Genomic DNA, 54545 nt, shown 5'->3' with positions numbered 1-54545 from the left:
GGTAGATGGGCGCGAGTTGGGCGGCGTCTGGCGTCAGCCAGCCATAGTCGCCGCGCCGGAGCGCCCAGTAATGGCAGTGGCCGTCGATCCTTGCGATCATGGCCGCCGCTCCGCCTAGATGGTGACGCCGCCGTCGACCAGGACGGCCTGGCCGGTGACGAAACGCGACTCGTCGGACAACAGGTAGACGACCAGCGGCGCGATGTCGTCGACGGTGGCAAGCCGGCCGATGGGCTGGCGGGCGATGAAGTCCTTCTCGGCCTGTACGGGGTCGGCGGCAGCAGCGATGCGGCCGCGCAGCGACGGCGTGTCGACCGTGCCGGGGCAGAGCGCGTTGCAGCGGACGCCGCGGCGGACATAGTCGGCGGCCATGCCCTTGGTGAAGCCGATGACGGCCGCCTTGGTGGCGCCGTAGAGCAGGCGGTTCGGGAAGCCTTTGATCGACGAGGCCATGGAAGCCATGTTGAGGATCGAAACGGCTCCGGTCTTTTCGGCGCGTTCGAGCATGCCGGGCAGGAACGCCCTGGTCGTGCGGTACATGCTCTTGACGTTGAGGTCGAAGCTGAAATCCCAGTCTTCGTCGCTGCAGTCCATGATCGTGCCGTTGTGGACGAAGCCGGCGCAGTTGAAGAGCCCGTCGAGCGGCGCCTGGCTCGCGGCGAAGGCGGCCACGGCCTTGCTGTCGCGCACGTCGAGGCGATGGGTCTCGATGTTCCTGCTCTCGCCCGAAAGCGCTTTCAGCGCCTCGTCATTGATGTCGGTGGCGATGACATGGGCGCCCTCCTTGGCGCAGGCCAGCGCGCTGGCGCGGCCGATGCCCTGGGCGGCGGCGGAAATGAAAATGCGTTTCCCGCTTAGTCGCATAACCGTCGCTCCTCCCAGCAAACTGCTTGCGCTTCTGTCTATATACGAACATACTATTCATAAATGAACCGACCTTGCAATGGGGAATCGTGGGGCGGATCGAAGGGGAGGAGTTCGAGCCATGCAAAAAGGGCCGGCAAAGACCGCCAACAGCGCGGACAAGGACGAGCGCTACCGCGCGCCGGCGCTGGACAAGGGGCTCGACATACTGGAGCTGCTTTCGGAGCAGCCGGGCGGCCTGACCCGGGCCGAGATCGTCAAGGCGATGGGGCGCGGGCCGAGCGAAGTCTACCGCATGCTCGAACGGCTGGTGGCGCGCGACTTTGTCAGCCGCTCGCCCGAGGGCGACCGCTACGCGCTGACAATGAAGCTGTTCATTCTCGCCCACCGCCACCCACCAGTGCGGCGACTGGTGGCGCGGGCGCAGCCCCTTATGGATGCGTTTTCGATCGCCGCCGGCCAGTCATGCCACCTGGTGGCGCCCGACCGTGACGCAGCACTCGTGGTGGCGCATGCGAGCCCGCCGGGCAACTGGGAGTTCGGCATCCGCATCGGCGCGCATATCGATCTCTTGACGACGAGTTCCGGCCACATCCTGCTCGCCTTCCAGGACCCGCATTCGCAATCCGAGGCAGCGGTGCGCTGGGACGGTACCGAGCTGGCTGTCGCCAGGGAGAAACTAGAGCCGGTGCTGAAAGCCTATCGCGACACCGGCCACCGCGTCGGCGCCAGCCAGCAGATGCGCGCCATCGACGACATCTCGGTGCCGATCCTGTCGCCGGACGGTTATGCGATTGCGGTGCTCACCTGCCCCTACATCCAGCGGATCGACGACAGGCAGGCCGACATCGACCAGACGCTCGTCCTCCTCAAGGACGTGGCGGCGAAGCTGTCGCTTTCGTAGGCCAGATAGCCTCGTCGTGTGAAGGGATACCCCCACCCCTACCCCCCACAAGGGGGAGGGGGACTCTTGGGTCCGGCGCGGCCTTTTCAAAGCGCTAAAGTCGGTCGTGAACTGGCTGAGCACAGACAGAATTCCCCTCCCTCTTGTGGGGAGGGGTTAGGGGTGGGGGTAAGCGGAGCTCAAGCCCCCGGCGGCACGACGCCCTTGCGGACGGCGAAGTCGGCGTAGAAGCGGCGTTCCTGGGTCTGGATGACGGCGTAGGCCTTCTTGGCGCGCTCGTAGAAGGCGAAGCGCTCGATACCGACCATCCTGGTGCCAGTGCCCTCGATCAGCTTGCCGACCTCGCGCTGGACTTCCGGAATCTCGTCGGGCTTGCCGACCACTTCCATGCGGCCGAAGGCGTCGTCGACGAAGGTGTCGACCGGCATCACCGAAAGCACCGCCTTCATGACGCTGACGATGTCGCCGTCGATGCGCAGCGGCCGGCCGAACACGGTCTGGCGCGCCATCGCATCGGCCGGGAAGTTGGCGTCGGCGATGATCAGGTCGTCGCCATGGCCCATGGCGCGGAGCACGTAGAGCACATCGGGGCCGAGCAGCGGGTCGATGCCAAGGAGCATTTCTTTCACCTGTGCGGTTGAGGGCGCGGGGCGACCGTCCCTCGTCCCAGAATTGCAAGCGGTCCGAACGGGCGCAAGGGCCCCTGCCGGGGCATTTCCGTGTTCCCGAAGCGCGGAAAGCGAGCTCCCGCCTTTCCGGGACTAGGCGCCGCGGACAAAACCTTCGGAGGCGACCAGAAGGTTGCGGGTATAGTCCTGCGCCACGTTGCGGGTGGCGAGGTCGCCGGCTTCCAGCCGCTCGACCTCCTGGCCGCCCTGCATGACCATCAGGCGCTCGCACATGTGCGTGATGACGCCGAGGTCGTGGCTGACCATGACGAAGGTGAGCTTGCGGTCGCGGCGCACCTGTTCGAGCAGGTTGAGCACCTCGGCCTGCACCGAGGCGTCGAGCGCCGAGGTCGGTTCGTCCAGGAGCAGGATCGACGGTTCCAGGATAAGCGCGCGGGCAATGGCGACGCGCTGGCGCTGGCCGCCCGACAGCTGGTGCGAGTAGCGGAAGCGGAAGCTCGAGCCGAGGCCGACCTCCTCGAGGGCACGCAGGATGCGCTTTTCGGTATCGGCGAAGCCGTGGATGTCGAGCGGTTCCAGCAGCAGCCGGTCGACCGTCTGGCGCGGGTGCAGCGAGCCATAGGGGTCCTGGAACACCATCTGGACCTGGCGGTAGAACGCCTTGTCTCTGACCTTACCGAGTTGCTTGCCGTTGACGTCGATGGTGCCGCCGGAGACGGGTGCCAAGCCTGCCACCGCACGCAGCAGCGTCGACTTGCCTGAACCGGATTCGCCGACGAGGCCGAAGGATTCGCCGGTGTTGACGGTAAGGCTGACGTCCTTCAGCGCGACGAAGTCGTCATAGACGACACACAGCCTGTCGATCTTGAGGGCACGGGTCACAGCAGCCACTCCGGCTTGCGGTCGAGCACCGGCAGCGGATGCCTGTCGGCGCCGATCCTGGGCATGCAGTTGAGCAGGCCTTGCGTGTAGGGGTGCTGCGCCTGCGACAGCTCGGATGCCTTCAGCTCCTCGACGATCCTGCCGGCATACATGACGATGACACGGTCGCAGAAGGTGGAGACCAGCCTGAGGTCGTGCGAGATGAAGATGAGGCCCATGCCGCGGTCGATGACGAGGCGGTCGAGGATGCGCAGGATGTCGAGCTGGACGGTGACGTCGAGCGCCGAGGTCGGCTCGTCGGCGATCAGCAGCTCCGGCCCGGCGATCAGCATCATGGCGATCATGGCGCGCTGGCCCATGCCGCCCGAAACCTCGTGCGGATACAGCGCGAAGACACGTCTGGGGTCCCGGATCTGGACCGCGGCAAGCATGTCGAGCGCCTTTTCGCGCGCCTCGGCCTTCGAGACCTTCTCGTGTGTCCGGAGCGTCTCGACGATCTGGCGGCCGATGGTCATGACCGGGTCGAGCGAGTATTTCGGATCCTGCAGGATCATGGCGATGCGGTTGCCGCGCAGGTCCCGGCGCTGGGCTGGGGAAACCTTGAGAAGGTCGATGCCGCTGAACTCCAGCCGCCTTGCTGAAATGTTGGCATGCTCGGGGGTGAGCCCCATGATGGCGCGGCCGGTCTGCGACTTGCCCGAGCCGCTCTCGCCGACGATGCCGAGCCTTTCCTGGCCGAGCGAGAAGGTGACGCCGCGCACCGCCTGCACCATGCCGGTGCGGGTGGGGAACTCGACGCGCAGGTCCTCGACGTGGAGCATGGCGCTCATTGGCCGCCGCTCCGCGGATCGAGCGCGTCGCGCAGGCCGTCACCGAGCAGGTTGAAGCCAAGGCTGACGATGAGGATGGCGGCGCCCGGTGCGGCGGCGACCCACCATTGGTCGAGGATGAAGCGGCGGCCCGAGGCGATCATCGCACCCCATTCAGGCAGCGGCGGCTGGGCGCCGAGGCCGAGGAAGCCGAGGCCGGCGGCAGTCAGGATGATGCCGGCCATGTCGAGGGTCACCCGCACGATCAGCGACGAGATGCAGAGCGGCATGATGTGGCGCAGCACGATGCGCATCGGCGAGGCGCCCATCAGCTTGACCGCCGAGATGTAGTCGGAGCTGCGTACGGTCAGCGTCTCTGCCCGGGCGATGCGGGCATAGGGCGGCCACGAGGTCAGCGCGATCGCGATGATGGCGTTTTCGATGCCGGGGCCGAGAGCGGCGACGAAAGCCAGCGCCAGAACCAGCTTGGGGAAGGCGAGGAAGATGTCGGTGATGCGCATCAGCACCGCGTCGACCCAGCCGCCGGCATAGCCGGAAACGGTCCCGACCAGCAGGCCGATGGGGGCGGCGATGACGGCCACCAGCACCACCACCTGCAGGGTCAGCCGCGAGCCGTAGATCAGCCGCGAGAGGATGTCGCGGCCCTGGTCGTCGGTGCCGAGCCAGTAGTCCGCGCCGGGCGTCATCAGCCGCGCGTTCTTGAGGTCGCCGATATAGGGCGAATGGGGCGCCAGCAGCGGCGCGAAGGCCGCGACGAAGAGGAGTGCCAGGATGATGGCGAGGCCGACGACGGCGAGCTTGTTGGCGGTGAAGCGGCGCCAGGTGAGATAGGCGCGGCCGAGCCGCGCCTGCATGCGCGACTGCGGCCGGTCGGTCAACAGCCATTCGCGGCGAGTCATGGCCGTGTCGCTCATCTGATCCGCGTCCTTGGGTCGAGCATTCGATAGAGCAGGTCGGAGAGTAGGTTGATGCCGATGAACACCGAACCGATGACGATGGTGCCGCCGAGCACTGCGTTCATGTCGGCGTTCTGCAGCGAATTGGTGATGTAGAGGCCGAGACCTGGCCAGGCGAAGACCGTCTCGGTCAGCACCGAGCCTTCGAGCAGACCGGCATAGGAAAGTGCGATCACGGTGACCAGCGGTACTGCGGCGTTGCGCAGCGCATGGCCCCAGATGATGCGGGCTTCCGACAGTCCCTTGGCGCGCGCCGCGACGATGTATTCCTGGCTGAGCTCGTTCAGCATGAAGGAGCGCGTCATGCGGCTGATATAGGCGAGCGAGAAATAGCCGAGCAGCGAGGCCGGCAGGATGATGTGGGCGAAGATGTCCTTGAACGCGGCCCAGTCGCGGTTGATGACGGCGTCGAGCAGGTAGAAGCCGGTGACGGGCGTGAACGTGTATTCGAAGACGACATCGATGCGGCCAGGGCCGGAGGTCCAGCCGAGGCGGGCATAGAAGACCAGAAGCGCGATCAGCCCGAGCCAGAAGATCGGCACCGAATAGCCGACGAGGCCGACGACGCGCACGATCTGGTCGGCAAGGCTGCCCCGCCGCACCGCGGCCAGCACGCCGAGCGGGATGCCGAGCGCGGCGCCGATGACGGTGCCCACGGTGGCGAGCTCCATGGTGGCCGGGAAAACGCGGCGGATGTCGGTCATCACCGGGTTGGTGGTCAGCACCGAGGTGCCGAAGTCGCCCGAGAGCACGCCTTTCACATAAAGGAAGAACTGCTGGTAGTAGGGCAGGTTGAAGCCCATCTCGATGCGCGTGCGCTCGACGACATGGGCCGGCGCCCGGTCGCCGACGATGGCGAGCACCGGGTCGATCGGCACGACGCGGCCGATGAAGAAGGTCACGGCGAGAAGGCCGAGATAGGTCGTGGCAACGATCACCAGGAAGCTGGCGATCGAGCCGACGATGGCGGAGGCGCGCCGGTTGGCGCGCCTCGCGGGCGTCTGAGTGTCAGCGGTGCTCAACGGTCTGATCCTGCCGGATCATTCCTTGGTCACGGGCGCCACGAAGTTGGAATCGAAGCTCGGCCCAAGCTTGTAGTTCTTGACGTTGCCGCGCATGCCGGCAACCTCGGTCTGCTGGAAGATCAGCACGAACGGGCTTGTGTCGAGGGCAGCCTGCTGCAGCTCCCGGTACATGGCCGCGCGCTTGTCGGCGTCGCGTTCGAGCAGCGCGGCCTTGGTCTTTTCGGTCAGCTCCGGCACGTCCCAGGCATTGCGCCAGGCAAGCGTCTTCACCGTGCCGTCGTCGGCATTGTTCGGGTTGGAGGTGAAGGTCTCGGCGTTGGAGTTCGGATCCCAGTAATCCATGCCCCACTGGCCGATATACATGTCGTGGTTGCGGGCACGGTACTTGGTCAGCGTCTGCTTGCCGTCGCCGGGGATGATCTCGACCTTCACGCCCGCCTGCCCGGCGGTCTGCTGGAAGGCTTCGGCGATGCCCGTCACCGGCTGGGTGTTGCGCACGTCCATGGTGACCGAGAAGCCGTCCTTCAGGCCCGCCTTCTCGAGCAGTTCCTTGGCCTTGGCGACGTCGAACTTGAACGGATCGGAATCGAGCGCGCCGAGCACGCCCTTGGGCTGGTAGGTCTGGCGGATTTCGCCGATGCCCTTGATCAGGGTCGAGCCGATGGCGTCGTAGTCGATCAGGTACTTCAGCGCCTGGCGCACCTCCGGCTTGGCGAGGTTCGGGTTCTTCTGGTTGAGGCTGATGTAATACACCGTGCCCTTGGGCGCGCTGGTCGTCGCGAGAGCGGCGTTCTTGGATACCGCCTCGAGGTCGCCCGGCTCCAGGTTGCGGGCCACGTCGACGTCGCCGCTTTCCAGCATCAGGCGCTGGGTCGCGCTTTCCTTGACGTGGCGATAGATGACGCGGGCGAGCGCCGGCTTGTCGCCGTAGTAGTTGTCGTTGCGCTCCATCACGAGGATTTCGTTGGCGCGCCAGTCGCGGATCTTGAACGGACCCGAGCCGGCATAGCCGGTCTTCATCCAGCCGTTGCCGAAGTCGTTGTCGAACTTGTAGTCGTCGGTCGGGGTTACGGCGGCGACATGCTCCAGCACCAGCTTCTTGTCGACGACCGCGCCGACGGTTGCCGTGAGGCAGTTCAGCACGAAGCTCGGGGCGTAGGCCTTGTCGACGGTCAGCACGAAGGTGCTCTCGTCGACAGCCTTGGCCTTCTCGGCGACATTGTCCTTGGTCAGGCCGAACTGGGTCAGGATGAATGCCGGGCTCTTGTCGAGCTTGACGACGCGCTCGAACGACCAGGCGACGTCCTCCGCCGTGATCGGGTTACCGGAGGCGAATTTGAGGCCTGGCTTGAGCTTGAAGGTGTAGGTCAGGCCGTCGTCGGAGACCGTCCAGCTTTCGGCGATGCCGGGCTTCACCTTGGACGTGTCGTCGATGTCGAGCCGCACCAGCATATCGTAGGCGTTGCCGAGGAACTCGGCCGGGCTGAGTTCGAAGGATTCTGCCGGATCGAGCGTGATCGTGTCGTCGATGGCCCAGGCCTGCACCAGCGTGTCGGCCGGCGTCTCGGCGAGGGCAGGGGCGGCGCCAAAAACCAGCGCCGACATGGCGGCGCCGGCGAGCATCGCGCGGAAATGTCCGTTCAGTTTTCCGATAAACATGTCTTCAGTTCCCCCAGTTGACGAAAGTTATCGTTGTCAGGCTGCCTCGTGCCAGGCCGAGCGCAGCACCCTAAGCCAGTTGTCGCGGCAGATCTTCGCCAGTTCGGCGTCACCATAGCCAGCATCCCGCATGGCGGCAACGAGCCGCGGCAGCCCGGCAGCGTCGCCGATCTCGGCCGGGATCGTGGCGCCGTCGAAGTCCGAACCCATCGCCACGCCGTCGATGCCGACGCGCTCGACGAGGTAATCTATGTGCCGGATCATGTCGGAAAGCGGCGTGTCGGCGCGCTTGGCGCCGTCCTCGCGCAGCATGGTGACGGCGAAATTCAGGCCGACCAGGCCGTTGCTCTCACGCACGGCGTCGAGTTGCTTGTCGGTCAGGTTGCGGCTGATCGGTGTGATGGCGTGCGCATTGGAATGGCTGACGATCAGCGGCTTTTCGGACAGCCTGGCCACGTCCCAGAAGCCCTGTTCGGTGATGTGGGCGAGATCGATGGCGATGCCCATGCGGTTGCAGGCCTTGACCAGCCTTTTGCCGGCTTCGGTGAGGCCGGGGCCAGTGTCGGGCCTCGACGGGAAGGCGAAGGGCACACCGTGCCCGAAGATGGTATTGCGGCTCCACACCGGGCCGAGCGAACGCAGGCCGGCAGCGTAGAAGACGTCGAGCGCCGCGAGATCGGCGTCGATGGCCTCGCAGCCTTCCATGTGCAGCACGGCAGCGAACTTGCCTGCCGCCTCGGCTGCCTCGATGTCCGTCGAGTTGCGGCAGATCTTCCAGCCCCCGGCACGTTCGATCCTGAAGGCGATCGCGGCCATGTCGAGGGCCACGTCGAGCGACGGCGAACGCTCGAGTGGCGCCGAAAGTGGCACGGCATAGTGGCCGTTTGCGTCGCGCACGTCGTCGCGGATGCTGCCGGAGGTGATGTAGATGGCGCAGAGGCCGCCGGCTAGACCGCCCTTCCTGGCGCGGGGCATGTCGATGTGCCCTTGCCGTGTGCCCTCGATGAACTCGGCCACCGGGTCCGCGCCCTTGGCCGCATTGTTCCACAACCGGAAAAGCACGTCGTTGTGGCCGTCGAACACTGCCTGCATCATTCACTCCTCGTGGCGAGAGTTGAAGGGCGCGCGCCCGTCAAGTCAATCTGCCCGGGATGAGGCCACCGGTGCGCAAACCGCGGTTTCGCTTGGTGAGGCACAGGCAGGACCAAAAGGAACCCGCCGCTGGACCACTTGCTGTCCCGTATGGCTCCGATGCGATCCCCTTGGCAGATCTCTGGAAGTCTATGCTCACGCTCGGCCGTCTCGCCGAAGCCATCGAAGCCCACGGCACGCAGACCTACTTCGCGAGCTGATCCAATCTCAGGGTCGCCCGGCCGGAATGGTCCGGCGGTGCTCTGGACCGGCATTTTCCTGTTGATGCGCCGGAGGCGCGGGCGTACGGCTAAAGCCGGAATTCCGACTGACCCCCGAAAACCCTCGCTCCGGCAGCACCGACATGTCCTTCGTTCCAGACCTGGCGACCATCCTGCAGTTTGCCGTCGCCACCTTCATCATCGCCATCACGCCCGGACCCGACATGACGCTGTTCGTCGGCCGCGCCCTCTCCGAAGGCCGCAAGGCGGGCTTCGCCTGCATGGCAGGCGCCATGACGGGCATCGTCATCCACACCACGCTGGTGGCACTCGGCCTGTCGGCGCTGATCGTCGCCTCGCCGAAGGCCTTCATGGCGCTCAAGATCGTCGGCGCCGGCTATCTCGTCTGGCTCGCCTTCCAGGCTGTCACCAAGGGGTCGGCCTTTTCGCCCGACACCACCAAGCGCGAGCCGCGCTCGTTCTTCCAGAACTGGGCGACGGGGCTGGGCATCAACCTGCTCAACCCGAAGATCATCCTGTTCTTCATGACCTTCCTGCCGCAGTTCGTCTCGGCGAGCGACACCAACGCCCCCGGCAAGCTGTTCTTCCTCGGCGCCATGTTCATCGTGCTGTCGCTGCCGGTCACCGCGCCGATGGTGATCGCCGCCGACAAGTTCGCCGGCCTGCTGAAGAAGAGCCCGCGGGTGACACGCATCGTCGACTATCTGTTCGCCGGCGTGTTCTCCGCGTTTGCGCTGAAGATCCTTACGGCGCAGGCGAAGTAGGCGGGCTTTCGCGCCACGCGCCGGCGAAGCGGCCGGTGACGAACCAGTAGGCGATGCCGCCGATGAGCCCGCTGCCGATGATCGATACCGGCAGCAGCGGGTCGCGATAGGCGAAGCCGCCGTCGCCGCGCTGGTAGGCGAAGCCGATGAAGACGAGCGCCACGAAGCCGCCGGCCAGCGCGTAGAAGAGCCAGTCGCGCTTGCCCAGAAGCTCTGCGAGCAGCATCACGACCACGGCCGGCACGAAGGCAAAATAGGCCACGAACAGCGCCACGAAGGGTATCGAGAAGACCAGCGAGCCGTGGGCCACTTCGACGGGGATGTCCGACGCGATGACGCCGGCGACGCCGAGGAAGATCACGTTCAGGAATGCGCTGGCGGCAAGCGACGCCGCCAGGAAGCCCAGCACCATGTGGGCGAACTTGCCGAGATAGATGAGGACGCGGCTCACGCCTCGCCGTGTCCGGCGATCATCATCGCCTCGAGTGCCAGGCGCTCGCTTTTCTTCAGGCGCTCGGATTCCGACTTCAGCTGGCCGCAGGCGGCGAGGATGTCGCGGCCGCGCGGCGTGCGGATCGGCGAGGCATAGCCGGCCTGGTTGATGTAGTCGGCGAACTTCTCGATCTGCTCCCAGTCCGAGCACTGGTAGTTGCTGCCGGGCCATGGGTTGAACGGGATCAGGTTGATCTTGGCCGGCACGCCCTTGAGCAGCTTGACCAGCGCCTTGGCGTCTTCGAGGCTGTCATTGATGTCCTTCAGCATCACATATTCGAAGGTGATGCGGCGGGCATTCGACAGGCCGGGATATTTGCGGCAGGCGTCCATCAACTCGTTGAGCGGGAACTTCTTGTTGATCGGCACCAAGAGGTCGCGCAAATCGTCGTTGGTGGCGTGCAGCGAGATCGCCAGCATCACGCCGATCTCCTCGCCGGTGCGGAAGATCTCCGGCACGACGCCCGAGGTCGACAGCGTGATGCGGCGCTTGGACAGCGCCAGCCCGTCGCCGTCGGAGGCGATCAGCAGCGCCTTCTTCACCGCCTCGAAATTGTAGAGCGGCTCGCCCATGCCCATCATGACGATGTTGGAGACCTTGCGGCCTTCGGCCGGCACGATGGCGCCCGCCGGCGTGTCGCGGTCGGGGAAATCGCCGAGCCGGTCGCGCGCGGTCAAAAGCTGCGCCAGGATCTCTTCCGCCGTCAGGTTGCGCACCAGCTTCTGCGTGCCGGTGTGGCAGAACGAGCAGGTGAGCGTGCAGCCGACCTGGCTGGAGATGCACAGCGTGCCGCGGCCTTCCTCGGGGATGTAGACGGTCTCGATCTCGACGGGTCTACCGGCGCCGCGCGGGGGAAAGCGGAACAGCCATTTGCGCGTGCCGTCGGAGGAGATCTGCTCCTCGACGATCTCGGGACGCGCGATGGTGAAGTGCTTGGCCAGCTCGGCGCGCAGGTCCTTGGAGATGTTGAACATGTCGGCGAAGTCGGAGACGCCGCGGACATAGAGCCAGTGCCAGAGCTGCTGCACGCGCATCTTGGCCTGGCGTTCTGGAACGACGCCAGAGGTGATCAGGGCTTCCGCGAGTTCCTCGCGGGTGAGGCCGATCAGCTCTCCCTTGGCGGGCGCCGCAATTCGGGCACGAAGCGAGTCGCGGGTGGTATCGGCGGTAAGGTCGAGCGAAACGGTCATTCGGGCTCAGCTAGCTTCGGATATCGGCAAATGTAGGATTTTGGCGCCACATATCACAGGTCCGGCGCTGCGTCACGTTTTGGCGGCCATGCATTTCCGCCTGGGCTTCGCCACTTGTTAAGGTTCTGGCTGCGATGCTGCACCCATGACCGGCATGTACCAGATCGTGCTCGCGCTGCTTGCCGTCAACGGCGCGGCCTTCCTCGCCTTCTGGCGCGACAAGAGGCTGGCCAGCGCCGGCGCGCGGCGCATCCCCGAAAGGATGCTGCTCTGGCTCGCATTTGCCGGCGGCAGCCTCGGAGCGGTGACGGCACAGCACCTGTTCCGCCACAAGACGCGCAAGGAGCCGTTCCGCTCGCAGCTCTATGCTATTGCCGCCCTGCACGCGCTGGCGCTGGCCACGTTGGTTGCCTGGCTCGTGGCGCCGCAATGGCTGGCCGGCCTGCTCGACCGGGCATTCAGCGCCGCCGTTTCGTGACATATGGCTCACGTGCCGGACAAGGTGAGGATGTAGCGCTACTCCGGCCGGCCGCCGCGGGAATGTGGCATCGGCTCGCCTGAAGGCCGCCAGCCCATGCGCTCGTAGAGACCCGCGGCACGCTCGTTGTCGGCGTAGACGGAAAGCCGCATTTCGTCGAAGTCGCGCCGCTTCAATTCCGGCGGCAGGCGTTCCAGCAATTCTTGCGCATCGCTTGGCTCCAAACAAAAAGGCCAGGCGAATGGCGCCCGGCCTTCGAAACTGTCCGCCGCCTGCGCTTACTTGCAGGTGGCGATCGAGCCCAGGGCGGCGGAAATGCCCTTGAGCGAGAAGACGTAGCTGGTCGGGTTGCCGCGCCCGGACTTGGCTGCGACCTTCATGTCCGAGCCGCCCTTCATGGCGGCGATCAGCGCCGGCTCCTCGGCGGCGTTCTCGACCCAGGCAGACCTGCCCTTGGTGAACATGGAGAACGACTTGTCGCCGATGGTGACGGTGACCTTGGAATTTGCCTGGAAATCGTAGCCGGCAATGAACTGCGGCTCGAACGACACCTTCTGGCCAGGTCGCTGGCTGACGAAGAAGAACATGTCGCCATGATCGAGCGTCGGCGGCTGCTTGTCGGTGGGCACCGTCAGTACGTAGCAGACCTTGCCGTTCTGCGCCTGGTAGCTGTAGGTCCCCCACGAATTGTACTGGCCGATCTTGGTGGCCGACTGGGCCAGCGCCGGCATTGCCGAGACTGCCAGCACCAGGCCCGAAATTGTAGCTATCAATCCGCGCATTGCTTTTCCTGTATCTCAAATGGAGCGGGAGGCAGGCTGGCAGCGCGCCCGCCCGTTCGCTTCATTTTGATTTAATCTGGGTTACCAAAGGATGAATCGCCCGTGAAAAGCGCCGTTCGCCCGCTGGCCCGCAGCCTTTACCGCCGCGCGACGGGCGCGGCACCCTGTCCCTTCGAGGGTTGAAAACCACGAACAAGGCAAGAGTTTGACTTTTCGTTTCGGCCTGAAACAGGGCTGGCCGCAGCCACTCACCACTCGCGCGAAAGCGCTTCCCTGGCGGCCAGCCGATGCGCCGGCGTCATGTGCGAGCGCACGGCCGCGAACGCGGCCGTCAGCACCGCGATGTCGTCGGTGAAGCCGATGCCGACAAGCACGTCGGGAATGGTGTCTGCCGGCAGGATGAAATAGGCAAGCGCGGCAAGCAGGATGCCCTTGGCGCGCAGCGGCGTCTGCTTGTCCATCGCGCAATAGTAGCCGGCCACCACTTCTTCCATGAAGGGGATGTGGCGGGCGGCAGCCTTGGCCTTGCGCCAGAACTTTTCCCGCAACTCGTTCTCGCTCGCGTCGGCACCGGTCGCGTCGTTGCGGAAATGGTCAAATCCCGGGAACTTCACCATCTGGGCAATCTCCTTCGCGACGAAATGTGGGAAAGCGTCGCCCCCACTGCAAGGTCGGCGGCTCAGGAACCGAAATAGGCGTTCATGCGCTTGGCAAGCTTGAAGTCCAGCTCGGTCAGCCCGCCGGCATCATGGGTGTTCAACCTGACGTCGACGGTCTTGTAGACGTTCGACCAGTCGGGATGGTGGTCGAGTTTCTCGGCGGCAAGTGCGACACGGGTCATGAAGGCGAAGGCCTCGCTAAAATTCCTGAACTCGAAACGCCTCGAGATCGACAGGCCGTCGTCGGCGAGCGCCCAGCCGTCGAGCGAAGCCAATCCCTCCTTCACCTCGGCAGGTGTTAGTTTCTCTCTGGCCATTTGGTGCTCCCATGCTAATCGAGATCGTACGCCAGCATAGCGCGGCCATCCGAGGCAAGGGCAGGAAAATATGAGCAACGGCTTGCCAAGATCGATCCTCTTCGTCTGCCTCGGCAACATCTGCCGTTCGCCGCTGGCCGAGGGCGTGTTTCGCGCCGTGCTCGCCGAACGCGGCCTGGAGGCCTCCTTTGCCATCGATTCGGCTGGAACCGGCGGCTGGCATGTCGGCTCGGCCCCCGACCCCCGCTCGATCGCGGTCGCGGCGCATCACGGCATCGACATCGCCAGGCAGCAGGCGCGCAAGGTGACCCTCGCCGACTTCGAGCGCTTCGACCTCATTCTCGGCATGGACCGTTCGAACGTCGACGACCTGCGCCAGCTGGCGCCGCAAGGCTCTCCGGCACGCATTGAACTGTTCCTCGGCCATGCCTCCGGCGCGAAGAAGGACGTTCCCGATCCATATTATGGCGGCGAAGACGGCTTCCTGGACGTCTACCGCATGATCCGCGAGGCTTCGGAGGCGCTGGCCGACCGGCTCGCCGGGTGCGAGGCGACGCCGTTGAGCGGCCAGGCCTCCTCGACGATGTAGGGGCCGCCGCCGACGGAATCGCGCGAGGACATCAAGACGAAGCGGCCGACGCGGAAGGGCACGGTGGCGAAATTGCCGCGCGCCGAAAGATAATGTGCCACGTCGAGCGGACTGGTGTTGCGCAGCCTGGCAAGGGTGACATGCGGCGAGAACTTGCGCGGGTCAGAAGGCACGCCGACGCGCTGGCAGATGCGCTCGATCTCGCCCTGCAGGGCGCTTAGCTCGGGCGAGGGGATGACCCCGGCCCATACGGCATGCGGCTTCTTCTGGCCGAAGGCACCGACCCCCGACAGTGTCAGCGAGAAGCCGGGGCGGTCGACGCGGTCGAGCGCTTCGACGATCTCGTCGGCGACATGGCCTTCGACATCTCCGATGAAACGCAGGGTGAGGTGGTAGTTCTCGACGTCGATCCAGCGTGCTCCTGGCAGGCCTCCCCGCAGGAGCGAGAGGGAAAGTGCCGCGTCACGCGGAATTTCGAGGGCGGTGAAAAGTCGCGGCATGGCCAGGCTCCCTTCTCCTCGAATCGAAATTCGTAAGCTCAGCGAATCATCGATCGCCCCATCGGGCAAGCTGTTTGTTCAGCCGCCGCTGAATAGACAACGTTTGTGACAGGCAAGTGTTGCAGCCCTGCATGCCGGCCATATGGGCCGGCTCATTTGCCGGCGATGGCCTTTTCGACGGTCGGCAGGGCGCGCTCGACCATGCGGTCGATGCCGGCCGCGTTGGGGTGCATGCCGTCCTCGAGCAGTAGCGACCGGTCGCCGGCGACGCCGTCGAGGAAGAACGGATAGAGCGTGGCGCCGTATTTTTCTGCCAGTTTCGGGTAGATCGTTCCGAACTGTTCGCCATAGGCATGGCCGAGGTTGGGCGCGGCGACCATGCCGGCCAAGAGCACCGGAATGTTGCGCTGCTTGAGCCGGGCAAGCATCTTGTCGAGGTTCTGCTCGACAAGTGCCGGATCGATGCCGCGCAGCATGTCGTTGGCGCCGAACTCGAGGATGACCAGCTGGGTGCCGTCGGGGATCGACCAGTCGAGGCGAGACAAGCCCCCGCTGGTCGTGTCGCCCGACACGCCGGCATTGGCGATCACCACATCGTGACCGCGCTTGCGTAGCGCCGCCTCGAGTTTTTCGGGAAAACCCTCGCCTGGGCCGAGGCCGAAGCCCGCCATCAGGCTGTCGCCGAAGCCAACGATGCGGAACGGTTCGGCCCGGGCGGCGGGCGCCGCCACCATGACCGCAAGTCCAAGCACGAGCGCGGCAAAGAACTGTTTGAAAGCCATCAAGTCAGATCCGATATGACGAAGACAGTCCCCGCCCTCCGGTTTTCATATAGGATAGAATTATCGTGACAGAAGCCGTCATCGAACTGAGGGATGTGTCGCTGACGCTCGGCGAAGGCGCCTCGTCCGTCCACGTGCTGAAGGGTGTCAGCCTCGACGTATCCGCCGGCGAGGCGACGGGCATCGTCGGACCATCGGGCTCCGGCAAGTCGACGCTGCTGATGGTGCTGGCCGGCCTCGAACGCGTCGATTCCGGCACGGTGACGATCGCCGGCCAACTGCTCAACGGCCGCAGCGAGGACCAGATCGCTTCGTTCCGCGGGCGAAACATCGGCATCGTGTTCCAGTCTTTCCACCTCATCCCCAACATGACGGCGCTGGAAAACGTCGCCGTGCCGTTGGAGTTGGCCGGCAAGCGCGACGCCTTCGCCATTGCCGAGCGCGAGCTTGCGGCGGTGGGCCTTGCCGACCGGGTGACGCACTACCCGGGCGAGCTTTCCGGCGGCGAGCAGCAACGCGTGGCGATTGCCCGCGCCCTGGCCCCGGAGCCGCGCATCCTGATCGCCGACGAACCGACCGGCAATCTCGACCAGGCCACGGGCCGGCAGATCGCCGACCTTTTGTTCGCCAAGGCGGCCGAACGCGGCATGACGCTGGTTCTGGTCACCCACGATCCCGCACTCGCGGCACGCTGCGACCGGCAGGTGGCGATGCGCTCGGGCCGGATCGAGACGGCGACGGTGACGCCGCTGGCTGAGAAGGTTCGGGCATGAGGGTGCACTCGTGCTGAAGGACCTGCCTCTCGCCTTCCGCTTTGCCTCGCGTGAAATGCGCGGCGGCCTGCGCGGCTTCCTGATCTTCCTGACCTGCATCGCGCTCGGCGTGGCGGCCATCGGCGGCGTCAATTCTGTTGCCCGCGCCATCACCGCCGGCGTCGCCAGCGAAGGCCAGGCGCTGCTCGGCGGCGACCTCCGCTTCCAGCTCATCCAGCGCGAGGCAAGCGACAAGGAACGCGCCTTCCTCGAAAGCCTCGGCACCGTTTCGCACAATGCCGGCATGCGCTCGATGGCGCGGCTGGAAGACGGCTCCGACCAGTCGCTGGTCGAGGCGAAGGCCGTCGATGCCGCCTACCCCCTCTACGGCCAACTCGTCACCGAGCCGGCGCTGCCGCGCGCCGAACTCTTCGCCGGGAAATCCGGCGTCTTCGGTGCGGCCGCACCCGATCTTCTGTTCGAGCGTCTGAAACTCAGCCTCGGCGATCGCGTCAAGCTCGGCGGCGCCACCTTCGAGCTGCGCGCAAAGCTCGTCACCGAACCCGATGCCGTCTCCGACGGATTCGGCTTCGCCCCACGGCTGCTCGTCTCTATGGAGGGCCTCACCGCCTCGGGGCTGATCCAGCCCGGCAGCCTGGTCGAGCACGCCTACAAGCTACGCATGCCTGCCGGCACCAGCGAGGCTGAACTGCGTGCGGTGCGCGAACAGGCAAATGCCGACTTCCCCGAGGCCGGCTGGAGCGTACGCACCCGCACCAACGCCGCGCCGGCACTGTCTGCCAACATCGAGCGCTTCTCGCAGTTCCTGACGCTGGTCGGTCTGACCTCGCTGGTGGTCGGCGGCGTGGGCGTGGCAAATGCCGTGCGTGCCTATCTCGACGGCAAGCGCGGCGTCATCGCCACCTTCAAGAGCCTGGGCGCCTCGGGCGGCTTGGTACTTACGATCTATCTTATCCAGATCATGCTGATCGCCGGCTTCGGCATCGGCATCGGCCTCGCGCTCGGTGCATTGATGCCGTTTGCGGCAAGTGCTGCGCTCCAGTCGGTCATCCCCGTACCTGCCGAGGCGAGTATCTATCCGGCGGCGCTGGCAATCGCGGCGCTGTTCGGCGTGCTCGTGACCCTCGCTTTCGCAATCCTGCCGCTCGGTCGCGCCCGCGACGTGCCGGCCACCGCCCTGTTCCGCGAGATGGGCTTCGAAGGCCGCGGCCTGCCGCGCTTCGTCTATGTCGCTGTGGCGTTGGGCATCGCCGCCATTCTCGCAATGCTCGCCATCTGGTTCGCCGGCGACCGGCGCATCGCCACCATCTTCGTCGGCGCGACAGTCTTTTCCTTCCTGGTGCTCAGGGCGGTGGCGCTCGCCGTGCAATGGCTGGCGCGCAAGAGCCCGCACGTGCGCTCGACGGCGCTCAGGCTGGCCGTCGGCAACATCCATCGTCCCGGCGCGCTGACACCTTCGGTGGTGCTGTCGCTCGGCCTGGGGCTGACGCTGCTCGTGACGCTGGCGCTGATCGACGGCAATCTGCGCCGTCAGATCGCCGGCAGCCTGCCGGAGCGGGCACCGAACTTCTTCTTCGTCGACATCCAGCCCAATGAGGTCGACGATTTCGCCAGGTTGGTTGAGGCCGAGGCGCCCGGCGGCAAGCTTGTGCGCGTGCCGATGCTGCGCGGCCGCGTCATGGCGCTCAATGGCACCGATGTGCAAAAGCTCAACGTGCCACCAGAAGGCGCCTGGGTGCTGCGTGGCGACCGTGGCCTGACCTATGCGAAAAATATCCCCGAAAACTCTACGCTGTCGCAGGGCACATGGTGGCCGGCCGACTATGCCGGCGAGCCGCTGGTGTCGTTCTCGGCGCAGGAAGCACGCGAGCTTGGCCTCAAGCTCGGCGACACGGTGACGGTCAACGTGCTCGGCCGCAACGTGACGGCAAAGATCGCCAGCTTCCGCGAGGTGCAGTGGGAATCGATGGGCATCAACTTCGTCATGGTGTTCTCGCCGAACACATTCGCGGGCGCACCGCACAGCTGGCTCGCAACGCTGACCGAGGCCAAGGCGTCATCCGTCGAGGAAGCGCGCATCCTCAACGCGGTGACGCGCAGCTATCCGGCGATCACCACGGTGCGGGTCAAGGATGCGCTAGACGTGGTCAACCGTCTGGTCGCCCAACTCGGCACGGCGATCCGTGCCGCGGCAGGCGTGGCGCTGATCGCTTCGGTGCTGGTGCTCGCCGGGGCGCTCGCCGCGGGAAATCGCGCCCGCATCCACGACGCGGTGATCCTCAAGACGCTCGGCGCGACGCGCCGGACGCTGATCGCAGCCTTTTCGCTCGAATATATGCTGATCGGTCTTGCCACCGCCGTCTTCGCGCTCGCCGCCGGCGGGGTGGCGGCCTGGTTCGTCGTCGCCCGCATCATGACGCTGCCGTCGCAGTTTCTGCCTGAGGTTGCGGTGGCGACGATCGCCGCGGCGCTGATATTGACTGTCGGCTTCGGCCTCGTCGGTACCTGGCGCGTGCTGGGACACAAGGCCGCACCGGTGCTGCGGACCGAATAGACCAGAGGGCTTGTCGCAACGATTCTCAAATACATTTGTATGAGAAATGTGCCCTCACGCAGGGTTTCAGACGGTTACGGGCCTTGTTCTGGCCCGAAAGAAGCATCATATTTCGCCGCAGGCATGCTGGAGTCCCGCCAGCGGCGCCTGGGTTCTCCACCCGACACCCGACGGGGCAGAAGCAACAGAGGAAACCATGTCTGACTTCAGAAATTACCAGACGCGCATGGCGACCACCGGTGCCCGCACTGATGCGTCGATCGACGAAGGCCTGCGCGCCTACATGCTCAAGGTCTACAACCTCATGGGCCTGGGCCTGGCCATCACCGGCTTTGCCGCGCTCGCCACGATGATGCTGGCCGCCACCAACGACCCCGCGACCGCGGTTGCGACGCTGGGCAACGGCAAGATGCTGACCAATCTCGGCGTGGCGCTCTATGGCTCGCCGCTCAAGTGGGTCGTCATGCTGGCCCCGCTCGGCATGGTGTTCTTCCTGGGCGCCCGCATCCAGTCGATGAGCGTCTCCGGCGCGCAGACCGCGTTCTGGGTGTTTGCCGGCCTGATGGGCCTGTCGTTGTCGTCGATCTTCCTGGTCTACACCAGCGCAAGCATCGTGCAGACCTTCTTCGTGACCGCTGCCTCCTTCGGCGCGCTGTCGCTGTTCGGCTACACGACCAAGCGTGACCTGACGGCCATGGGCTCGTTCCTGATCATGGGCGTGTTCGGCATCCTGATCGCGATGGTGGTCAACATCTTCCTGCAGTCGTCGGCCCTGCAGTTCGCCATCTCGGCGATCGGCGTGCTGGTGTTTGCGGGCCTGACCGCCTACGACACGCAGAAGATCAAGGAGATGTATTTCGAAGGCGACGACGTGCTCGTTGCCGGCCGCAAGGCGATCATGGGCGCGCTGACGCTCTATCTCGACTTCATCAACCTGTTCTCGTTCCTGCTGTCTTTCCTGGGCAACCGCGAGTAACAGCCAAGCGAGGTTCGGTCGGATCACCCCGGCCGCAATGAAATGAGGCCCCGGCAAAACCGGGGCCTCTTTTTCGTTTCGGCGCCAGCGGCGCCTATGCGCCGCTCACTGGTTGCGGCGCTTGCCTTCCATCAGGTCGAGCACGGCGCGCGCAGCGTCGAGAACGTTGGTGCCCGGACCGAAGACGGCGGCCACGCCATGGTCGATGAGGTACTGGTAGTCCTGCCGGGGGATCACGCCGCCGACCACGACGATGACGTTATCCGCGCCCTTGGCCTTCAACGCCTCGACCAGCTGCGGCGCCAGCGTCTTGTGCCCTGCCGCCAGCGACGACATGCCCAGAACATGCACCTTCGAGGCAATCGCCGTATCGGCGGCCTCGTCGGGCGTCTGGAACAGCGGCCCGGCGACGACCTCGAAGCCGATGTCGCCGAAGGCCGAAGCGATCACCTTGGCGCCGCGGTCGTGGCCGTCCTGGCCGAGCTTGGCCACCATGATGCGCGGCTTCTCGCCCAGCGATCCGGCAAACTGCTCGAGACGCGAGACCAGCGTCCGGAACTCCGGCTCGTCGTCATAGGCCTTGCCGTAGACGTTCTCGACCACTTCCGGCACCGCCGCATGGTCGCCGAAGGCGCGACGCATGGCGTCCGAAATCTCGCCGACTGTGGCACGCGCCCGCGACGCCTCGACGGCGGCGGCAAGGATGTTGCCCGCGCCGGAACGGGCAACCTGTTCGAGCGCTGCAAGTGCCGCGTCGACGCGCTTCGGGTCGCGCTGGCGCCGTGTGCGCTCGATGCGGGCGACCTGGGCCTGGCGGACGGCGGAGTTGTCGATCTCGAGGATGTCGATCTCGTCTTCCTGCTCGAGCCGGTATTTGTTGACGCCGACGATGACCTCGTCGCCGCGGTCGATGGCCGCCTGCTTGCGTGTCGCCGCTTCCTCTATCAGGCGCTTGGGCAGGCCGGAGGCGACGGCCTTGGTCATGCCGCCCATCGCCTCCACTTCCTCGATCAGCGCCCAGGCCTTCTCGGCGAGGTCGTTGGTCAGGGCCTCGACATAGTAGGAGCCGGCAAGCGGGTCGACGACCTTGGTGACGCCGGTCTCGTGCTGGAGAATCAGCTGGGTGTTGCGGGCGATGCGGGCCGAAAACTCGGTCGGCAGGGCGATCGCCTCGTCGAAGGAGTTTGTGTGCAGCGACTGGGTCCCGCCGAGTGCTGCCGACATCGCCTCGAAGGCGGTACGGACGATGTTGTTGTAGGGGTCCTGCTCCTGCAGCGACACGCCAGAAGTCTGGCAGTGCGTGCGCAGCATTAGCGACGAGGCCTTCTTCGGCTCGAACTCGGTCATGATGCGCGACCAGAGCAGGCGCGCGGCGCGCAGCTTCGCCGCCTCCATGAAGAAGTTCATGCCGATGGCGAAGAAGAACGACAGCCGGCCGGCGAAATCGTCGACGTTGAGACCCTTCCTGAGCGCCGCGCGCACATATTCGCGCCCATCGGCCAGCGTGAAGGCGAGTTCCTGCACCAGCGTCGAGCCGGCCTCCTGCATGTGGTAGCCGGAGATCGAGATCGAGTTGAACTTAGGCATCTCCTTCGCCGTGTACTCGATGATGTCGGCGACGATGCGCATCGAGGGCTCGGGCGGGTAGATGTAGGTGTTGCGGACCATGAACTCCTTGAGGATGTCGTTCTGGATGGTCCCCGACAGCTTTTCACGCGAAACGCCCTGTTCCTCGCCGGCGACGATGAAATTCGCGAGGATCGGGATCACCGCGCCATTCATGGTCATCGACACCGAGATCTTTTCGAGCGGGATGCCGTCGAACAGGATCTTCATGTCCTCGACGGAATCGATCGCAACGCCCGCCTTGCCGACGTCGCCGACAACACGCGGATGGTCGCTGTCGTAGCCGCGGTGGGTGGCAAGGTCGAAGGCGACGGACACGCCCTGCTGGCCGGCGGCGAGCGCCTTGCGGTAGAAATTGTTGGAGGCCTCCGCCGTCGAGAAGCCGGCATACTGCCTGATGGTCCAGGGCCGGCCGGTGTACATGGTGGCGCGCGGGCCGCGCAGGAACGGCTCGAAGCCAGGCAGCGTGCCGAGATGGCCAACGCCCTGCAGATCGTCCGCCGTGTAGAGCGGCTTGACGTCGATGCCTTCGGGCGTGTTCCAGACCAGCGTGTCGGGCGATGCCTTGATCTCGCGCTCGGCGAGTTTCTTCCACGTGTCTATCGTTGGTTTGTCGGTCATTGGGGCCTCCTCAGGCGCGGACGCTCACCCTCCCCCTTGTGGGGAGGGTCGGACCGCAGGTCCGGGGTGGGGGTAAGAGGGCTAAGTCGAGTCCATGCGGCGATGGGAGCGGTCGTCAGACCCCCACCCCGCTCCGCTTCGCGGATCGACCCTCCCCACAAGGGGGAGGGTGAAAGGGCGCCGGCTACCATCACTCGAACTCCATGATCAGCTCATCCACGGCGAGGCTTTCGCCTGCTGTCGCCGCGACGCGCTTGACCGTGCCCTTGCGCTCGGCACGCAGCACGTTTTCCATCTTCATCGCCTCGACTGTCGCCAGCGACTGGCCGGCCTCGACGGTGTCGCCCTGCTTGACCAGGATCGACGTCACCACGCCCGGCATCGGGCACAGCAGCATCTTCGAGGTATCCGGCGGCAGCTTGACCGGCATCAGCTTGGCCAGTTCGGCGATGCGCAGGCTGCGGACATGGGCAACAACGTCCATACCGCGCCAGCGCAGGCGCCAGCCGGTGCCGGAGCGCGAAACCTTGACGCCGATCGTCGTGCCGGCGACGGCGAAATTGGCGTGCGGGTGGCCGGGCAGCCAGTCGCTAGATACCGCGAGCGACGTACCGTCGTCGAATTCGACGACGGTGCCATCGCCACCCTCGTTGACCCGGAGCGGCAGGGTGAAGCCGGCCAGCGTGACCACCCAGTCGGCTCCCACGGGGCGCTGGTGATGTGCGAGCGCACCGGAGATCTGGGCACCGCGGCGCTGCACGAACAGGTTGATGAGGGCCGCGACCGTCGCAAGTTTCCTGGCATCGCCCTCTGACGGTGCGACGCCCGAGAAGCCGTCGGGATACTCCTCGGCGATGAAGGCGGTGGTCAGCGCGCCAGCGCGGAAGCGCTGGTGGTCCATGACCGCCGACAGGAACGGCAGATTGTGGCCGATGCCCTCGACCTCGAAATCGTCGAGCGCGCGGCCCATGGCCTCGACCGCGGCGGCCCGGTCGGGGCCCCAGGTGCAGAGCTTGGCGATCATCGGGTCGTAATACATCGAGATCTCGCCGCCCTCGAAAACGCCGGTGTCGTTGCGCACGATAGTGCCGTCGTCGCGCTTGCCCTCGACCGGCGGGCGGTAGCGGGTCAGCCGACCGATCGACGGCAGGAAGTTGCGGTAGGGATCCTCGGCATAGAGGCGGCTTTCGATGGCCCAGCCGTTCAGCTTCACGTCGGCTTGGGTAAAGCGCAGCTTCTCGCCTGCCGCGACGCGGATCATCTCCTCGACGAGGTCGATGCCGGTGATCAGCTCGGTCACCGGATGCTCGACCTGCAGGCGGGTGTTCATCTCGAGGAAGTAGAAGTTGCGGTCGCCGTCGACGATGAACTCGACCGTGCCGGCCGAGAAGTAGCCGACGGCCTTGCCCAGCGCCACGGCCTGCTCGCCCATCGCCTTGCGGGTGGCGGCGTCGAGGAACGGCGACGGGGCCTCCTCGATGACCTTCTGGTTGCGGCGCTGGATCGAGCATTCACGCTCGCCGAGATAGACGAGGTTGCCGTGCTGGTCGCCCAGCACCTGGATTTCGATGTGGCGCGGCTGGGTGACGAACTTCTCGATGAAGATGCGGTCGTCGCCGAAGGAGGATTTCGCCTCGTTCTTGGACGACTGGAAGCCTTCGCGCGCCTCGGCATCGTTCCAGGCGATGCGCATGCCCTTGCCGCCGCCGCCGGCGGAAGCCTTGATCATGACGGGATAGCCGATCGAGCCGGCAATGCGGACGGCCTCGTCCGCAGTCTCGATCAGCCCCATGTGGCCGGGCACGGTGGACACACCTGCGGAAGCAGCGATCTTCTTCGAGGTGATCTTGTCGCCCATCGCCTCGATGGCGACCGGCGGCGGGCCGATGAAGGCGACGCCCTCGCCCTTCAGCGCCTCGGCGAAATTCGGGTTCTCCGACAGAAAGCCGTAGCCGGGATGCACCGCATCGGCGCCGGACTGGCGGATAGCGTCGATAATCTTCTGGATGACGATGTAGGACTGGTTCGACGGCGCCGGGCCAATGTGCACGGCCTCGTCGGCCATCTTCACATGCAGCGCCTCGCGGTCGGCGTCGGAATAGACCGCCACCGTTGCGATACCGAGTTTCCGTGCGGTCTTGATGACGCGGCAGGCGATTTCGCCGCGATTGGCGATGAGGATCTTCTTGAACATCTTTGACCTGCTCACAGCGGTATCGTGTCGTGCTTCTTCCACGGCGCCTCGGCCTTCTTGCCGCGCAGGGCGGCGAAGGCGCGGGCGATGCGGCGGCGCGACGAATGCGGCATGATCACCTCGTCGATGAAGCCGCGCTCGGCCGCCTTGAACGGATTGGCGAAGTTGGTCTCGTATTCCCTGGTGCGTTCGGCGATCTTGTCGGCGTCGCCCAGTTCGGAGCGGTAGAGGATCTCGGTCGCCCCCTTGGCGCCCATCACGGCGATCTCGGCGGTCGGCCAGGCATAGTTGATGTCGGCGCCGATGTGCTTGGACGCCATGACGTCATAGGCGCCGCCATAGGCCTTGCGCGTGATCAGCGTGACCATCGGAACCGTTGCCTGGCTGTAGGCGAAGAGCAGCTTGGCGCCGTGCTTGATGACGCCGCCATATTCCTGCGCGGTGCCCGGCAGGAAGCCCGGCACGTCGACCAGCGTCAGGATCGGGATCGAGAAGGCATCGCAGAAGCGGACGAAGCGTGCCGCCTTGCGCGACGAGTCGATGTCGAGGCAGCCGGCCAGCACCATCGGCTGGTTGGCGACGACGCCGACCGTCTGGCCCTCGATGCGCATGAAACCGGTGATGATGTTCTTGGCAAACGCTTCCTGGATCTCGAAGAAATCGCCCTCGTCGGCGACAGCCAGGATCAGTTCCTTCATGTCGTAGGGTTTTGTCGCGCTGTCGGGGATCAATGTGTCGAGACGCTTCTCGAGCCGTGCCGGATCGTCGTGGAACGGCCGCACCGGCGGCTTCTCGCGATTGTTGAGCGGCAGGAAGTCGAACAGCAGGCGCACCTGTTCCAGCGCCTCGATGTCGTTCTCGTAGGCGCCGTCGGCGACCGAGGACTTCGAGGTGTGGGTGCGGGCGCCGCCAAGCTCCTCGGCGGTGACGATCTCATTGGTGACGGTCTTCACCACGTCGGGACCGGTCACGAACATGTAGGAACTGTCGCGCACCATGAAGATGAAGTCGGTCATGGCAGGCGAATAGACGGCACCACCGGCGCAGGGGCCCATGATGACGGAGATCTGCGGCACCACGCCCGAGGCGTCGACATTGCGCTTGAACACGTCGGCATAGCCGGCGAGCGAGGCGACCCCTTCCTGGATGCGGGCGCCGCCCGAGTCATTCAGGCCGATGACGGGTGCGCCGTTGCGCACCGCCATGTCCATGATCTTGCAGATCTTCTGGGCATGGGTCTCGGAGAGCGAGCCGCCGAGAACGGTGAAGTCCTGGCTGAAGACGTAGACCAGCCGACCGTTGATGGTGCCCCAGCCGGTGACCACGCCGTCGCCCGCCACCTTCTGCTCGGCCATGCCGAAATCGGTGGTGCGGTGGGTGACATACATGTCGAACTCTTCGAAGGAGCCTTCGTCGAGCAGCACGTCGATGCGTTCGCGCGCCGTCAGCTTGCCCTTGGCATGCTGGGCGTCGATGCGCTTTTGGCCACCGCCGAGGCGGGCCTCGGCGCGGCGGGCTTCCAGTTGTTCGAGAACGGCGCGCATCAGTTCATGCCCTTGTGAGAAAGCCATTTCCAGGCGGCAGGGAAAGCGATGGCGGCCAAGACGGCCTTCATGATATCGCCGGGGATGAAGGGGAAAAGCCCGAAGGCCAGCACCGGCTTGTCCCAGCCGATGACGCTGCCGAGCCAGAGCAAGCCGGGCACGTAGATCACGGCACCGGCGAGCAGTGCGGCGGCCATGGCGGTGAAGACATTGCGGTCCCAGCCGCGCTCGGCCAGCCAGCCGGCAAGCAATGCGGCAGGCAGGTAGCCCGCGAGATACCCGCCCGTCGGCCCCATCATGTAGGCGAGGCCGATGCCCTTTTCGGGCGTGCCGGCGAAGACCGGCAGGCCGAGAGCGCCCTCAGCGAGATAGAGCGCCACGGCGGCAGCACCACGCACCGGGCCGAGCGCCAGGCCAAGGCCGATCACGACAAGCGTCTGCATGGTCATCGGCACGGGATAGAACGGCACCTGCACCTTGGCCGACAGCGTCAGCAGCAGCGAGCCGGCGATGACGGCGACGACATCGGCTGGGGTGAGCCGGCCGGCCGGCCTGTGGGCAACCGCCTGGTAGAGCGTCATGGGCTTTCTCCCGCACTATGAGGTTGAAAAATAATGGCTCCTCGCCACTTCCACGGCAAGGAGCGAATAGCGCCCATTACGCCCAAGCCGGCCTCCGGAAAACCGTTGAAAATGTGCAAAAGCATAATGTACAAATTCAAGAACTGAAAATTGCGAAATTGCAAACATGGCGACCCGCAAACTCTACATCGGCCGCAAGGTGCGCGAGCTGCGCGACGCCAACAAGGCGACGCAGCAGAGCTTCGCCGAGCGCATTGGCATCTCGACCAGCTATCTCAACCAGATCGAGAACAACCAGCGCCCCGTCTCGGCCTCCGTGCTCCTGGCGCTGGCCGAGAAATTCCGGATCGACATCGCCGAAATCTCGCAAGGCGACAGCGACCGCCTGCTGTCGGCGCTGACCGAAGCGCTGTCCGACCCGATCTTCGAGAACTATGCGCCGAACCTGCAGGAGCTCAAGCTGGTGACGCAGAACGCGCCGGGTTTCGCCCGCGCATTGATCTCGGCGCACCAGGCTTACCGCCGCAATTCGGAACAGCTGGCCAGCCTGGACGACACGCTGGGCAGGAGCGCGAGTTTCGCCGAGCCGACGCCCTATGAGGAGGTGCGCGACTTCTTCCACTTCGTCGACAACTACATCCATGGCCTCGACGTGGCGGCCGAGCGGCTGGCCGGCGAGCTCGGCATCGGCGGGCGCGACAGCTATGCAGCGCTCAGCGAATATCTCGAAAGTCGCCACGGCGTGCGCATCGCCCGCGCCGACGCGGGCGACGACGCGCTGCGACGCTTCGACCCCAAGTCCGGCGTCATGTTCCTCAATCCCTATTCGCCCGTCGCGACACGGAGCTTCCAGATCGCCTTCCAGATCGCCGAAATGGAGATGGAGGCACAGGTCGCCAAGATCGCGCGTTCCGCCGATTTCCGCACCAACGAGGCAGTCGAGATCTGCAAGATGGGCCTGCGCAATTATTATGCCGGGGCGCTGACCTTGCCCTACCAGGCGTTCATGAAGGCGGCGCAGGAACTGCGCCACGACCTGGAACTGCTCGCCGCCCATTTCGGCGCCTCGATCGAGCAGGTCGCGCATCGCCTCAGCACCCTGCAGCGCCCGGCCTTCAAGGGGGTGCCGATCTTCTTCGCCCGCATCGACCGCGCCGGCAACATCACCAAGCGCCACAGCGCCGCCAAGCTGCAGTTCGCCCGCTTCGGCGCGGCTTGCCCGCTGTGGAATGTGCACCAGGCCTTCGAGGCGCCCGGACGCATCATCCGCCAACTGGCCGAGACGCCCGACGGCGTGCGCTACCTCTGCATCGCAACGGAGATTTCGAAGGGCGGCGTCGGATTCAACACACCGCATCGGCGCTATGCCATCGCGCTTGGCTGCGAGGTCGCCTATGCGCAGGACTTCGTCTATGCCGACGGGCTGGAACTCGGCAGCAAGACCGCCTTCGATCCGATCGGCATCTCATGCCGCATCTGCGAGCGCACCAATTGCCAGCAGCGCGCCGTGCCGCCGCTCAAGCGCCGCCTGGTGATCGACAAGGACGTCCGTCACCCGCTGCCATACCGGATCGGCTGAGGATTCTGTCGACCTTTCGGAGTCATGAGCGGCATTTACCCCTCACCCTTACCCTCTCCCCGTGAAAAACTGGGAGAGGGAGCCATCGACGTTGGAGCTCGTCTCCCGCATATGGAGAGGGACGCGGCAGCCGGATGAGGGGCGGCGGTAACCCCTGAAAAGAATTAGCTTCTGCGCGCCAGCAGCCCGCCGAGGGCCAGCGTCAGCCAGCCGAGGATCATGCCGGCCCCGCCAACGGGTGCCGCGAAGGGGAACAGCCGCTGCCCGAGATAGTCCCGCGCCAGGAGGTCCCCGGCAAACAGCAGCAGCCCTGCGATCAGCACCAGCGTGCCGGCGCGCAGCAGCTTTCCGCCGGTGACCAGCGACAGCGCAAGCAACGCCGGCGCGTGGATGAGCAGGAAGTTGGCCGCGACGGCGACGTTCGTGCTGCCGCCATGGCTGGATGCCGCCGACAGCGCCACGCCGGCGGCACCGCACAACGCGCCCGCAACGAACAGGACCCGGTCGAAGTTCATTCTTTTCTCCTGTTCTCAGGCGTGGAGCAAAGACACCCCTCCCCCCCTTGTGGGGAGAGGTTAGGGGTGGGGGTATCGTCACCCCATCATACCCAAGGGCATAGGGAAGCCGGCCAGCAAAACTTCCGTGCCTGCCAGCGCCGATTGCCGCAGCCCTGCCGCTTTTCTGTGGAGCCTGAGTCTGCGCGGGAAAATGCCCGTTTGGCGTTCGCACCGGCAGTCACTATGTTCGCGCACCCGTTCAACAGGCACCAGGATTCCATGGCTGGCGACAACAGGAAAATCGCTGCGATCATCGCAGCCGAGATCAATGCGAAGCCCGAGCAGGTCGTGGCCGCAGTCGGGCTGCTCGACGAGGGCGCCACCGTTCCCTTCGTGGCGCGCTACCGCAAGGAAGTCACCGGCGGCCTCGACGACACCCAGCTGCGCGACCTGTCCGAGCGCCTCGCCTATCTGCGCGAGCTCGAGGCGCGCCGCGCCGCGATCGTCGAATCCATCACCAGCCAGGGAAAGATGACCGACGATCTGGCGGTTCGTATCGCTACCGTAACGACCAAGGCCGAGCTTGAGGACATCTATCTGCCCTACAAGCCCAAGCGCCGCACCAAGGCGGAGATCGCCAGGGAGCGCGGGCTCGGGCCGCTGGCCGAAACCATCCTCGCTGACCGCTCCAAGGTGCCGGCCGAGCTTGCCGTGGCCTATGTCGCCGGCGAAGTGGCCGATGTGAAGGCCGCGCTCGAGGGCGCCCGCGACATCGTCGCCGAGGGGATTTCCGAAAACGCCGACCTGCTCGGCCGCCTGCGCGGCCACATGAAGGAGCGCGCCGTGCTGCGCGCCCGCGTCGTCGACGGCAAGCAGGAGGCAGGCGCCAAGTTCTCCGACTATTACGATCATTCCGAACGCTGGGCCGGCGTGCCGAGCCACCGGGCGCTCGCCATGCTGCGCGGCCGCAACGAAGACGTGCTGTCGCTCGACCTCGAGGTCGACGCCGACGACACCTCGCCGGTCAAGCCGGTGGAGCGCATGATCGCCGCCGCCTACCAGATCGGCGCGACCCTGCCCGGTGACCAGTGGCTGATGACGGTCGCCGGCTGGACCTGGCGGGTGAAGCTGTCCCTGTCCCTGTCGCTCGACCTGATGCGCGACCTGCGCGAGGCGGCCGAGGAAGAGGCGATCCGCGTCTTCTCGCGCAACCTCAAGGACCTTTTGCTCGCCGCCCCTGCCGGGTCGCGCGCCACCATGGGCCTCGATCCTGGCATCCGCACCGGCGTCAAGGTCGCCGTCATCGATGCCACCGGCAAGGTGCTCGACACCACCACCGTCTACCCCTTCCCGCCCAAGAACGACGTGCGCGGCACCCAGGCCGAGCTTGCCCGCCTGATCATCCGCCACAAGGTCGAGCTGATCGCCATCGGCAACGGCACCGGCAGCCGCGAGACCGAGCGCCTCGTCGCCGACATGCTGCAGGACATGCCGGCGCCCAAGCCGACCAAGGTCATCGTCAGCGAGGCCGGCGCGTCGGTCTATTCGGCGTCGGCCACGGCGGCCGCCGAGTTCCCCAATCTCGACGTGTCGCTGCGCGGCGCGGTCTCCATCGCGCGGCGCCTGCAGGATCCGCTGGCCGAGCTGGTCAAGATCGAGCCCAAGTCGATCGGCGTCGGCCAGTACCAGCACGACGTCGACCAGTATCGCCTCGGTCGCTCGCTCGAAGCGGTGGTCGAGGACGCGGTGAACGCCGTCGGCGTCGACCTCAACACGGCCTCCGCCCCCCTTCTCGCCCGCGTTTCGGGTCTCGGGCCGTCGCTGGCGGAGTCGATCGTGGCCTATCGCGACGCCTCGGGCGCCTTTGCCACGCGCCGCGACCTCTTGTCGGTTCCGCGTCTCGGCCAGCGCGCCTTCGAGCAATGCGCCGGCTTCCTGCGCATCCGCGACGGCAAGGAGCCGCTCGATGCCTCGTCGGTCCATCCCGAGGCCTATGGCGTCGCCAAGAAGATCGTCGCCTCCTGCGGCCGCGACCTGCGCCAGCTGATGGGCGACAGCGCCGCGCTGAAGGCGATCGATCCCCGCGCCTTCGTCGACGAGCGTTTCGGCCTGCCCACGGTGCGCGACATCATCGCCGAGCTGGAAAAGCCGGGCCGCGATCCGCGCCCGGGCTTCAAGACCGCGACGTTTGCCGACGGCGTCGACGACATCAAGGATTTGAAGCCGGGCATGCTGCTCGAGGGCACGGTCACCAACGTTGCCGCCTTCGGCGCCTTCGTCGACATCGGCGTGCACCAGGACGGCCTCGTCCACGTCTCGCAGCTGGCCGACAAGTTCGTGAAGGACCCGCACGAGGTGGTGAAGGCCGGCGACGTGGTGAAGGTCCGCGTCGTCGAGGTCGACATTGCGCGCAAGCGCATCGGGCTCACCATGCGCAAGGATGGCGGCGAGGCAGCTCCCCGTTCATCGGCACCCGCCAAACCCCGCGACATGAAGTTCAGCTCGGCATCGCCCAAGCCGCAGCCAAACAAGCCGGCGCAGCAAGGCGCCTTCGGTGCTGCCCTGATCGAGGCGATGAAGCGGAAGTAGGCTGTGGCGACGGCCGGCGACCTCCCCCTGACCCGGCCTCCGCTTTTCTCGGCCGACCTCTCCCCGACGGGGCGAGGAAATTGTCGAGGTCCGCGCCAATCCTCTTCTCCCCACCGGGGAGAAGGTGGCCGCGTAGCGGCCGGATGAGGGGGCGACCTGTCTCGCACGGCCCCCTACTCTCCTAGCGGCATCATCGCCCTTGCCCGGCTCGCCGTTCGTGCTTAGAAAGCCCGGGAAAACGCGGCTCTGGCCGCCTGCGAAAGGTGCCCTGATCAAATGACCAAGTGGAAAGACGTCAAGAAGGTCGTGCTCGCCTATTCCGGCGGTCTCGACACCTCCATCATCCTCAAGTGGCTGCAGACCGAACTTGGTGCGGAAGTCGTGACCTTCACCGCCGACCTCGGCCAGGGCGAGGAACTCGAGCCGGCGCGCAAGAAGGCGGAGATGCTCGGGATCAAGGAGATCTTCATCGAGGACGTGCGGGAGGAGTTCGTCCGCGACTTCGTCTTCCCGATGTTCCGCGCCAATGCCGTCTATGAAGGCGTCTATCTGCTCGGCACCTCGATCGCCCGCCCGCTGATCTCCAAGCACCTCGTCGACATCGCCAAAAAGACCGGCGCCGACGCCATTGCCCATGGCGCCACCGGCAAGGGCAACGACCAGGTCCGCTTCGAGCTGTCGGCCTATGCGCTGAACCCCGACATCAAGATCATTGCGCCGTGGCGCGATTGGTCGTTCAAGAGCCGCACCGACCTGCTCGACTTCGCCGAGAAGCACCAGATCCCGGTTGCCAAGGACAAGAAGGGCGAGGCTCCCTTCTCCGTCGACGCAAACCTTTTGCACTCGTCTTCCGAGGGCAAGGTGCTGGAGGACCCGGCGGTCGAGGCGCCCGAATACGTGCACATGCGTACCATTTCGCCGGAAGCCGCCCCGGACAAGGCGACGATCATCAAGATCGGCTTCGAACAGGGCGATGCCGTCTCGATCAACGGCGAGCGTCTGTCGCCGGCAACGCTGCTGGCCAAGCTCAACGACTACGGTCGCGACAATGGCATCGGCCGTCTCGATCTGGTCGAGAACCGTTTCGTCGGCATGAAGAGCCGCGGCGTCTACGAGACCCCCGGCGGCACGATCCTGCTTCAGGCGCACCGCGCCATCGAGTCGATCACGCTCGACCGTGGTGCCGCGCACCTCAAGGACGAGCTGATGCCGCGCTATGCCGAGCTGATCTATTACGGCTTCTGGTTCTCGCCCGAGCGCCAGATGCTGCAGGCAGCGATCGACCTCAGCCAGAAGGACGTCGAGGGCGAAGTCACCCTCAAGCTCTACAAGGGCAACGTCATGGTCATCGGCCGCGAAAGCGCAAAGTCGCTCTACTCCGACAAGCTGGTCACCTTCGAGGACGACCAGGGCGCCTACGACCAGAAGGACGCCGCCGGCTTCATCAAGCTCAACGCCCTGCGCCTGCGCACGCTGGCCGCGCGCAACCGCTAATCGCGGCTTGCCCCCGCCCACGGAGTGAGGGCAAGCCAACCACTTCGGCGAGCGCCGCCATTCACATGGCGTCGCATCGTCCGAGGCAGTAACGTCAACCCGTCTTGACCGCTTCTAGCGGCGTCCAGCCGCCAAGCGGGCGCCTTCCACGGCAATTCCCAGCATCGCCTGGCGCGCCAGCGCCACGGCCAGCTCGGGCCGGCGGCGGGTCTGCAGCGTCGTTGCCTGCAGACGCGCCAGCGCGCGATCGATTGCCGTCGAACTCCAGCTCGTCAGTGCTCGCTCGACCGCCCGCTTGCGCGAAAAGAACACCGGCGGCCGTGCCGCCGCGATGACCGCCGCCGCATTGCGGTTGCCGCCTTCGAGCTCGCCGCGCATCAGGTGCAGGTTCTGCAGGTGGCGCAAAGCCGCCGCCAGCAGCTGCGCGGCCTGGCTGCCGTTCTGGCACTGCTTGGTGAAGGCTGAATCGAATTCGGCGATATTGCCGCCAAGGGCGGCGTCGACGGCATCGTCCAGCGACAGCGCCGACACGTCACCCGTCATCGCCTTGACGTCGTCGAGGCTGATCTCGCCCCTGCCCATGGCGTAAAGCGTCAGCTTCTGCAGCTCGCCGCGCGTCGCCAACCGGTCGCCGCCTAGGCTGCCGCGCAGCGCGTTGCGCGCATCGAGCGCCATCGTCAGCCCGGCCGCACGCAATTCGTCGTCGATGATGTTTTCGAGGTCGCGCGCCTCGTCGCCATAGCAGGGCAGGGCCATGCCGCAGAACGCCCCTTCGACCACGGTGCGCAGCGGCGCGCCCTTCTTCAGGTCCTGCGCCTCTATGAGGATCACCGCGTCGCGGGGCGGTTCGGCGGCGAGCGCCTTGACATCGTCGGCGAGGCTCTTCTGGGCGCCGGCATTGCGGACCCAGATGAGCCGCCGCGGCGCGAACATCGGCACTGTGCGTGCCTCGTCGACGAGACGGCCGCTGTCGCGTTCGACCTCGCCGGCGTCGAGCTTCACCACCGAGAAAGGGTCGTCGAGCGGCAGTCCGGTCTTGGCCGCGAAGGCCGCGGCCCGCTCGGAAACGAGACCGCGATCCGGCCCGTAGATCAGCACGATCACCGCCTCCGGAGCGGGGCGGACGAGCCAGGAATCGACCTCATGTGCTTTCTTCTGAGCCATGGCACCCTGTTAGCACACGGTGCCGGCCGTGCCGCAGGTTTTTTGGCCAGGCGATTGCTACTCGTCGTCGACCAGGATGCGCTGGGCAGCACCATCCAGATCGTCGTACTGGCCGCTTTTCAGCGACCACAGGAAGGCGGCCAGGCCCAGGCCACCGAGGAACAGGGCGATCGGCAGGAGGAAGATAAGCCCGCTCATGATGCCATTGCCTCCTTGGGGGGCGGAAACGCCGACGGCGCCTCGAACGACCGGCGGGCCCGCCGGGCCTTGCCGGTGCCGAGCCTGAGCCCGTTGGCGATCACGATAATCGACGAGCCCGACATGGCCAAGGCCGCAACCAGGGGGGTGACGTAGCCGGCGAGCGCGATCGGCACCGCGATTGCATTGTAGACAACTGCCAGGCCCAGGTTCTGGCGGATCAGCCGCTTGGCTTCGCGCGAGGTGGCAAGCGCCAGCGGTACGGCAGCGAGGCTCTCGCGCAGGAAGACGAAGTCCGCGGCGCTCCGGCCGATGTCGGCGGCGCTCGCCGGCGCGATCGACACATGCGCTGCCGCCAGCGCCGGCGCGTCGTTTAGCCCGTCGCCGACCATCAGCACCTTGCGGCCTTCGGCCTTCAGCTGTTCGAGGCGCGCGACCTTGCCGCTCGGCAGCACGCCGGCCGCGGCCTGCGATATGCCGAGTGCGGTGGCCACCGTCGCCACCGCCTCGGCGCGATCGCCGGACAAAATCTCGACCGCGAGGCCGCCCTGCCGGAGTGCGGCGACTGCCGCGGCCGCGGCAGAACGCAGCTGGTCCTCGAAACGGAACTCGGCCACACGCTCGCCATTCCGCGACAGCACGGTGCCGCGGGCGGCGCCTGTGTCGTGCAATGCCCATTCCGCACGCCCCAGCCGGTAGGTGTCGGCGCCGCTCCTGGCTTCGAGGCCGAACCCCGGCAACTCGTCGACCCTGTCGAACTTCCATTCGCTGCCGCCCTCGGCCGCATCGGCCAGGGCGCGGGATATCGGATGGCGAGAGTGCAGGGCGATCGCCGCAGCCAGCGAAAGGGTCCGGGAGGACAATTCGCCGGCATTCATGAGCTTGGGCATGCCGAGCGTCAGCGTTCCGGTCTTGTCGAAGACGACGGTGTCGATCTCGGCCAGACGCTCCATCGCCGAGCCGTCCTTGACCATGATGCCGGCCTCGAATAGGCGCCGCGCCGCCGCCACCTGCACGATCGGGACGGCGAGGCCGAGCGCGCAGGGGCAGGTGATGATCAGCACGGCGATGGCGATGGTGGTGGCGCGGTAGGCGTCGCCCGAAGCCGCCATCCAGCCGACGAAGGCGAGGAAGGCCGTCAGGTGCACGACCGGAGCGTAGAGCGCCGACGCCCGGTCGGCGATGCGGCGATAGCCGCCGCGGCCGCTCTCCGCGGCCTCCATCAGCCGCATCATCTCGGCCAGGAACGAATCCTCGGCCGCCGCGGTGGCTTCGATGGTCATCGGTCCGGTGAGGTTGAGCGTGCCGGCGCGCAAGGTAGCACCCGGCTCCACCGCGACGGGATCGCTTTCTCCGGAAACGATGGCGCAGTCGAGCTCCGAATTCCCCTTGATCACCCGGGCGTCGACCGGGACGCGTTCGCCGGCGGCAAGCAGGATCTGCATGCCCGGCTTGATGTCGCCCACCGGCAGGTAGGCATTGGAGCCATCGGCATGGAGCACCGTGGCGCCCCGAGCCGCGAGCCTGGCGAGGCCCTTGACCGCGACGCGGGCCCGTTCGCGCATGACATGGTCGAGCGCACGCCCGATGAGCAGGAAGAAGAGCAGCGACGCCGAAGCGTCGAAATAGGCATGCGGACCGCTATTGGCGGTCTCGTAGAGGCTCATGCCGTAGGCAAGCAGCACGCCGATCGAGATCGGCACGTCCATGTTGGTGCGGCCGTTGCGCAAGGCCCCCCAGGCGGAGCGGAAGAAGATGCGCCCCGAATAGGCGAGTGCCGGGAGTGCGATCAGCGCCGAGATCCAGTGGAACAGGTCGCGCGTCGCATCCTCCGCCCCGGACCACACCGACACGGAAAGGAGCATGATGTTCGCGGCTGCGAATCCCGCAATGCCGAGACCGCGGATCAGTTCGGCGAGGGTTTCGTCCTTGTCGTCGGCGCCCTGTTCGAAGAGGTGGCTTTCATAGCCCAGCCGCGCCAGTGCATCGACGATCGGGGGCACGCCGGCGGCTTCGCGCCAGCGCACCGAAACACGCTTGGTCGACAGGTTGACGCGCGCATGCTCGACGCCGTCGAGCGCCCCCAATGCCGCCTCGATGTTGACCATGCAGGCACCGCAATGCACGCCGGGCACGGAAAGGTCGATCTGGCGCAGACCGCCTGGCGCGTCACGGCTCGACAGCGCCAGTTCCTCGCGGGACGGACCCTTTGCGGCGCCACCTTGCAGCAGCAGCGCCTCTTCGGCGGCGGGCGCGCAGCAGCTCATTTGATCTCCCCCTTGCTGACGACGATGCGTCGCGCCTCGTGGTAGGGGCCCCGGTTAGGGATCACGGCCTCGGTGTTGACGATCCAGATGCCGTCGCGAACCGCAGCGGCCACGACATAGGCGCCGTCGGCCGTGCGCTCGAGCTTCACCTGCCAGTCCTCGGCCTCGTAGGAAGGCCGGCGGAAGGAAACGGTGACGGATTCGGCCGGCACCGGCGCGCCCGAGGCATCGACCAGGCTGTAGCGGATCTCGCCGGCCTTGATCGCGAGCGCGCTTTTCCAGCCGAGCGACTGTTGCGCCCTGGCTTCGGCAACCCGCTCATTGAACTGCTGGCTGGCGACATAGGTGTTCTGGACGACAAGGCCTGTCCAGCTGGTGTTGGCGAAGGTCGCCATGACCAGGTTGACTGCAATGATTGTGCCGAAGAAGGCCACCATGACAGCCAGCATGTGCCAACCGGTGAACTGCCTTGGCTGGGCGGGACGCAAGATCATTTGCCAGTCTCCGGAACGTTGAAGTTGGCGACGTAGGAGTCGCTTTCGGAACTCGCCCTGTCTTCGACCACGAAGGAGAAGCTCTGCCCCGCGCTGACCTGCTCGAGCGGCTGGCGGACATAGACCCGCAGCGTGGTGAGCTTGTCGGGCTGGGCCTCGATGTCGACCGAGCGGCCTTCGGCCTGCTCCATCCCGACAATGGTCATTGCCGCGCTGGGCAGGCCGTCGAGACGCAGTGTCAGGGTGCGCGGCTCCGGCACCATGTTGAGCAGTTTGACGGTGTAGCCGTTGCGGATCGACCCGTCCGACAAGCGCACGAATTGCGGATTGCGGTCCTGCAGCACGTTGAGGTCAAGCCGGTCGCGGCTGAACAGTGCGACGAGCAGGGCAACGCCGATCAGGCTCCAGGCGCCGGCATAGACAAAGGTGCGTAGCCGGAAAATCCGGCGGATATGGAAATGGGCGATGCCCTTGTCGAGCTTGCCGCCGACATCGCGCACCTGCTTGGGATCGATCGCCCCGGTGGTCGGGTTGGTGGCGATCGCCATGTTGGACTGGTAGTCGGCGAGCGTCGCGTAGGAGATCAGGCCGCGTTCCTTGCCGATCTTGTCCATGACACTGTCGCAGGCGTCGATGCAGAGCGCGCAGGTGATGCATTCGAGCTGCTGACCGTCGCGGATGTCGATGCCCATCGGGCAGACGGCGACGCAGGCGTTGCAGTCGACGCAGTCGCCGACGGAAAGGCCTTCGGCGGCAGCCTTCTTGGCATGTCGTGAACGCGGCTCGCCGCGCCAGTCGTTGTAGGTGACGGTCAGCGAGTTCTCGTCGAGCATCGCTGCCTGGATGCGCGGCCACGGGCACATATAAGTACAGACCTGTTCGCGCATGAGGCCGCCGAAGATGTAAGTGGTGGCGGTCAGGATGGCGACGGTGAGGTAGGCGACCGGCGCTGCCTTGCCGGTAACCAGCTCGCCAAGCAATGTGGGCGCATCGGCAAAGTAGAAGATCCAGGCGCCGCCGGTTGCCACTGCAATCAACAGCCAAGTCGCGTGCTTGGCAGCACGCTTCCCGAGCTTGTCGAACGACCACGGCGCGCTGTCGAGCTTGATGCGGGCGTTGCGGTCACCCTCGATGCCGCGTTCCACCACCAGGAAAAGATCAACCCATACGGTCTGTGGGCAGGTATAGCCGCACCACGCACGGCCGACCGTCGAGGTTACCAGGAACAGGCCGATACCGGCCATGACCAGCATGCCGGCCACGTAGAAGAACTCCTGCGGCCAGATCTCGATGGCGAAGAAGTAGAAGCGGCGGTTGGCGATGTCGAGCAGGACGGCCTGATCCGGCGCATAGGGTCCACGGTTCCAGCGAATCCACGGTGTCAGGTAGTAGATGCCGAGCGTGACCAGCATGACCAGCCACTTGAACTGACGGAACCGGCCGGAGGCCCGCTTGGGGAAGACTTTCTTGCGAGCGGCATAAAGCGGCTGGCGTGTCTTGGCCGAATTGACCGCCTCGACATCGAGCCGTTCCACTTCCCGTTCGTCGAGCATTCTCGTCTCCTGCTGACCGCCTGCCGGTCAAGATCGACAGGGTCGCTTCGTCTTTGCCTCATCTGCAGCACCTGGGCCTTGACCCAGGTCAAGCCGGGGGAAGTGCGCAAGGAGGCCCGGCATTTCTGCCGAGCCTCATCCATCGGCTCCAGCCTTGGAGGGTTATTCACCGCCGCCGAGCGAATGGACGAAGACGGCAAGTTCCTTGACCTTCACGTCGCCCAGTCGGGCGCCCCACGCCGGCATCACTCCATGCCTGGGCTGGCGCACCTGCTGCGCGATGGCCGCCTGCCCGGAGGCATAGAGCGCGATCGCATCGGTCAGGTCGGGCGCGCCCATTTCCCTGTTGCCCTTGGCATTGTCGCCATGGCAGGCGGCGCAATTTTCGGCGAACACGGTTGACCCCGCCGGAACCAGCTCGGGCGTGAGCGCCTGGCCCGAGAGGCTCGCGACAAAGGCCGCAACCTCGTTGACCTGCTGCGGCTCGAGCACTTCGGCGAAGGCCGGCATTTCGGAGCTGTGCGTCTCCTCGTCGCCGGCGAAACGGACGCCGTTCGATATCGTCTGGTAGATCTGCTCGATCTTGCCGCCCCACAGCCACTCATCGTCGTTGAGGTTGGGGAATCCGGGCGAGCCCTGCGCACCGGAGCCGTGGCACTGAACGCAGTTGACCTTGAAGGCCGCCGAGCCCGCCGAGGTCGCGAACTGGCGCAAATTGTCGTCGGCGAGGATCTCGCCGACGCCCTTGGTCTTCACCGCCTCGACATAGACGCTCTTGGCGGCCTCGGCCGCGGCGAGCTCGGCCTGGACCTCGGCCCGGCTCGAATAGCCGAGCATGCCCGTGGTGGCGGTGCGGATCATCGGCCAGGCCGGATAGGCGATCGTATAGGCAAGCGCCCATATGATGGTGGCGTAGAACGTCCACAGCCACCAGCGCGGCATCGGGTTGTTGAGTTCGCGGATGCCATCCCACTCATGTCCGGTGGTCTCGACGCCGGAAAGCTCGTCGATATGCTTTTCGCTCACAGATCAGTCCTCCTTGAGCGGGATTTGGGCTGCCCGCTCGGCTGCCTCGCGGCTGCCGGGGCGAAGCGCGAAGATGAACACGCCGGCCACGAAGATCGTCATGGCCAGCAGCGCCCAGCTGTCGGCGAAGTGTCTGAGGGTGGTGTAGTCCACGACAAGCCTCCTAGCGGTAGTTGGCTTCGGCGTCGTAGGTCGAGAAGTCGACCAGTGTGCCGAGCATCTGCAGATAGGCGACGAGCGCGTCCATCTCGGTCAACGTTGCCGGGTTGCCATCGAAGTCGCCGAGCTTGGCCTTCGGGTAGCGCGCCAAAACGCCGCTCGTATCGGCGTTCGGGTCGGCCTGCGCCCGAAGGTCGGCCTCGGCGCTGGCGATCATCTCGTCGCTGTAGGGTACGCCGACGCGACGGTTGGCGATCAGGTCGTAGCTGATGGTCTTCACCGCCAGCGGCGTCTCCTTGAGGAAGGCGTAGCTGGGCATGACCGATTCCGGCACCACTGATCGCGGCTCGACGAGGTGCTGGACGTGCCACTCGTTGGAATAGCGGTCGCCGACGCGGGCGAGATCGGGGCCGGTGCGCTTCGATCCCCACTGGAAGGGATGATCGTACATCGACTCCGCCGCCAAGCTGTAGTTGCCGTAGCGCTCCACCTCGTCGCGGAAGGGCCGGATCATCTGGCTGTGGCAGACGTAGCAGCCCTCCCGGATGTAGATGTTGCGGCCGGCGAGCTCCAGCGGCGAGTAGGGACGCATGCCCTCGACCTTCTCGATTGTGTTCTCGAGGTAGAAGAGGGGCGTGATCTGCACGATGCCGCCGATGCTGACGACGATCAGCGAGCCGATCAGCAGGAGCGTCGCGTTTCTCTCGATGGTCTGGTGTTTGTCGAGCAGTGCCATGTCTCAATCCTTACTGGGCAGGCTGGAGGGCTGGAGCGGCTCCGGGCAGCGGTTCTTCCTTCCGCTGGTATCCGCGGATCGTCATGTAGACGTTCCAGGCCATGACCAGACCGCCGGCGAGGTACATCAGGCCGCCGATGGTGCGGAGGATGTAGTAGGGGTTCATGGCCGCGACGCTTTCAGCGAAGGAATAGACCAGGAAGCCCTGCTCGTCGTATTCGCGCCACATCAGGCCCTGGGTGATGCCTGCCACCCACATGACGGCGGCGTAGACGACGATGCCAAGCGTGGCGAGCCAAAAGTGCCAGGTGACCAGCCGCATCGAGTAGAGACGCTCGCGCCCCCATAGCCGCGGCACCAGGAAGTAGATGGCGCCGAAGGTGATCATGCCGTTCCAGCCGAGCGCGCCGGAATGCACGTGGCCGATGGTCCATTCGGTGTAGTGGCTGAGCGAGTTCACCGCCTTGATCGACATCATCGGACCTTCGAAGGTCGACATGCCGTAGAAGGCGATGGCGACGACCATCATGCGAATGATCGGGTCGGTGCGGATCTTGTCCCAGGCGCCGGAGAGCGTCATCAGGCCGTTGATCATGCCGCCCCAGGAGGGCATCCACAGCATGATCGAGAACACCATGCCGAGCGTCTGCGCCCAGTCGGGCAGGGCGGTGTAGTGCAGGTGGTGCGGCCCTGCCCAGATGTACATGAAGATCAGCGACCAGAAGTGGATGATCGACAGCCGGTAGGAATAGACTGGGCGCTCGGCCTGCTTGGGCACGAAATAGTACATCATGCCGAGGAAGCCAGCGGTCAGGAAGAAGCCGACGGCGTTGTGGCCGTACCACCACTGCGTCAGCGCGTCCTGTACGCCGGCGAACAGCGAGTAGCTCTTCGAGCCGAGGAAGGATGCCGGCACCGCCAGGTTGTTGACGATGTGCAGCATCGCAATGGTTACGATGAAGGACAGGTAGAACCAGTTGGCGACGTAGATATGCGGTTCCTTACGGGTCAGGATCGTGCCGAAGAAGACGATGAAATAGGCGACCCATACGACCGTGAGGAACAGATCGACGTACCATTCCGGCTCGGCGTATTCGCGGCTCTGGGTGATGCCGAGCAGATAGCCGGTCGCCGCCATGACGATGAACAGCTGATAGCCCCAGAATACATACCAGGCGAGGTTGCCGCCGAAGAGGCGCACCCGCGAGGTCCGCTGCACCACATAGAAGGAGGTGGCGATCAGCGCGTTGCCGCCGAAGGCAAAGATCACGGCCGAGGTATGCAGCGGACGCAGGCGGCCGAAATTGAGCCAGGGCTCGATGTTGAGATCGGGGAAGGCGAGCTGGGCGGCGACGATGACGCCGACCAGGAAGCCGGCGACACCCCAGAATACCGTGGCGATGACGCCGTAGCGCACCGGACCGTCCATATAGGGCGACGACGCTTCGGCGATATTGGCCGTGGCGTAGCTGGTGGTGCGCATCAGCACGATGGCACCGGCGGTGAGGGCGAAGAACAGCACCCACATGTGGGCGGCGAACTGATTGTCCTGCGCGAAGGCCGCGCCCAGCAGGGCGGCGAATGCCGCCACCGCGAGCAGAATGATTTCGGTTGCGTATTTCATGAGAGATCCCCGACGAACTCAGGGCGACCGAAGATCCCTTTCGGCGCCAGACGCCACACATCCACGACAATTGCCTCTCCTGCCTTGATCTGGATCAAGGTCAAGCCGGGCGCTCCGCCTCAGCCTTCGGGCAAAGGGGAACCTCGAGAAGACATGAGATCACGCCGGGAAATGAAGGTCGGGACGGAGCAGACGGCTCTCACCGAGGCGATAGCCGCCGTGCGGCGTGCCCACGCTGCCAAGCTGATTCTCTGCGACCGGCTGGAAGCGATCGCGGATTCGCTGCCCGGCGGGCTGGACAGACGCGAGTGCCTGTTGGCGGCGCGCGCCCTCGGCCCCGAAATGATCAAGGTCCATCGCTTCGAGGAGCAGCACGTCTACCCCCATTTCGTCGCCCGGCTGCTGCAGAGCGCCGAGGCGCGCAAGACCATTGCGCGGCTCAAGAGCGAGCATTGCGAGGATGAGGGCTATGCCGCCGAACTGCGCGACGCCTTGCGCGCCACCGCCCGGCGCGGCAGGGCTGAGAACCCCGAGACGCTGGGCTTCATGCTGCGCGGCTTCTTCGGCGCGCTCAGGCGCCACATCGCCTTCGAGCGCGACCATGTCATGGCGCAGATCGTTCCGGACTGCGTGACACCGGACTAGATATTGGCGCGCCGCTCGAGTTTGGCGAGGTCGAAGACGGTGATGTGGCGGTTGTTCTCGACCGAGATCAGTCCATCCTTGCGCAGCTTGGTCAGCTGACGGCTGACGGTCTCGATGGTGAGGCCGAGGAAATCGGCTATGTCGGCACGCGTCAGCGGCAGGTCGAAGCTGACCTCGCCTTCGCTCTCGGCCTCGGGGTCTCCATGCCTGGCGATGAGCTGGAGGAAGGAGGCGACACGCTCGGACGCCGTCTTGCGGCCGAGCGTCAGCATCCAGTCGCGCGCGTCGTCGAGTTCGTTCAGGGCCTGCACGTGCAGACGGTGCCCGAGTTCCGGCGACTGTTCGATCATGCGGTCGAGCGTCTTCTTGGGGAAGGAGCAGACCCGCACCGGCGTGGCGGCCTCGGCGCTGGTCGAACTCTCGTGCTTGAACGGGCGGCCGAGGAAGTCGGGCGCGAACTGGAGGCCGACGATCTGCTGGCGGCCGTCGGACAGGGTCTTGGTCAGCTTGACCACCCCGGCGAGCACGTTGGCATAGCTGTCGACGGTTTCGGCGTCCGAGACAAGCATCGTGCCAGGCTCGACCTTGCGCTTGGTGGTGTGGCGGCTGAGCTCGACCAGTTGCTCGGCCGTGAGCGCACCGCAAACGCCCTTGTGCCGCGCTTCGCATGAGCGGCACAGCACTGGCATTTCTGAATTGTGAATATCGTGGCGAACCGCCATCACGTCGTCCGATGTCTGATTGTGGCCAATCTATGTTCCAGTTCCCGGAATTGGAACCGTGTCATTGTGTCCACGCCCTCCCAACCGTTGATCCATGTCAAGGCGACCACGGAGGGCAAGGTCCAGGCTGCGACCGCTCATGGAGAGGCTGATGGACCGGACCCTTGTCGAGAAATATGCCGCGCCGGTGCCGCGCTACACAAGTTATCCGACAGCGCCGCACTTCAAGGCCGATGTTTCGGCGACGACCTATGCGGAGTGGCTGCGGGCCCTGCCGGAAGGAACCGCGACTTCGCTCTACGTGCATATTCCCTATTGCGACCGCCTGTGCTGGTTCTGTGCCTGCCATACCAAGCAGGTGCGTCGCTATGATCCCGTCGCCCGCTATCTCGAAGCCCTCGCAGCCGAGATCGAATCAATCTCCAACGCGGCTGAAAGCCGGCTAAACATCACCGCGTTGCACTTCGGCGGTGGATCGCCGACCTTGGTCGCGCCTGGCGACATGATTGCATTGGGCAGGCTCCTGCGCAGCAGATTCGCCTTCGCGGAAGATGCCGAGATCAGTATCGAAATGGACCCCAACGACATGGACGAGGCGCGCTTCGACGCGCTCGCCGCCATCGGCATGACCCGCGCCAGCCTTGGCGTCCAGGACTTCGATCCGAAGGTGCAGCAGACCATCAACCGCGAGCAGACATTCGAACAGACCAAGGCCGTGGTCGATGCGGTTCGCGCACGCGGCGTGCGTTCGGTCAATCTCGACGTGCTTTACGGCCTGCCGCACCAGACGCTCGAAACCATCGCGGCAACTACCGAGCAGGTGCTGTCGCTGCGGCCCAACCGCATCGCCCTGTTCGGCTATGCCCATGTTCCGTGGATGAAGAAGCACCAGACGATGATCGACGAGGCGCTGCTGCCCGACGCCGGGGCGCGCCTGGCGCAGGCGGAGGCCGCGGCGCGGCTGATCCTGGCAGCAGGTTACCAGGCGGTCGGCATGGACCATTTCGCCCTGCCCGACGACAGCATGGCCGTTGCCGCCCGCTCGGCTAAGCTGCGGCGCAATTTCCAGGGCTACACCACCGACCAGGCCGATGCGCTGATCGGCCTGGGGGCTTCGTCGATCGGGCTCCTGCCGCAGGGCTATGTCCAGAACATGCCGGCAACCGGCGAATATGAACGCCGTGTGCTGGCCGGTGGCCTCGCGACCCAGCGCGGCATCGCCCTCACCAAGGACGACCGCATGCGCTCCTGGGTGATCGAGCGCCTGATGTGCGAATTCTCATTCTCGCGCTGCGAACTTGTCGCCCGTTTCGGAGAGCCGGCACGCGAGGTCATCGCGGAGGCCGAGTTGCTTGTAGCCAACGGTGGCGACGGAATCTTTGCGCGGTCCGGCAACCGCTTTGTCGTCACCGAACGGGGCAAGCCCTTCGTCCGTTCGGTCGCGGCACGGTTCGACGCCTATCTCGGCAAGGGAACAGCGCGCCACTCGATCGCCGTTTGAGCGGGTACGGTCGTACATCGAATCGAAATGTGTCTCGCCCTTTCCAATTCCGGAACGATTTGCTCTTATGGGTGGCAGAAGAAAAGGCTGCCTAAATAATGAGCATAACGATCAGACACACTTTGGCGGGCGACCTCGATCGCATCACCGAAATCTATGCAGACGCAGTGCTGAACGGCACGGCAAGCTACGAGCTGGAGCCGCCGACACGGGCGGAGATGGGGACGCGATTCGAGGCCCTGAGTGCCGGCAACTATCCGTATCTCGTCGCCGAACGGCAGGGCCGGATCGTCGGCTATGCTTATGCCGGCCCGTTCCGGGCCCGGCCGGCCTACCGGTTCATCGTCGAGGATTCGATCTACATCGCACCGGAAGCCAAGGGCGCCGGCATCGGCAAGGCGCTGATGGAAGTGCTGATCGAGGAGGCGGCAAAGCTCGGCTTCCGCCAGATCATCGCCGTGATTGGCGACGGCCACGCGGACAGCGCGTCCGTGCGCCTGCATGAGAGGCTCGGGTTCCAGCATTCGGGGCGGCTGGACGGCTCCGGCTACAAGCACGGCCGCTGGCTCGACACAGTCTTCATGCAGCTGCCCCTGAACGGCGGCACGAGCCTGCCGCCGGATCCGGGCTCGATGCCCGAGCGCATGTTCCGGGCGAAGGGCGGCACGGGCTGAATTCAGCCGCCGCCGATCAGCGGGACGAAGCGAACCGCGGCGAGCGCCTTCTCCACATAATCGTCATCCTTCAGGCGGGTGACCTTGACCAGGATCTGGTCGCCCAGGGGGCCTAGCGGCATCACCAGCCTACCGCCAATGGCGAGCTGGCTTTTCCAGGCCGGCGGAATCCTGCGCGAACCGGCAGCGGACAGGACGGCATCGAAGGGAGCCTCGGCCTCATAACCGGCAACGCCGTCGCCGGTCACCACCTCGACGTTGCCGTAACCCAGCCGGGCTAGGCGCATGCGCGCTTGGTCGGCGAGCGACGCCAGCCGCTCGATGGTGACGACGCGGGACACGATCCGCGCCATGACGGCCGCCGCATAGCCTGAGCCGGTGCCAATCTCGAGAATCTTCTGCCCTGGCGACAATTCGCCAGCCGAGGCCATGAGCGCCACGATATAGGGCTGGGAAATCGTCTGGTACTCGTCGATCGGCAAGGCCGTGTCTTCATAGGCGTAGTCGCGCAGGTTCTCGGGAACGAATTCCTCGCGTGGCACTTCGGACATGGCTTCGAGCACGGCGAGGTCGCTGACGCCGCGCCTTGCGATCTGGCGCTCCACCATGTTGAGGCGCGCCGGCCGATAGTCGATCATGGCATGCCCCTGACGATGCCAATTAACCGACAGGCCAGCCGGAAGTTCCCGGCCATTTGGCAAGCTCGTCCCAGCTTCCGCAGCGTCCCCTTGATGTTGCAGCGCGTCAACTCTGCTGCATTGCACAAGATGCAATGCTCCTATGCAATATCAACACTTTAAAACCCGAACCTGCGGGACTAGATATCACTCATCGAATTTGTCGGGGCCTACCTCCTCCCAGACCTCGACGAATAGGTCAGCGCCTACCTCCTCCCAGACGCTGGCCACCAATACGACACCCGCCGGACCTCCTCCCCCGGCGGGTGTTGTTTTTTCAGCCCCCAAAAATCCAGCAAAGACTGCCCTGGCCTCCCGCCACTGGGCCACAGCCATGCAATGCGCCGGACAGACCGCGCGGCGCAATCACCGGTGTGGCGTTCGGGTGGCCTTACAGGCTATAGGCAGTGCCAAGCGTCTCCCGCCCACGGGAGAAACGAAACGATAGCGCCCCGGCCAGCGACGAATGAGCACAACACGCTGACCCCGAGGGCGGGTGAGGAACGAGGAAAGGAATTCAACATGAACGTGACCAGCGAAACCGCTGCACTTCTCGAGCGACTTGGCGTCGCCAAGGCCGATTTCACCGGCGGCGACCTGATCGTGCGCAGCCCGGTGACCGGCGAGCAGATCGGCGCGCTGACGTCGATTTCGCCCGCCGAAGCCGGAAAGGCCATCGAGCGCGCCGACAAGGCCTTCAAGTCCTGGCGCAACGTGCCTGCGCCGAAGCGCGGCGAGCTCGTTCGCCTGCTCGGCGAGGAGCTGCGCGCCGCCAAGGCCGATCTCGGCCGCCTGGTGTCGATCGAAGTCGGCAAGATTCCGTCGGAAGGCCTGGGCGAAGTCCAGGAAATGATCGACATCTGCGACTTCGCCGTCGGCCTGTCGCGCCAGCTCTACGGCCTGACGATCGCCACCGAACGCGCCGGCCATCGCATGATGGAGACCTGGCACCCGCTCGGCGTCGTCGGCGTCATCTCGGCCTTCAACTTCCCGGTCGCTGTGTGGTCGTGGAATGCGGCGCTTGCCTTCGTCTGCGGCAACTCGGTTGTGTGGAAGCCGTCGGAAAAGACGCCGCTGACCGCGCTTGCCTGCGAGGCCATCTTCAAGCGCGCCGCTGACCGCTTCGGCGCGGATGCGCCGGAGGGCCTGTCGCAGGTGCTGATCGGCGACCGCGCCGTCGGCGAAGTCCTGGTCGACAACCCGAAGGTGCCGCTGGTGTCGGCCACCGGCTCGACCCGCATGGGCCGCGACGTCGGTCCGCGCCTGGCCAAGCGCTTCGCCCGCGCCATCCTCGAGCTCGGCGGCAACAATGCCGGCATCGTCTGCCCGTCGGCCAATCTCGACATGGCGCTGCGGGCGATTGCCTTCGGCGCCATGGGTACTGCCGGCCAGCGCTGCACCACCATGCGCCGCCTGTTCGTGCACGACAGCGTCTACGACACGCTCGTGCCACGCCTGAAGAAGGCCTATGAAAGCGTCTCGGTCGGCAGCCCCCTGGAAAGCTCGGCGCTGGTCGGTCCGCTGATCGACAAGGCCGCCTTCGACGGCATGCAGAAGGCGCTGAAGGAAGCCGGCGAGCACGGCGGCAAGATCACCGGCGGCGCCCGCGTCGACCAGGGCCATGACGGCGCCTACTACGTCAAGCCGGCGCTGGTGGAGATGCCGGGCCAGGTCGGTCCGGTGCTCGAAGAGACCTTCGCGCCGATCCTCTACGTCATGAAGTACTCCGACTTCGACCAGGTGCTCGAGCTGCACAATGAGGTCGGCGCCGGCCTGTCGTCGTCGATCTTCACGCTCGACCTGCAGGAGGCGGAGCGCTTTCTGTCGGTCGAAGGTTCGGACTGCGGCATCGCCAACGTCAACATCGGCACCTCGGGCGCCGAAATAGGCGGCGCCTTCGGCGGCGAGAAGGAGACCGGCGGCGGCCGTGAGAGCGGTTCGGACGCGTGGAAGGCCTACATGCGCCGTGCCACCAACACGGTGAACTACTCCAAGGCGCTGCCGCTGGCCCAGGGCGTGTCCTTCGACATCGACTGACCAGGCAAACCCGACTGACTCCGAACGCCGTCCGCGAGAGCGGGCGGCGTTTTGTTTGCGGGGTCAGAGAGCAAGACCCGGGACGATCCAGCCTGCCAGCTCGGCCTGGGCCGCCGGCGCGATCGGGATCAGCCGGCGCGCCTCGAGGTCGAAGCAGATGGCAATCACTTCCATCGTGCCAAAGGCGCGGCCGGAGAACGGGTCGAGCATCCAATTGACCAGAGACATGGTGCGGCCGTCGGCGCGGGCGAGGCCGGAGCGTACCTCCCAGCAGTCACCGTTGCCAGGCATGTCGTCGAGCAGGATCAGGAATTCGAGCGCGGCTGCACCGAAATGCGGTCCGTTGCGGTCGCTGTGATGGGCGCAAAGCTCGCGCAGCGGGGTAATGATGTTGCGGACACTGTCGGCAATCGCCGCGACGAAGCCCTGCGGCAGCATTTTTCCGAAGGGATCGCAGGCCTGCTGCAGCACCGCGCCCTGGCCGAGCTGGCGCAGGCCGAGTTCTTTGGCCCGCAGGCCCGACGCGGACGTGGTTGCCGGCTGCTCACCTGTGCTGCGCGGCAATGCCAGCTTCGGCGTGTCGGCGAGGCCCGCCGCGACACGCGTGGCGAACGGTTCCGGCCAGACCCGCGCGACACCATCCACGACCGCCACATGGCGCAGGCCGATACGGAAGGTCGCGGCGCATTCGCCCGAAGCGCTGTCGAACATCATGATGACGATGTCGGCACTAGTGTCGCCGATGGACGTGAAACCGGCGGTCATGTGCATCGAGTCTCCCGCACGCGCCTCGCGCAGGAAGCGGATGTGCATGCTAGTGACCGCTAGCGTCGTCGCCGAGGCGGGCGCGAACAGCCGCGGCAGGCCGGCGAGGCCGAACGTCATGGCGACGGCTTCCATGCAGCGCGCCACATAGAAGCGCGTGTTCATGTGGCCCATCTCGTCGCATTCCCAGGTGGCGACGCCGCCGCGCCAGACATCGCGCAGCCCGGATGTGTCTGCCGTCATGTCGTTCCCTTTCCGTGCCCTGCACGGATGTAGCCGCTGGAAACGCCTGTTTCATCGTCGTATCGGACGATCCGCAGCGGCAACCGCGCGCCGGCAGCGGGTGGACATGCCGGCCCTGCATCGGAAGTGGGCCGCCTATGCCGTCCAAACGTGCGTTGGCCGATTGCCCTGCCGCTACGACGGCGGGCCGGCATCGATGCCTTCCCAATAGTCCATCGTCGTCGCCTTCCGATAACCTTCGCCGGTCAGGCGAACGCTGACGCGGCCCGATTCCGGGTAGACGATCACGTCGCTGGGATTGCGTTCGCCGATGATGAGGTAGCGGCACGGCGCATCGGTGTGGTTGTAGAGCGAATGCCCGACCTTCTGGCCAGCCGGGAAACAGACATAGTCGCCCGCCTTCATCACGTGCCGCCGCTGGCCGAGTTTCAGCGTCAAGGAGCCCTCGAGGATGAAGGCATGCTCCTCTTCCAGCATGTGGTAGTGCGACGGGTTGGTCTCCTTGCCCGGTGCCAGCTCCTCGAGCGCCACGCCGACATGAGTACCGCCGGCGAAGTTGGACAGGTGCCGGAAGCTCGAACCGAAGCGCTCGCCATGGGAGAACAGCTCGAGTGGCGCTTCGGTCGCCGCGAAGGGCTCCGAAATTCCTTCCTCGTTGATGGCGGACTTTGTCGCTGACATATGGATACCTCCTCTGCCTGTCGAGAAGAGGTGACCTTGGCGGCTTGCCGGGTCAAGTCCGCAGACGACCACCGAGATTTTGTCGACGCCCCAAAAGCAAAACGGCAGACCTTTCGGCCTGCCGTTCGCGATATGCCTCTTGGAGGCAGATTACTCGGCCGAAGCCTCGGCCGGAGCAGCAGCGGCTGCAGCGATGGCCGCGGCAGCATCGTCCTGGGCCTTCTTCAGGGCAGCCAGGCGCTCCTGGGCCTTCTTGCCCGGCTCGCCCTTGGTCGGGTTCGAACGGGCTTCGCGCTTCACGACGCCAGCTTCGTCGAGGAAGCGGGCAACGCGATCGGTCGGCAGGGCGCCGTTCGACAGCCAGTGCTTGGCGCGGTCGGCGTCGAGCTTCACGCGGTCGCCGTCCTTGGGCAGCAGCGGGTTCCAAGCACCGATGGCCTCGATGAAGCGGCCGTCGCGCGGGCTGCGGGCGTCGGCAACGACGATGTGGTAGTAGGGGCGCTTCTTCGAGCCGGCGCGGGCCAGACGGATCTTGAGGGACATTTTCTTACTCCTGGGATGGTTCTGTCTTGGGTTGTTCTTGGTCTGCTGTTTCAGTCTGTTCCGCCGTCAGGCGGAGGTAGTCTTGTCCGACGCGCCGTTGTGTTCGGCGGCCAGCATTTCGTGGTGACGGATCACCTCGCGGATGATGAAGTTGAGGAACTTCTCCGCGAAATCCGGATCGAGATGGGCGTCGTCGGCAAGCCGGCGCAGGCGGGCGATCTGGGTCTGCTCACGCGCCGGATCGGCCGGCGGCAAGCCGTGGGTGGCCTTGAGCACGCCGACAGCCTTGGTGCAGCGGAAGCGCTCGGCCAGCATGTGGATCAATGCTGCATCAATGTTGTCGATCGAAGCGCGCAGTTCCTGGAGCTGTGCCTGCGGAGTGATGTCGGTCATCGCGCCCTCCTCACTTCTTCTTGCCAAGGCCAGGCAGGCCGCCGCCAAGGCCCGGAAGCTTCATTCCGCCCGGCAGGCCGGGAAGACCGCCACCGCCGAGACCGGGCAAGCCGCCTCCCGGAAGCCCCTTGAGGCCCTGGCCGAGACCAGCGGCTTCCGCCTGCTTCTTCAGCGCCTCGAGCTGCTTGGGGTCCATCTTGGACAGATCGGGCATGCCGCCGCCGGGCATCATGCCGCCGAGACCCATCTTCTGGGCAAGGCCACCCATCATGCCGCGCATGAGGCCGCCGCCCTTGCCCTTGCCGCCCATGGCCTTCATCATGTCGGCCATCTGGCGGTGCATCTTGAGCAGCTTGTTGATCTCGGCCGCGTCAGTGCCGGAACCGGACGCGATGCGCTTCTTGCGCGAGTGCTTGAGGATGTCGGGATTGGCGCGCTCGGCCTTGGTCATCGACGAGATGATGGCCAACTGGCGGCCGAACATCTTGTCGTCCAGGCCGGCCGCGGCCATCTGGTCCTTCATCTTGCCCATGCCGGGCATCATGCCCATGATGCCGCCCATGCCGCCCATCTTCTGCATCTGGCCAAGCTGGTCGGCAAGGTCGTTCAGGTCGAACTTGCCCGACTGCATCTTCTTGGCCATCGCCGCGGCCTTTTCCGCGTCGATGGTTTCGGCGGCCTTCTCGACGAGGCTGACGATGTCGCCCATGCCGAGGATGCGGTCGGCGATGCGCTTGGGATAGAACTCCTCCAGCGCATCCATCTTTTCGCCGACGCCGATCAGCTTGATCGGCTTGCCGGTGACGGCGCGCATCGACAGCGCCGCACCGCCGCGGCCGTCGCCGTCCATGCGGGTGAGCACCAGGCCGGTGATGCCGACGCGGTCGTCGAAATTCTTGGCGAGGTTGACGGCGTCCTGACCGGTCAAAGAGTCGGCGACGAGCAGGATCTCGTGCGGGTCCGACACCTTGCGGATGTCGGCCATCTCGACCATCAGCGGCTCGTCGATATGGGTGCGGCCGGCGGTGTCGAGGATGACGACGTCATGGCCGCCGAGCTTGGCTGCCTGGACGGCGCGCTTGGCGATATCGACCGGCGACTGGCCGGCGATGATCGGCAGGGTCGCGACCTTGGTCTGCTCGCCGAGCTGGCGCAGTTGCTCCTGCGCTGCCGGACGGCGCGTGTCGAGCGAGGCCATCAGGACTTTCTTGCCCTGGCGCTCGGTCAGCCGCTTGGCGATCTTGGCCGAGGTAGTGGTCTTGCCCGAGCCCTGCAGGCCGACCATCATGATGACGACGGGGGCCGGCGCGTTGAGGTCGACGGCGACGCCTTCGGAGCCGAGCATCTCGACCAGCTCGTCATGAACGATCTTGACGACCATCTGCCCGGGCTTGATCGACTTCAGAACCGCGGCACCCACGGCCTTCTCGCGCACCCGGTCGGTGAACGAACGGACGACCTCGAGCGCGACGTCGGCTTCGAGCAGGGCACGGCGGACCTCGCGCAGGGCGGCCGAAACATCGGCCTCCGACAGCGCGCCACGGCCGGTGAGGCCGTTCAGGATCGATCCAAGCCGCTCTTGCAGCGATTCAAACATTCGACGTTCCCTTTCCCGGACAAACCAGCGTTGGCCGAGAAGTAATGCCTCCGCGCCCAAGCGCCAAACCATTCATGCGGCCAAAACCAAAAAGCACCCGGGGGCGCATCGCGCTGCCGGGTGTTGGCCTCCGGGATCGTTCGACAACCACTTGGGTGTCCCGGTCGGCCGCTCGGAGTGGAACTCTTCGCGGAATTTCGAGGGCTGTAGACAGGAAAAGGGCCGGGGAGTCAAGCTTTGCCGGCATTTTTGAGCCGGCCGGTCCGACATACGACGTCCGCCAGGGCGAACCGCACCGGCGGTGTCGGTTTTGCGGGCTCTCCCGCGGGGGGCAGTATAGACTAAACGCCTTGGCAGGATTGGGATGCCGCCTTTGCTATGCCTCGCGGGTGGAGATGAGGTGGCATAGCTGCCGAAACGATTCCAGGGAGGTTGTCATGCAGGAAGCAGCAAAGCCCGATGTCCTCCAGCAGAGTGCACTGCTGCCGCTGACCTCGACCGAGATCGTCAACGCAATGGCGCACTACCACCGCGCCGAGATGGCCCGGATGGCCGGCTGGCGCGATCGCATCGACCGCACCAGCAACTGGGCGATCACCGTGGTGGCGGCCATGTTGTCGGTGTCGTTATCCACGCCCAACGCGCATCATGGGGTGCTTCTGTTCGCCATGATTCTGGTCTTCCTGCTCTTGTGGATCGAGGCGCGCCGCTATCGCTTCTTCGACGTCTACCGCTCCCGGGTGCGCACCTTCGAGCGCTACTATTTCGCGCCGATCTTCGCGCCTGCCCCCAGCGAGACCGTGAACTGGCGACAGATGCTCGGCGAAAGCCTGCGCGACCCGCAGTTCCGCATATCCTATGCGGACGCGTTTTCGCGGCGGCTGAGGCGCAATTACATCTGGATGCTCCTGATCCTGCTGCTGGCCTGGGTGCTGAAGATCTCCACCCCGCAACTGCAGGCCGAAGGTGCTACCGGGGGGCTGGTTTCGTCGCTGCGCGAAGTGCTGCGAAATGCAGCCCTTGGCCCGCTGCCGGGCTGGCTCATCATGCTTGGCGTCGCGGGCTTCTATCTTTGGTTGCTCTATGCCTCGCTGCGCCCCTATGACGACGCGGTCGAGGGCGGTTTGGGACAGGTGCATGTGTGAAACACGCGGCTGCCGGACATCCGCCCGGCAGCCTGACCGAACTAGCTGGTATCGCTACCGCATCACATAGACGATGCGACGTGTGGAGGGCTCCACCAGAACGGGCTGGTTGTTCACATAGACGTAGCGGTACTGATAGTCGGGAATTTCGGCGAGCTGGACCGTTTCAGGCAGGCTTGCGCCCACCACGACTTCACCGTCCAGATAGACCGGTTCCAGAGGCCGGCTGACCACGTAGGTGCGGACCTCGCCGGGCGGATCGATCGCGGTACCGGTCGCACCGCCGGCGATCACGCCGGCACCGCCGCCAACGGCCGCACCGACCGGTCCGCCGATCACGGCACCCGCGATGGCACCGGTGACGCCACCGACGACAGCGCCCGTATCGCCGCCGCCCTTCGGCCGTTCGACCATGACGACGCCGGAGTCTGCCGGCCGCTGCGACAGCACCGCCTGCTGGCCACCGAAATCGCCGACGAGATAATCGGCGTAGACCCAGCCTTCACCGCCCGAATCCGAGATCGAGCACCATTTGCTGTTGTCGAGGCAACCGCGAAGGATCGCCGACTGGCCTGCGGCAATCACGCCTATGACCGGGTATTGCGGCCCGGGTCCGGCCCTCACGTTGAGATCAGTGGTAGCTGAAACCGCAGTCTCGGCAAACGCCACGCCCGACAGAGCCAGGAACGCGCCGAATGTGGCGGGCAGGAACAACGAATACTTCATCGTTCTTCTCCGTTTTCTTGACCCCTCGGATCGAAAACGGGTCAGACAACGGTCAGTTCCGCTGCCGAAGGCTCACGATTTGTTCCATTTTCTTGCGGACGGACGGCTGCAACCTCATACTTGCAGCTGCGCCACGACCTGTCGGGCCACCTGCTCGCCCGACTGGCGGGCGCCGCCGCAGGTCTGGATCAGCGGTCCGGCAAGGTGTTCCCCGGCGAAGTAGATGCGGTCCGCGACCGGTTGCGCAAGGATGGAGCGTGCCTCGGCTCGC

At 65.6% G+C, this 54545-nt stretch carries 55 protein-coding genes (2 of these 55 cut by a window edge); 15 read left to right on the top strand and 40 right to left on the bottom strand.

Features of this window, described 5'->3' with window-relative positions; all coding sequences use genetic code 11:
* Positions 1 to 100 carry the beginning of an amidohydrolase family protein gene (locus AmiPiv_RS16815; protein ID WP_340038628.1) on the bottom strand. Its footprint begins 785 nt before the window's first position, so 100 of the gene's 885 nt are visible here — the first part of the coding sequence; its start codon is at positions 98 to 100; the stop codon falls past the left edge of the window.
* Positions 101 to 114: 14 nt separating this feature from the next.
* Positions 115 to 864 carry an SDR family oxidoreductase gene (locus tag AmiPiv_RS16810; RefSeq protein WP_340038627.1) on the bottom strand — a complete coding sequence of 250 codons (750 nt, stop codon included), beginning with the start codon at positions 862 to 864 and terminating at the stop codon, positions 115 to 117.
* 121 nt (positions 865 to 985) lie between these two features.
* Between AmiPiv_RS16810 and AmiPiv_RS16805 the strand changes: the two genes are divergently transcribed.
* Positions 986 to 1768, top strand: a complete 783-nt coding sequence (locus AmiPiv_RS16805; RefSeq protein WP_340038626.1) for an IclR family transcriptional regulator — start codon at positions 986 to 988, stop codon at positions 1766 to 1768.
* Between the two features lie 179 nt (positions 1769 to 1947).
* Here the strand turns inward: AmiPiv_RS16805 and AmiPiv_RS16800 are convergent, their stop codons facing one another.
* From AmiPiv_RS16800 to AmiPiv_RS16770, 7 genes are all read right to left on the bottom strand, one after another.
* Complete coding sequence (locus AmiPiv_RS16800; protein WP_340038625.1) at positions 1948 to 2388, bottom strand: RbsD/FucU family protein; 441 nt, start codon at positions 2386 to 2388, stop codon at positions 1948 to 1950.
* A 141-nt stretch (positions 2389 to 2529) separates the two neighbouring features.
* Positions 2530 to 3279 carry an ABC transporter ATP-binding protein gene (locus AmiPiv_RS16795; RefSeq protein ID WP_340038624.1) on the bottom strand — a complete coding sequence of 250 codons (750 nt, stop codon included), beginning with the start codon at positions 3277 to 3279 and terminating at the stop codon, positions 2530 to 2532.
* A complete protein-coding gene (locus AmiPiv_RS16790; protein ID WP_340038623.1) occupies positions 3276 to 4109 on the bottom strand; it encodes an ABC transporter ATP-binding protein in 834 nt (277 codons plus the stop codon). Before AmiPiv_RS16790 ends, AmiPiv_RS16795 begins: the two co-directional genes overlap by 4 nt.
* Entirely contained in the window at positions 4106 to 5023 is a 918-nt protein-coding gene (nikC, locus tag AmiPiv_RS16785) for a nickel transporter permease (RefSeq protein WP_340038622.1), read from the bottom strand. Before nikC ends, AmiPiv_RS16790 begins: the two co-directional genes overlap by 4 nt.
* Complete coding sequence (locus AmiPiv_RS16780; protein WP_445206968.1) at positions 5020 to 6087, bottom strand: ABC transporter permease; 1068 nt, start codon at positions 6085 to 6087, stop codon at positions 5020 to 5022. Before AmiPiv_RS16780 ends, nikC begins: the two co-directional genes overlap by 4 nt.
* 18 nt (positions 6088 to 6105) lie before the next feature.
* Positions 6106 to 7749: an ABC transporter substrate-binding protein gene (locus AmiPiv_RS16775; protein ID WP_340038621.1), complete on the bottom strand. Its 1644-nt coding sequence runs from the start codon at positions 7747 to 7749 to the stop codon at positions 6106 to 6108.
* Between the two features lie 36 nt (positions 7750 to 7785).
* Positions 7786 to 8841, bottom strand: a complete 1056-nt coding sequence (locus tag AmiPiv_RS16770; RefSeq protein ID WP_340038648.1) for a dipeptidase — start codon at positions 8839 to 8841, stop codon at positions 7786 to 7788.
* 403 nt (positions 8842 to 9244) lie between these two features.
* On the opposite strand from AmiPiv_RS16770, the gene AmiPiv_RS16765 reads away from it, so the two are divergent.
* Positions 9245 to 9886 carry a LysE family translocator gene (locus AmiPiv_RS16765; protein ID WP_340038620.1) on the top strand — a complete coding sequence of 214 codons (642 nt, stop codon included), beginning with the start codon at positions 9245 to 9247 and terminating at the stop codon, positions 9884 to 9886.
* On the opposite strand, the gene AmiPiv_RS16760 is transcribed toward AmiPiv_RS16765, so the two are convergent.
* Both AmiPiv_RS16760 and rlmN read right to left on the bottom strand, forming a co-directional pair.
* Positions 9867 to 10337, bottom strand: coding sequence for a hypothetical protein (locus AmiPiv_RS16760; protein WP_340038619.1), 471 nt, complete (start codon positions 10335 to 10337; stop codon positions 9867 to 9869). The two genes, AmiPiv_RS16765 and AmiPiv_RS16760, sit on opposite strands and share 20 nt — an antisense overlap.
* Positions 10334 to 11569: a 23S rRNA (adenine(2503)-C(2))-methyltransferase RlmN gene (gene rlmN / locus AmiPiv_RS16755; protein ID WP_340038618.1), complete on the bottom strand. Its 1236-nt coding sequence runs from the start codon at positions 11567 to 11569 to the stop codon at positions 10334 to 10336. The genes AmiPiv_RS16760 and rlmN overlap by 4 nt, the downstream gene beginning before the upstream one ends.
* Positions 11570 to 11714: 145 nt before the next feature.
* On the opposite strand from rlmN, the gene AmiPiv_RS16750 reads away from it, so the two are divergent.
* Positions 11715 to 12047 (top strand): DUF1294 domain-containing protein, encoded by a 333-nt coding sequence (locus AmiPiv_RS16750; RefSeq protein WP_340038617.1) that lies wholly within the window; start codon positions 11715 to 11717, stop codon positions 12045 to 12047.
* A gap of 38 nt (positions 12048 to 12085) precedes the next feature.
* Here the strand turns inward: AmiPiv_RS16750 and AmiPiv_RS16745 are convergent, their stop codons facing one another.
* The 4 genes from AmiPiv_RS16745 to AmiPiv_RS16730 all read right to left on the bottom strand — a co-directional run bounded on the left by AmiPiv_RS16745 (position 12086) and on the right by AmiPiv_RS16730 (position 13805).
* A complete protein-coding gene (locus tag AmiPiv_RS16745; protein WP_340038616.1) occupies positions 12086 to 12247 on the bottom strand; it encodes a GNAT family N-acetyltransferase in 162 nt (53 codons plus the stop codon).
* 78 nt (positions 12248 to 12325) lie between these two features.
* Positions 12326 to 12829 carry an invasion associated locus B family protein gene (locus AmiPiv_RS16740; RefSeq protein ID WP_340038615.1) on the bottom strand — a complete coding sequence of 168 codons (504 nt, stop codon included), beginning with the start codon at positions 12827 to 12829 and terminating at the stop codon, positions 12326 to 12328.
* 248 nt (positions 12830 to 13077) lie between these two features.
* Positions 13078 to 13446: a YkvA family protein gene (locus tag AmiPiv_RS16735; protein WP_340038614.1), complete on the bottom strand. Its 369-nt coding sequence runs from the start codon at positions 13444 to 13446 to the stop codon at positions 13078 to 13080.
* Positions 13447 to 13508: 62 nt separating this feature from the next.
* Positions 13509 to 13805 carry a 4a-hydroxytetrahydrobiopterin dehydratase gene (locus tag AmiPiv_RS16730; protein WP_340038613.1) on the bottom strand — a complete coding sequence of 99 codons (297 nt, stop codon included), beginning with the start codon at positions 13803 to 13805 and terminating at the stop codon, positions 13509 to 13511.
* A 70-nt stretch (positions 13806 to 13875) separates the two neighbouring features.
* On the opposite strand from AmiPiv_RS16730, the gene AmiPiv_RS16725 reads away from it, so the two are divergent.
* Positions 13876 to 14394 carry a low molecular weight protein-tyrosine-phosphatase gene (locus AmiPiv_RS16725; RefSeq protein ID WP_445206967.1) on the top strand — a complete coding sequence of 173 codons (519 nt, stop codon included), beginning with the start codon at positions 13876 to 13878 and terminating at the stop codon, positions 14392 to 14394.
* On the opposite strand, the gene thpR is transcribed toward AmiPiv_RS16725, so the two are convergent.
* The gene (gene thpR, locus AmiPiv_RS16720) at positions 14298 to 14894 is read right to left on the bottom strand and encodes an RNA 2',3'-cyclic phosphodiesterase (RefSeq protein WP_340038611.1); all 597 of its coding nucleotides are present in this window, start codon (positions 14892 to 14894) and stop codon (positions 14298 to 14300) included. The genes AmiPiv_RS16725 and thpR overlap by 97 nt on opposite strands.
* A 152-nt stretch (positions 14895 to 15046) precedes the next feature.
* Complete coding sequence (locus AmiPiv_RS16715) at positions 15047 to 15676, bottom strand: arylesterase (protein ID WP_340038610.1); 630 nt, start codon at positions 15674 to 15676, stop codon at positions 15047 to 15049.
* A 65-nt stretch (positions 15677 to 15741) separates the two neighbouring features.
* Here AmiPiv_RS16715 and AmiPiv_RS16710 point away from each other — a divergent pair, with 65 nt between their 5' ends.
* The 3 genes from AmiPiv_RS16710 (at position 15742) to AmiPiv_RS16700 (ending at position 19979) form a co-directional block, all read left to right on the top strand.
* Positions 15742 to 16449 (top strand): ABC transporter ATP-binding protein, encoded by a 708-nt coding sequence (locus AmiPiv_RS16710; protein ID WP_340038609.1) that lies wholly within the window; start codon positions 15742 to 15744, stop codon positions 16447 to 16449.
* Positions 16450 to 16504: 55 nt separating this feature from the next.
* Positions 16505 to 19003: an ABC transporter permease gene (locus tag AmiPiv_RS16705; protein WP_340038647.1), complete on the top strand. Its 2499-nt coding sequence runs from the start codon at positions 16505 to 16507 to the stop codon at positions 19001 to 19003.
* 196 nt (positions 19004 to 19199) lie between these two features.
* Entirely contained in the window at positions 19200 to 19979 is a 780-nt protein-coding gene (locus tag AmiPiv_RS16700) for a Bax inhibitor-1/YccA family protein (RefSeq protein WP_340038608.1), read from the top strand.
* Positions 19980 to 20084: 105 nt separating this feature from the next.
* Here AmiPiv_RS16700 and scpA read toward each other — a convergent pair whose 3' ends face one another.
* From scpA to AmiPiv_RS16680, 4 genes are all read right to left on the bottom strand, one after another.
* A complete protein-coding gene (gene scpA / locus AmiPiv_RS16695) occupies positions 20085 to 22226 on the bottom strand; it encodes a methylmalonyl-CoA mutase (RefSeq protein ID WP_340038607.1) in 2142 nt (713 codons plus the stop codon).
* A gap of 190 nt (positions 22227 to 22416) precedes the next feature.
* Positions 22417 to 24420, bottom strand: a complete 2004-nt coding sequence (locus tag AmiPiv_RS16690) for an acetyl/propionyl/methylcrotonyl-CoA carboxylase subunit alpha (RefSeq protein WP_340038606.1) — start codon at positions 24418 to 24420, stop codon at positions 22417 to 22419.
* Positions 24421 to 24431: 11 nt separating this feature from the next.
* Complete coding sequence (locus AmiPiv_RS16685; protein WP_340038605.1) at positions 24432 to 25964, bottom strand: acyl-CoA carboxylase subunit beta; 1533 nt, start codon at positions 25962 to 25964, stop codon at positions 24432 to 24434.
* Positions 25964 to 26545 (bottom strand): biotin transporter BioY, encoded by a 582-nt coding sequence (locus AmiPiv_RS16680; protein ID WP_340038604.1) that lies wholly within the window; start codon positions 26543 to 26545, stop codon positions 25964 to 25966. Before AmiPiv_RS16680 ends, AmiPiv_RS16685 begins: the two co-directional genes overlap by 1 nt.
* A 166-nt stretch (positions 26546 to 26711) precedes the next feature.
* Here AmiPiv_RS16680 and AmiPiv_RS16675 point away from each other — a divergent pair, with 166 nt between their 5' ends.
* Complete coding sequence (locus AmiPiv_RS16675) at positions 26712 to 28124, top strand: helix-turn-helix domain-containing protein (protein WP_340038603.1); 1413 nt, start codon at positions 26712 to 26714, stop codon at positions 28122 to 28124.
* A gap of 164 nt (positions 28125 to 28288) precedes the next feature.
* Here the strand turns inward: AmiPiv_RS16675 and AmiPiv_RS16670 are convergent, their stop codons facing one another.
* On the bottom strand, positions 28289 to 28639 hold the full coding sequence (locus AmiPiv_RS16670) for a DUF423 domain-containing protein (protein WP_340038602.1): 351 nt from the start codon (positions 28637 to 28639) through the stop codon (positions 28289 to 28291).
* 261 nt (positions 28640 to 28900) lie between these two features.
* Between AmiPiv_RS16670 and AmiPiv_RS16665 the strand changes: the two genes are divergently transcribed.
* Positions 28901 to 31210: a Tex family protein gene (locus AmiPiv_RS16665; protein WP_340038601.1), complete on the top strand. Its 2310-nt coding sequence runs from the start codon at positions 28901 to 28903 to the stop codon at positions 31208 to 31210.
* A gap of 276 nt (positions 31211 to 31486) precedes the next feature.
* Positions 31487 to 32704, top strand: coding sequence for an argininosuccinate synthase (locus AmiPiv_RS16660; RefSeq protein ID WP_340038600.1), 1218 nt, complete (start codon positions 31487 to 31489; stop codon positions 32702 to 32704).
* A gap of 114 nt (positions 32705 to 32818) precedes the next feature.
* Here AmiPiv_RS16660 and holA read toward each other — a convergent pair whose 3' ends face one another.
* The 9 genes from holA to ccoN all read right to left on the bottom strand — a co-directional run bounded on the left by holA (position 32819) and on the right by ccoN (position 41925).
* Entirely contained in the window at positions 32819 to 33868 is a 1050-nt protein-coding gene (gene holA, locus AmiPiv_RS16655) for a DNA polymerase III subunit delta (RefSeq protein WP_340038599.1), read from the bottom strand.
* A gap of 57 nt (positions 33869 to 33925) precedes the next feature.
* Complete coding sequence (gene ccoS, locus AmiPiv_RS16650; RefSeq protein WP_340038598.1) at positions 33926 to 34066, bottom strand: cbb3-type cytochrome oxidase assembly protein CcoS; 141 nt, start codon at positions 34064 to 34066, stop codon at positions 33926 to 33928.
* Positions 34063 to 36333, bottom strand: a complete 2271-nt coding sequence (locus tag AmiPiv_RS16645; RefSeq protein WP_340038597.1) for a cation-translocating P-type ATPase — start codon at positions 36331 to 36333, stop codon at positions 34063 to 34065. The genes ccoS and AmiPiv_RS16645 overlap by 4 nt, the downstream gene beginning before the upstream one ends.
* Entirely contained in the window at positions 36330 to 36827 is a 498-nt protein-coding gene (locus AmiPiv_RS16640; protein ID WP_340038596.1) for a FixH family protein, read from the bottom strand. The genes AmiPiv_RS16645 and AmiPiv_RS16640 overlap by 4 nt, the downstream gene beginning before the upstream one ends.
* A complete protein-coding gene (gene ccoG, locus AmiPiv_RS16635) occupies positions 36824 to 38380 on the bottom strand; it encodes a cytochrome c oxidase accessory protein CcoG (RefSeq protein ID WP_340038595.1) in 1557 nt (518 codons plus the stop codon). Before ccoG ends, AmiPiv_RS16640 begins: the two co-directional genes overlap by 4 nt.
* Before the next feature lie 162 nt (positions 38381 to 38542).
* Complete coding sequence (gene ccoP, locus AmiPiv_RS16630; protein WP_340038594.1) at positions 38543 to 39406, bottom strand: cytochrome-c oxidase, cbb3-type subunit III; 864 nt, start codon at positions 39404 to 39406, stop codon at positions 38543 to 38545.
* A 3-nt stretch (positions 39407 to 39409) separates the two neighbouring features.
* Positions 39410 to 39559 (bottom strand): cbb3-type cytochrome c oxidase subunit 3, encoded by a 150-nt coding sequence (locus tag AmiPiv_RS16625; RefSeq protein WP_340038593.1) that lies wholly within the window; start codon positions 39557 to 39559, stop codon positions 39410 to 39412.
* 10 nt (positions 39560 to 39569) lie between these two features.
* On the bottom strand, positions 39570 to 40301 hold the full coding sequence (ccoO, locus tag AmiPiv_RS16620) for a cytochrome-c oxidase, cbb3-type subunit II (RefSeq protein ID WP_340038592.1): 732 nt from the start codon (positions 40299 to 40301) through the stop codon (positions 39570 to 39572).
* A gap of 10 nt (positions 40302 to 40311) precedes the next feature.
* Entirely contained in the window at positions 40312 to 41925 is a 1614-nt protein-coding gene (gene ccoN / locus AmiPiv_RS16615; RefSeq protein ID WP_340038591.1) for a cytochrome-c oxidase, cbb3-type subunit I, read from the bottom strand.
* Positions 41926 to 42078: 153 nt separating this feature from the next.
* Here ccoN and AmiPiv_RS16610 point away from each other — a divergent pair, with 153 nt between their 5' ends.
* Positions 42079 to 42570 (top strand): hemerythrin domain-containing protein, encoded by a 492-nt coding sequence (locus AmiPiv_RS16610; RefSeq protein WP_340038590.1) that lies wholly within the window; start codon positions 42079 to 42081, stop codon positions 42568 to 42570.
* On the opposite strand, the gene AmiPiv_RS16605 is transcribed toward AmiPiv_RS16610, so the two are convergent.
* Complete coding sequence (locus tag AmiPiv_RS16605; RefSeq protein WP_340038589.1) at positions 42567 to 43292, bottom strand: Crp/Fnr family transcriptional regulator; 726 nt, start codon at positions 43290 to 43292, stop codon at positions 42567 to 42569. The two genes, AmiPiv_RS16610 and AmiPiv_RS16605, sit on opposite strands and share 4 nt — an antisense overlap.
* Before the next feature lie 151 nt (positions 43293 to 43443).
* On the opposite strand from AmiPiv_RS16605, the gene hemN reads away from it, so the two are divergent.
* Together hemN and AmiPiv_RS16595 are read left to right on the top strand one after the other, a co-directional pair.
* Entirely contained in the window at positions 43444 to 44793 is a 1350-nt protein-coding gene (hemN, locus tag AmiPiv_RS16600; protein WP_340038588.1) for an oxygen-independent coproporphyrinogen III oxidase, read from the top strand.
* A 95-nt stretch (positions 44794 to 44888) separates the two neighbouring features.
* On the top strand, positions 44889 to 45467 hold the full coding sequence (locus tag AmiPiv_RS16595; RefSeq protein WP_340038646.1) for a GNAT family N-acetyltransferase: 579 nt from the start codon (positions 44889 to 44891) through the stop codon (positions 45465 to 45467).
* A gap of 2 nt (positions 45468 to 45469) precedes the next feature.
* On the opposite strand, the gene AmiPiv_RS16590 is transcribed toward AmiPiv_RS16595, so the two are convergent.
* Complete coding sequence (locus AmiPiv_RS16590; protein ID WP_340038587.1) at positions 45470 to 46105, bottom strand: protein-L-isoaspartate(D-aspartate) O-methyltransferase; 636 nt, start codon at positions 46103 to 46105, stop codon at positions 45470 to 45472.
* A gap of 561 nt (positions 46106 to 46666) precedes the next feature.
* Here AmiPiv_RS16590 and amaB point away from each other — a divergent pair.
* Positions 46667 to 48181 (top strand): L-piperidine-6-carboxylate dehydrogenase, encoded by a 1515-nt coding sequence (gene amaB, locus AmiPiv_RS16585; protein ID WP_340038586.1) that lies wholly within the window; start codon positions 46667 to 46669, stop codon positions 48179 to 48181.
* 63 nt (positions 48182 to 48244) lie between these two features.
* Here the strand turns inward: amaB and AmiPiv_RS16580 are convergent, their stop codons facing one another.
* The 5 genes from AmiPiv_RS16580 to ffh form a co-directional block, all read right to left on the bottom strand.
* Complete coding sequence (locus AmiPiv_RS16580) at positions 48245 to 49189, bottom strand: thioesterase family protein (RefSeq protein WP_340038585.1); 945 nt, start codon at positions 49187 to 49189, stop codon at positions 48245 to 48247.
* A 174-nt stretch (positions 49190 to 49363) separates the two neighbouring features.
* Complete coding sequence (locus AmiPiv_RS16575; protein WP_340038584.1) at positions 49364 to 49870, bottom strand: cupin domain-containing protein; 507 nt, start codon at positions 49868 to 49870, stop codon at positions 49364 to 49366.
* A 150-nt stretch (positions 49871 to 50020) separates the two neighbouring features.
* Complete coding sequence (gene rpsP / locus AmiPiv_RS16570) at positions 50021 to 50413, bottom strand: 30S ribosomal protein S16 (protein WP_340038583.1); 393 nt, start codon at positions 50411 to 50413, stop codon at positions 50021 to 50023.
* 66 nt (positions 50414 to 50479) lie between these two features.
* Complete coding sequence (locus AmiPiv_RS16565) at positions 50480 to 50806, bottom strand: chorismate mutase (RefSeq protein ID WP_340038582.1); 327 nt, start codon at positions 50804 to 50806, stop codon at positions 50480 to 50482.
* Between the two features lie 10 nt (positions 50807 to 50816).
* A complete protein-coding gene (gene ffh / locus AmiPiv_RS16560; RefSeq protein ID WP_340038581.1) occupies positions 50817 to 52403 on the bottom strand; it encodes a signal recognition particle protein in 1587 nt (528 codons plus the stop codon).
* A gap of 437 nt (positions 52404 to 52840) precedes the next feature.
* Here ffh and AmiPiv_RS16555 point away from each other — a divergent pair, with 437 nt between their 5' ends.
* Entirely contained in the window at positions 52841 to 53548 is a 708-nt protein-coding gene (locus AmiPiv_RS16555) for a DUF2270 domain-containing protein (RefSeq protein WP_340038580.1), read from the top strand.
* Positions 53549 to 53602: 54 nt separating this feature from the next.
* Here AmiPiv_RS16555 and AmiPiv_RS16550 read toward each other — a convergent pair whose 3' ends face one another.
* A complete protein-coding gene (locus AmiPiv_RS16550) occupies positions 53603 to 54274 on the bottom strand; it encodes a DUF1236 domain-containing protein (RefSeq protein ID WP_340038579.1) in 672 nt (223 codons plus the stop codon).
* Positions 54275 to 54388: 114 nt separating this feature from the next.
* On the bottom strand, positions 54389 to 54545 hold the 3' end of the coding sequence (locus AmiPiv_RS16545; protein WP_340038578.1) for a flavin monoamine oxidase family protein. The gene runs 1079 nt beyond the window's last position; 157 of the gene's 1236 nt are visible here — the last part of the coding sequence; the start codon falls outside the window, past its right edge; it ends in the stop codon at positions 54389 to 54391.

It is taken from the genome of Aminobacter sp. Piv2-1 (assembly GCF_037625995.1).
Lineage (GTDB): Bacteria > Pseudomonadota > Alphaproteobacteria > Rhizobiales > Rhizobiaceae > Aminobacter.
The sequence above is the reverse complement of the archived record's forward strand: the minus strand, read 5'-3'. Positions and strand labels throughout refer to the sequence as shown.

What these genes read in the sequence shown, in the direction of transcription:
- nikC (WP_340038622.1), bottom strand. Translation starts at nt 5,023, where the DNA reads ATGAGCGACACGGCCATGACTCGCCGCGAATGGCTGTTGACCGACCGG.
- AmiPiv_RS16555 (WP_340038580.1), top strand. Translation starts at nt 52,841, where the DNA reads ATGCAGGAAGCAGCAAAGCCCGATGTCCTCCAGCAGAGTGCACTGCTG.
- ccoS (WP_340038598.1), bottom strand. Translation starts at nt 34,066, where the DNA reads ATGAGCGGGCTTATCTTCCTCCTGCCGATCGCCCTGTTCCTCGGTGGC.
- AmiPiv_RS16735 (WP_340038614.1), bottom strand. Translation starts at nt 13,446, where the DNA reads ATGGTGAAGTTCCCGGGATTTGACCATTTCCGCAACGACGCGACCGGT.
- rpsP (WP_340038583.1), bottom strand. Translation starts at nt 50,413, where the DNA reads ATGTCCCTCAAGATCCGTCTGGCCCGCGCCGGCTCGAAGAAGCGCCCC.
- AmiPiv_RS16790 (WP_340038623.1), bottom strand. Translation starts at nt 4,109, where the DNA reads ATGAGCGCCATGCTCCACGTCGAGGACCTGCGCGTCGAGTTCCCCACC.
- AmiPiv_RS16810 (WP_340038627.1), bottom strand. Translation starts at nt 864, where the DNA reads ATGCGACTAAGCGGGAAACGCATTTTCATTTCCGCCGCCGCCCAGGGC.
- AmiPiv_RS16680 (WP_340038604.1), bottom strand. Translation starts at nt 26,545, where the DNA reads ATGACGCTCTACCAGGCGGTTGCCCACAGGCCGGCCGGCCGGCTCACC.
- AmiPiv_RS16685 (WP_340038605.1), bottom strand. Translation starts at nt 25,964, where the DNA reads ATGCGCGCCGTTCTCGAACAACTGGAAGCCCGCCGCGCCGAGGCCCGC.
- thpR (WP_340038611.1), bottom strand. Translation starts at nt 14,894, where the DNA reads ATGCCGCGACTTTTCACCGCCCTCGAAATTCCGCGTGACGCGGCACTT.
- AmiPiv_RS16565 (WP_340038582.1), bottom strand. Translation starts at nt 50,806, where the DNA reads ATGACCGACATCACTCCGCAGGCACAGCTCCAGGAACTGCGCGCTTCG.
- AmiPiv_RS16800 (WP_340038625.1), bottom strand. Translation starts at nt 2,388, where the DNA reads ATGCTCCTTGGCATCGACCCGCTGCTCGGCCCCGATGTGCTCTACGTG.
- holA (WP_340038599.1), bottom strand. Translation starts at nt 33,868, where the DNA reads ATGGCTCAGAAGAAAGCACATGAGGTCGATTCCTGGCTCGTCCGCCCC.
- ccoO (WP_340038592.1), bottom strand. Translation starts at nt 40,301, where the DNA reads ATGGCACTGCTCGACAAACACCAGACCATCGAGAGAAACGCGACGCTC.
- AmiPiv_RS16770 (WP_340038648.1), bottom strand. Translation starts at nt 8,841, where the DNA reads ATGCAGGCAGTGTTCGACGGCCACAACGACGTGCTTTTCCGGTTGTGG.
- AmiPiv_RS16575 (WP_340038584.1), bottom strand. Translation starts at nt 49,870, where the DNA reads ATGTCAGCGACAAAGTCCGCCATCAACGAGGAAGGAATTTCGGAGCCC.
- AmiPiv_RS16725 (WP_445206967.1), top strand. Translation starts at nt 13,876, where the DNA reads ATGAGCAACGGCTTGCCAAGATCGATCCTCTTCGTCTGCCTCGGCAAC.
- ffh (WP_340038581.1), bottom strand. Translation starts at nt 52,403, where the DNA reads ATGTTTGAATCGCTGCAAGAGCGGCTTGGATCGATCCTGAACGGCCTC.
- AmiPiv_RS16605 (WP_340038589.1), bottom strand. Translation starts at nt 43,292, where the DNA reads ATGGCGGTTCGCCACGATATTCACAATTCAGAAATGCCAGTGCTGTGC.
- AmiPiv_RS16705 (WP_340038647.1), top strand. Translation starts at nt 16,505, where the DNA reads ATGCGCGGCGGCCTGCGCGGCTTCCTGATCTTCCTGACCTGCATCGCG.
- AmiPiv_RS16670 (WP_340038602.1), bottom strand. Translation starts at nt 28,639, where the DNA reads ATGAACTTCGACCGGGTCCTGTTCGTTGCGGGCGCGTTGTGCGGTGCC.
- ccoG (WP_340038595.1), bottom strand. Translation starts at nt 38,380, where the DNA reads ATGCTCGACGAACGGGAAGTGGAACGGCTCGATGTCGAGGCGGTCAAT.
- AmiPiv_RS16590 (WP_340038587.1), bottom strand. Translation starts at nt 46,105, where the DNA reads ATGATCGACTATCGGCCGGCGCGCCTCAACATGGTGGAGCGCCAGATC.
- rlmN (WP_340038618.1), bottom strand. Translation starts at nt 11,569, where the DNA reads ATGACCGTTTCGCTCGACCTTACCGCCGATACCACCCGCGACTCGCTT.
- AmiPiv_RS16640 (WP_340038596.1), bottom strand. Translation starts at nt 36,827, where the DNA reads ATGATCTTGCGTCCCGCCCAGCCAAGGCAGTTCACCGGTTGGCACATG.
- AmiPiv_RS16610 (WP_340038590.1), top strand. Translation starts at nt 42,079, where the DNA reads ATGAGATCACGCCGGGAAATGAAGGTCGGGACGGAGCAGACGGCTCTC.
- hemN (WP_340038588.1), top strand. Translation starts at nt 43,444, where the DNA reads ATGGACCGGACCCTTGTCGAGAAATATGCCGCGCCGGTGCCGCGCTAC.
- AmiPiv_RS16715 (WP_340038610.1), bottom strand. Translation starts at nt 15,676, where the DNA reads ATGGCTTTCAAACAGTTCTTTGCCGCGCTCGTGCTTGGACTTGCGGTC.
- AmiPiv_RS16740 (WP_340038615.1), bottom strand. Translation starts at nt 12,829, where the DNA reads ATGCGCGGATTGATAGCTACAATTTCGGGCCTGGTGCTGGCAGTCTCG.
- amaB (WP_340038586.1), top strand. Translation starts at nt 46,667, where the DNA reads ATGAACGTGACCAGCGAAACCGCTGCACTTCTCGAGCGACTTGGCGTC.
- AmiPiv_RS16805 (WP_340038626.1), top strand. Translation starts at nt 986, where the DNA reads ATGCAAAAAGGGCCGGCAAAGACCGCCAACAGCGCGGACAAGGACGAG.
- ccoN (WP_340038591.1), bottom strand. Translation starts at nt 41,925, where the DNA reads ATGAAATACGCAACCGAAATCATTCTGCTCGCGGTGGCGGCATTCGCC.
- AmiPiv_RS16750 (WP_340038617.1), top strand. Translation starts at nt 11,715, where the DNA reads ATGACCGGCATGTACCAGATCGTGCTCGCGCTGCTTGCCGTCAACGGC.
- AmiPiv_RS16700 (WP_340038608.1), top strand. Translation starts at nt 19,200, where the DNA reads ATGTCTGACTTCAGAAATTACCAGACGCGCATGGCGACCACCGGTGCC.
- scpA (WP_340038607.1), bottom strand. Translation starts at nt 22,226, where the DNA reads ATGACCGACAAACCAACGATAGACACGTGGAAGAAACTCGCCGAGCGC.
- AmiPiv_RS16645 (WP_340038597.1), bottom strand. Translation starts at nt 36,333, where the DNA reads ATGAGCTGCTGCGCGCCCGCCGCCGAAGAGGCGCTGCTGCTGCAAGGT.
- AmiPiv_RS16580 (WP_340038585.1), bottom strand. Translation starts at nt 49,189, where the DNA reads ATGACGGCAGACACATCCGGGCTGCGCGATGTCTGGCGCGGCGGCGTC.
- AmiPiv_RS16660 (WP_340038600.1), top strand. Translation starts at nt 31,487, where the DNA reads ATGACCAAGTGGAAAGACGTCAAGAAGGTCGTGCTCGCCTATTCCGGC.
- AmiPiv_RS16550 (WP_340038579.1), bottom strand. Translation starts at nt 54,274, where the DNA reads ATGAAGTATTCGTTGTTCCTGCCCGCCACATTCGGCGCGTTCCTGGCT.
- AmiPiv_RS16775 (WP_340038621.1), bottom strand. Translation starts at nt 7,749, where the DNA reads ATGTTTATCGGAAAACTGAACGGACATTTCCGCGCGATGCTCGCCGGC.
- AmiPiv_RS16665 (WP_340038601.1), top strand. Translation starts at nt 28,901, where the DNA reads ATGGCTGGCGACAACAGGAAAATCGCTGCGATCATCGCAGCCGAGATC.
- AmiPiv_RS16730 (WP_340038613.1), bottom strand. Translation starts at nt 13,805, where the DNA reads ATGGCCAGAGAGAAACTAACACCTGCCGAGGTGAAGGAGGGATTGGCT.
- AmiPiv_RS16675 (WP_340038603.1), top strand. Translation starts at nt 26,712, where the DNA reads ATGGCGACCCGCAAACTCTACATCGGCCGCAAGGTGCGCGAGCTGCGC.
- AmiPiv_RS16765 (WP_340038620.1), top strand. Translation starts at nt 9,245, where the DNA reads ATGTCCTTCGTTCCAGACCTGGCGACCATCCTGCAGTTTGCCGTCGCC.
- AmiPiv_RS16690 (WP_340038606.1), bottom strand. Translation starts at nt 24,420, where the DNA reads ATGTTCAAGAAGATCCTCATCGCCAATCGCGGCGAAATCGCCTGCCGC.